The following is a 57,317-nucleotide window of genomic DNA, read 5'->3' as shown; positions in this document are numbered from 1 at the left end:
AGACTCACGCCCATGACCGGTAAGGCCAGCCCCAGCAGTACGCAGATTACCACCGTAACCCCTCTTCCCCACCCTGACAGCGCCAGCCAGTTCTGACTAAGCGTCTGTACCGGACTCACTGCCGACTGTGCCGGACGACGCATCCACCACATCCGGTAACCCCAGACGATGAGCACGCACAGGGCGAGGCCGAACGCCACCAGCAGCAGCTGATTCACCAGCCCGAATAAGATCCCCATATGGAAATCCACGCCCCAGCGGGTCAGTTTTGCCATTAACGGGAAATCCTCGAATCGGGTTCTGTCCAGGACCTGCATCGTAGAAGGATCAACCGCAACGGCGTCCACCTGAGTCGGCCAGCTGCGATCGATTTCCGTCACGGTCCAGGCGCTATCTGCCGTTTTTGCCGGGCGGATCTCCAGCCTGTTGGCATCAATTCCTGCGTTACGGGCCGCGCTTAATACTCCGTCAAACTGCGTCAGATCCATCGCCATTTCCGGCATCATCATTCCGCCATGATGGCCCCGGTGTTCGGCATGCTCATCCACGCTCTCCTGTTGGCCGGAAAGCGTCGTGTTCACCTGCGGGGTTAGCCAGTTCATCTCAGCCCGCAGCCTGTCAACGTTCCCGCCAGCCCATTGCGACCAGGTCAGCCCGGTTGCAGAGAACAGCAGCATTCCGCCCAGAAGACTCCAGCCCAGCGTCACGTGCAGGCGACGTCGATTCTGGAAGCGATTATTGATCCGCCGTTTGGGTCGGGTATAAAACCACAGGGCAGCACCGCCCAGCGCGGCAACCCACATCCAGGAGGCGGCAAGCTCGCTGTAGAGCCGCCCCACGTCGCCCAACATCAGAGAGGTATGTAGATAATCAATGGTCTGACGCAGCGGTAAAATCCCGCTGGTGCCGTATACCGTCATATCTCCCAGCACCGCCAGGCTTACCGGATCAATAAAAATAGCCCGGTTCTCAGAGGGCCCAAGCGCCGGGTCAGCAAACATCACGCGGGTGGTCTCCCCTTCAGCCAGCCCCGGCCGCACGGCGTGCAAATGCAAATCTGAGCCAACGTTTTTTTCCGCCACGGCAATTTGTTCCGCCAGCGGCTGCGGCACGCCCACGGAATCCGTGTGGAGCGCGTGCCGGTAGAGCGCATTCTCCAGCTGCGGGGTCGCCACATACAGCGTACCGGTCAGCGCGGCAAAGAAGATAAACGGGCCGACAAACAGCCCAACGTAGAAATGGAGGCGACGCAGCAGGTTTCCCCATGCCGCGCGCGGAGTGCAGGTAGTCATACTTTTCCTTTTTAAGGCAGTAAGTTATCGATTTATTTTTTAAAGGGAAAAAGCAGACTGCCGCGGCGGCGCGCGGGTATCAGGGTAAAGCCAGGGGAAAAAGTGCCAGTGGCTGACCGCCTGGCGCGGCGGCTTAACGCGAAGCCTCTGCAGTACCACGCTGAGCAGGACGATCAGCGCCAGCATCACGCCCGGAACATGCGCTAACAGCACGCAGTAGCCGCACGCTTCCGCATGGTCGACAGGCATCGTGTGCGGCATATCGCCCTGATGCTCGTCCATCGACATCATGCTCATGTCATGATGCATGCCCGGCATGGCGCTCATGGGATCTTTCTGCAAGGAGACGGAGATAAGCGGCGCTACCACGATCAGCAGGATCGCAAACAGCGCGGTCAATGCCGCTGCGCGTTTCCGGTTAGGCTGATGCAGTACGTTATCCACGTCCCCTCCACTCAAGAGGCAAGCATTGTAAATGATTTATGACAAAAGGGTTAACGTGAGAAATGCGCAGGGATAAAAAAAGGGCCAGCCTTTCGGCCAGCCCTTTCTAACAGGATGTCGCTTAAGCGAATCTTAGTTCAGACGCTCTTTAATACGAGCAGACTTACCAGTACGCTCACGCAGGTAGTACAGTTTAGCTTTACGTACAGCACCACGACGTTTAACAGCAATGCTGTCAACTACCGGAGAGTGAGTCTGGAAGACACGCTCAACGCCTTCGCCGTTGGAAATTTTACGAACAGTGAATGCAGAGTGCAGACCGCGGTTACGAATAGCGATAACCACGCCCTCGAATGCCTGCAGACGTTTTTTGGAACCTTCAACAACCCATACTTTCACTTCCACGGTGTCACCTGGACGGAAGGAAGGTACGTCCTGCTTCATCTGCTCTTGTTCAAGTTGCTTAATAATGTTGCTCATAATTTAATCTCTTATCCTGGGTAAACTGATATTCGGGAGCGTATTACGCATTCCCATCATGTTCATGCTGCTGGTGCGCGTGTTCAGTTTTGAACTCGGCCAGCAACTTTGCTTGCTCTTCAGTCAGAGCCAGGTTTTCCAGAAGTTCAGGTCTTCTAAGCCAGGTTCGGCCCAGCGACTGCTTCAAACGCCAGCGACGTATCTCGGCATGGTTTCCAGACAGTAACACCGCCGGTACTTCCATCCCTTCTAACACTTCAGGACGAGTATAGTGTGGACAGTCCAGCAACCCATCGGCAAAGGAATCTTCCGTTGCCGAAGCTTCATGGCCCAGAACCCCCGGAATGAACCGGGCGACGGAGTCAATCAGCGTCATTGCGGGTAACTCACCACCGCTGAGAACGTAATCGCCGATAGACCATTCTTCGTCAATCTCGGTTTGAATTACGCGCTCATCTATCCCTTCGTAGCGTCCACAGACCAGAATCAGCTTTTGATTCGTCGCCAGTTCGCTCACGCCCGCTTGATCAAGCTTGCGTCCCTGAGGTGACAGATAAATCACCTTTGCGCCTTCACCTGCCGCGGCTTTTGCTGTGTGAATGGCGTCCCGTAAGGGTTGCACCATCATTAGCATCCCCGGTCCGCCGCCGTAAGGACGATCGTCCACGGTACGGTGCCGGTCATGAGTAAAGTCACGAGGACTCCAGCTCTGGATGCTCAGCAGGCCATTCTTTACTGCCCGGCCAGTTACCCCGTAATCGGTAATCGCGCGGAACATTTCAGGAAACAGGCTAATTATGCCAATCCACATAGCGCCGTCTTTTACCGTTTATCCGGAGAATTTAAAAACCAGGATCCCAATCTACTTCAATGGTTTGAGTAGTGAGATCGACTTTCTTGATAACCTGTCCATCGAGGAACGGAACCAACCGCTCCTTGATGCCAAATGCATCTTTCAGGTTTGCCTTAATGACGAGAACGTCATTTGACCCGGTTTCCATCATATCGATGACTTTCCCCAGGCTGTAGCCTTCGGTAGTGACTACCTGGCAACCCATAAGGTCTTTCCAGTAGTAGTCGCCCTCTTCCAGCTGTGGCAACTGCGACGAATCCACGACAATTTCACAATTAGTCAGCGCATTCGCGGCATCACGATCGTCAACGCCTTTCAGCTTGATGATGATGTCCTGATTGTGGTGACGCCAGCTTTCCAGCTCGACCTCTTCCCACTTACCGCCTTTCTGGATAAACCAGGGCTGGTAATCAAAAATGCTATCAGCGTCTTCAGTGGAGGAAAACACTCTGAGCCAACCACGGATACCGTAGCAAGAACCCATTTTTCCCAATACGATCGGTTCAACAGGTGCTTTATTGCTCATCATGACCACCGTGACAGATTAAGCTGCTTTGTTTGCTGCTTTGATCAGCGTAGCAACGCGATCGGAAACAGTAGCGCCCTGGCCAACCCAGTGAGCGATACGATCCAGATCCAGACGAGTTTCTTCTTCTGCGCCAGCGGCCAGTGGGTTGAAGAAACCAACGCGCTCGATGAAGCGACCGTTGCGTGCATTACGGCTGTCAGTCACAACAACCTGGTAGAACGGACGCTTTTTAGCGCCGTGACGAGCTAAACGAATAGTTACCATAACATCCTCTTGTGTGAATAAAACAACCGGGCCCCATCGAGGAACGGAGCCCGGGTGTCATATTAAAAGCCCGAAAATTTTACTGATTTTTGGGGAAAATGCAATCAGCATCTTGATACTGAGCACGAAACACGGTTTATCGGCCAGGGAATCCTGGAGGCATCATCCCTTTCATGCCGCGCATCATCTTCGCCATGCCGCCTTTCTTCATTTTCTTCATCATGCGCTGCATGTCGTCGAACTGTTTCAGAAGGCGGTTAACGTCCTGCACCTGCATGCCGCAACCGGCTGCGATACGGCGTTTACGGGAACCTTTGATGATATCCGGGTTAGCGCGCTCTTTGAGGGTCATCGAGTTGATGATCGCCTCCATACGCACCAGCACCTTGTCATCCATCTGCGCTTTCACGTTGTCAGGGATCTGGCCCATGCCCGGCAGTTTGCCCATCAGGCTGGCCATGCCGCCCATGTTTTTCATCTGACGCAGCTGCTCAAGGAAGTCGGTCAGATCGAAACCGTCGCCTTTTTTCAGCTTGCTGGCCAGCTTCTCGGCCTGCGCGCGGTCAACCTTGCTCTCGATATCTTCGATCAGCGACAGCACGTCGCCCATGCCGAGGATACGGGAGGCAATACGGTCCGGGTGGAACGGCTCGAGCGCTTCAGTTTTCTCGCCCACGCCGAGGAATTTGATCGGCTTACCGGTAATGTGACGAATGGAGAGCGCCGCACCGCCGCGGGCGTCACCGTCCACTTTGGTCAGCACCACGCCGGTTAACGGCAGGGCTTCGTTAAACGCTTTCGCGGTATTCGCCGCATCCTGACCGGTCATGGCGTCGACAACGAACAGGGTCTCTACCGGGTTGATAGAGGCATGCACCTGCTTGATCTCGTCCATCATCGCTTCGTCAACGTGCAGACGACCGGCGGTATCCACCAGCAGCACATCGTAGAATTTCAGCTTCGCTTCTTTCAGCGCCGCGTTAACGATGTCGACAGGCTTCTGCGCCACGTCGGACGGGAAGAAATCTACGCCGACCTGCTCGGCCAGGGTTTCCAGCTGTTTGATCGCCGCCGGGCGATAGACGTCCGCAGAGACCACCAGCACTTTCTTCTTGTGCTTTTCACGCAGGAACTTACCCAGCTTACCGACGCTGGTCGTTTTACCCGCACCCTGCAGGCCCGCCATCAGCACCACGGCCGGCGGCTGAGCCGCCAGGTTAAGCACCTGGTTCTCTTCGCCCATCGCCGAAACCAGTTCATTACGAACGATTTTGACGAACTCCTGACCCGGGGTCAGGCTCTTGTTAACTTCATGACCAACCGCCTTCTCTTTTACGCGGTTGATAAAATCACGAACAACCGGCAACGCGACGTCTGCTTCCAGCAGCGCCATGCGCACTTCGCGCAGCGTTTCCTTGATGTTCTCTTCAGTAAGGCGTCCGCGGCCGCTGATGTTGCGCAGCGTGCGCGACAAACGATCGGTTAAATTATCAAACATTGTCTCTCGCCTGAGTAGAAACGTTGGGCCGCCATGGGCGACACATACACAGAATTTTGCCGGAGTATAACATGAAGGCGCCTTTGTTGTTATGCAACGGTTGGAGCAGGCGTCACGTAACGTTATACTGCTTCTCTTTCTTATTAAGACAACTGTCGATGCCTATATGCCTGTTTTCGCACTGATCGCCCTTGTTGCCTACTCTGTCAGCCTCGCGCTGATCGTTCCCGGACTGCTGCAAAAAAACAGCGGCTGGCGGCGCATGGCTATTCTTTCCGCGGTGATCGCACTGATTAGCCACGCGTTTGCGCTGGAATCACGCATCATTCCCGGCGACGGCAGCGTGCAAAACCTGAGCGTCCTCAACGTCGGCTCGCTGGTTAGCCTGATGATCTGTACGGTAATGACCATCGTCGCGTCTAAAAATCGCGGCTGGCTGCTGCTGCCGATTGTCTATACCTTCGCGCTGATCAATCTGGCCCTCGCCACCTTTATGCCTAATGAATTCATTACGCATCTTGAGGCCACCCCGGGGATGCTGGTGCATATCGGCCTGTCGCTCTTTGCCTACGCGACGCTGATCATCGCCGCGCTTTACGCCATGCAGCTCGCCTGGATTGACTACCAGCTGAAAAACAAAAAGCTGGCGTTTAACCATGAAATGCCGCCGCTGATGGTCATTGAGCGTAAGATGTTCCACATCACCCAGGTGGGCGTGGTGCTGCTGACGCTAACGCTCTGCACGGGCCTGTTTTACATGAAGAACCTGTTCAGCGTGGAGAACATCGATAAAGCGGTGCTCTCCATCATCGCGTGGTTTGTCTATATTGTCCTGTTATGGGGCCATTATCATGAAGGCTGGCGCGGTCGTCGCGTGGTCTGGTTCAACGTCGCGGGTGCGGGCATTCTCACCCTTGCCTATTTTGGCAGCCGCTTCATACAGCAATTTGCTGGCTAAGTAACAAAAGGAGTTCCCCCTGGAACACATCTCCACCACCACGCTGATCGTTACGCTGATCGTCATGGTGGTCATCTCCGCCTATTTCTCCGGCTCGGAAACCGGCATGATGACCTTAAACCGCTACCGGTTACGTCATCGTGCTAAACAGGGTAACCGTGCCGCTCGTCGCGTTGAAAAACTGCTTCGCAAGCCGGATCGCCTGATAAGCCTGGTGCTCATCGGCAACAACCTCGTCAACATTCTGGCCTCCGCCCTCGGCACCATCGTTGGGATGCGCCTGTACGGCAACGCCGGGGTGGCGATTGCCACCGGCGTGCTGACGTTCGTGGTGCTGGTGTTTGCCGAAGTGCTGCCGAAAACCATCGCCGCGCTTTACCCTGAGAAAGTCGCCTACCCGAGCAGCTTCCTGCTGGCACCACTGCTGATCCTGATGATGCCGCTGGTCTGGCTGCTGAACATGGTGACGCGCGTACTGATGCGGATGGTGGGGATCAAAGCCGATGTCACCATCAGCAGCGCGCTCAGCAAAGAAGAGCTTCGCACCATCGTGCATGAATCCCGCTCGCAGATCTCCCGACGCAATCAGGACATGCTCCTGTCGGTGCTGGATCTGGAAAAGGTGAGCGTCAACGACATCATGGTGCCGCGTAACGAAATCGTCGGTATCGACATCAATGACGACTGGAAAGCCATCGTTCGCCAGCTGACGCACTCCCCTCACGGGCGCATTGTGCTATATCGCGACTCGCTGGATGACGCAATCAGCATGCTGCGCGTGCGCGAAGCCTACCGTCTGATGACCGAGAAAAAAGAGTTCACCAAAGAGGTGATGCTGCGCGCCGCCGACGAGATTTACTACGTGCCGGAAGGAACCCCGCTCAGCACGCAGCTGGTGAAATTCCAGCGCAACAAGAAGAAGGTCGGCCTGGTGGTCAATGAGTACGGCGATATTCAGGGGCTGGTGACGGTCGAAGATATTCTGGAAGAGATTGTCGGGGACTTTACCACGTCGATGTCGCCTTCCCTCGCGGAAGAGGTTACCCCGCAAAACGACGGATCGGTGCTGATTGACGGAAGCGCGAACATTCGCGAACTCAATAAAGCCTTTAACTGGCATTTGCCGGAAGATGAGGCTCGCACGATTAACGGGATGATTCTGGAAGCGCTGGAAGAGATCCCGGCGGCGGGCACGCGGGTGCGCATTGAGCAGTACGATATTGATATCCTGGACGTGCAGGACAACATGATTAAGCAGGTAAAAGTCCTGCCCGTAAAACCCCTACGCGAAAGTATCGCTGAGTAAGGCTGTAGGCCGGGTAAGGCTGTAGGCCGGGTAAGGCGAAACCGCCACCCGGCACTACGAATGGCAAATTACGCTTTCGCTTTCGCCACGGTCACCATCGCAGCGCGAATGGTACGGCCGTTCAGGGTGTAACCTTTCTGCATCACGCCCAGCACCTTACCGGCTTCCACCTCTTCGGACTCCACCATAGCAATCGCCTGGTGAACGTTTGGATCCAGCGGTACGTCGGTATCGGCAATCACTTCCACGCCAAACTTACGCACCACGTCGAGCATGGATTTCAGCGTCAGTTCGATACCTTCGATCATCGCCGCGTTGTCCGGATTCGCTTTGTCAGCCACTTCCAGCGCGCGATCGAGGCTATCAATTACCGGCAGCAGTTCGTTGACGAATTTCTCCAGCGCAAATTTATGCGCCTTCTCAACGTCCTGCTCGGTACGACGACGCAGGTTTTCCATTTCCGCCTTGATGCGCAGAACACCATCGCGTTCGCGATTCTGTGCTTCTACCAGCTGGGCTTCCAGATTCGCAATTTTTTCATCGCGCGGGTCCACCTGCTCAGCAGATGCGTCTGGCTCTACAGCCTCAACTTCATCGTGCTGTTCCGTGATAATTTCTTCAGGGGCTTGCCCCTCAGGCGTTTTCTGTTCTTTACTACTCATGAATTTCTCCGCGTTTTTCTGCATTCATCTCGCTAACTTCGCTTATTATGGGGATCAGTTTCCGGGATTCAAGGGAACAAGACAGATTGTCATCATTCATCAGGCACAAGGACCTCCAGAAAATGAATAATCATTTCAGGTGTATTGGGATCGTCGGGCATCCGCGTCACCCTACCGCACTAACGACACATGAAATGTTGTATCGCTGGTTGTGTAGCAAAGGCTATGAAGTGATGGTCGAGCAGCAGATTGCCCAGGAGCTGCAGCTGAAGAGCGTCAAAACCGGCACGCTGGCGGAAATTGGCCAACAGGCCGATCTCGCCGTGGTGGTGGGCGGCGACGGCAACATGCTCGGTGCGGCCCGCACGCTGGCGCGCTATGACATAAAAGTCATCGGCATCAACCGTGGCAATCTCGGCTTTTTAACCGACCTTGACCCGGACAATGCGCAACAGCAGCTGGCCGACGTGCTGGAAGGCCACTATATCAGTGAAAAACGCTTTTTACTGGAAGCGCAGGTGTGCCAGCAGGACTGCCAGAAGCGCATCAGCACCGCGATTAACGAGGTGGTGCTGCACCCCGGTAAAGTGGCGCACATGATCGAGTTCGAAGTTTATATCGACGAAATCTTTGCCTTCTCCCAGCGTTCCGACGGGCTGATTATCTCCACTCCGACCGGCTCAACCGCCTACTCGCTTTCTGCCGGCGGCCCGATCCTGACGCCTTCGCTGGATGCCATCACCCTTGTGCCGATGTTTCCGCACACGCTCTCCGCCCGCCCGCTGGTCATCAACGGCGACAGCACGATACGTCTGCGCTTCTCGCATCGCCGTAACGACCTGGAGATCAGCTGCGACAGCCAGATAGCGCTGCCGATCCAGGAAGGTGAAGATGTTCTGATTCGTCGATGTGATTACCACCTGAATCTGATTCACCCGAAAGATTACAGCTATTTCAATACATTAAGCTCGAAGCTTGGCTGGTCAAAAAAATTGTTCTGATTTTGCATCCAGTACTTTACTGTATAAAAAACCAGTTTATACTGTATGAAAACACAGTTATGGTTTTTCATACAGGAAAACAATTATGCTGGCACAACTGACCATCAGCAACTTTGCCATTGTTCGTGAGCTTGAGATCGATTTCCACAGCGGCATGACGGCGATCACCGGGGAAACCGGTGCAGGTAAATCTATTGCCATTGATGCCCTCGGCTTGTGCCTTGGCGGCCGCGCAGAGGGTGATATGGTGCGCATGGGCGCAAACCGTGCCGACCTGTGCGCCCGCTTCTCCCTGAAAGACACCCCTGCCGCCCAGCGCTGGCTGGAACAGAACCAGCTTGAAGATGGACGTGAGTGTTTACTTCGCCGCGTGATCAGCAGCGACGGTCGTTCACGTGGCTTTATCAACGGCACGGCGGTTCCGCTCTCCCAGCTTCGCGAACTCGGCCAGTTGCTTATCCAGATCCACGGTCAGCACGCGCACCAGCAACTCGTCAAACCTGAACAGCAGAAAGCGCTGCTCGATGGCTATGCGGGTGAGTACGCGCTTACTCAGCTTATGGCGGAGCACTATCGCCAGTGGCATCAGAGCTGCCGTGAACTTGCCCAGCACCAGCAGCAAAGCCAGGAGCGCGCTGCACGTGCGGAGCTGCTGGCGTACCAGCTTAAAGAGCTAAACGAATTCAACCCGCAGCCGGGTGAGTTTGAGCAAATAGACGAAGAGTACAAGCGTCTGGCGAACAGCGGTCACCTGCTCTCTACCAGCCAGAATGCTCTCAACCTGCTGGCGGATGGCGAAGACGTGAACCTGCAGAGCCAGCTGTATAACGTCCGCCAGCTGATTACCGAACTGGTCGGCATGGACAGCAAGCTTTCTGGCGTCCTGGACATGCTGGAAGAAGCGGCGATTCAGATCTCCGAAGCCAGCGACGAACTGCGCCACTATTGTGAACGTCTGGATCTTGACCCGAACCGTCTGTTTGAGCTGGAGCAGCGTATCTCCCGTCAGATTTCACTGGCGCGCAAGCACCACGTCACGCCGGAAGAGCTGCCGGGCTACTATCAGTCTCTGCTGGAAGAACAGCAGCAGCTTGACGATCAGGCTGACTCGCAGGAAACCCTCTCTCTGGCGGTGAACCTGCACCATGAACAGGCGCTGGCGACAGCGCAAAAGCTGCATGAAATCCGTCAGCATTACGCCCAGGAGCTAAGCCAGCACATCACCGACAGCATGCACACGCTGGCGATGCCGCACGGCGTCTTCACCATTGATGTTCGCTTTGAAGAGAACCACCTGACGGCGGAAGGTGCGGACCGCATCGAGTTCCGCGTCACCACCAACCCGGGGCAGCCGCTGCAGGCTATCTCCAAAGTGGCATCCGGCGGTGAACTGTCGCGTATTGCACTGGCGATTCAGGTGATTACCGCGCGTAAAATGGAAACTCCGGCGCTGATTTTCGATGAAGTGGATGTCGGCATCAGCGGCCCAACGGCGGCGGTGGTGGGCAAACTGCTGCGCCAGCTAGGCGAATCAACGCAGGTGATGTGTGTCACCCACCTGCCGCAGGTCGCGGGCTGTGGTCATCATCACTTTATCGTCAGTAAGGAAACCGACGGCGAAATGACGGAAACGCACATGAAGCCGCTGGATAAACGTGCGCGCCTGCAGGAGCTGGCACGCCTGCTCGGCGGCAGCGAAGTCACGCGTAACACGCTCGCGAACGCGAAAGAACTGCTGGCGGCATAAACTTTTTCGGGATCTCAGGGTCATACAGAACAACAAAAACGCCGCCAGACCGGTTTCAAAGTGGGGCAAGGTCTATTATCATCGGCATATTACATATGAGCCGCGTTCTGCTCGGGCCCGAAAAGGAATCAAATCACTATGCGTTGTAAAATGCTGACCGCTGCCGCAGCGGTTCTTCTGATGTTGACCGCAGGCTGTTCCACTCTGGAGAAAGTGGTTTACCGTCCTGACATCAACCAGGGGAACTACCTTACCCCTAACGATGTGTCCAAAATCCGTGTGGGGATGACACAACAGCAGGTCGCTTATACACTGGGAACCCCGATGATGTCCGATCCGTTCGGCACTAACACCTGGTTCTATGTATTCCGTCAGAAGCCGGGCCACGAAGATGCGACCCAGCAGACCCTGACGCTGACCTTCAGCAGCGCCGGTGTGTTGACCAACATCGACAACAAGCCTGCCCTGACCAAATAATCAGAAGTCAGGAATGCAAAAAGGTGCTCATTGAGCACCTTTTTTGTTTTTCTTTTATCCCCTCGCCCCTTTGGGGAGAGGGTCAGGGTGAGGGGAAAGCGCTATTTACCCGATTTCTCCGCACGCTGACGTCGCAGCTCTTTCGGGTCGGCAATCAGCGGGCGATAAATCTCCACCCGGTCGCCCTCTTTCAGCACATCACCCAGCTTCACCGGACGGCTATAAATCCCGACCTTATTTTTCGCCAGGTCGATATCGCTGCGAAGCTCAAGGATGCCGGAAGCGCGGATAGCTGCCTCAACGGTTGCCCCCTCTTCCAGCGTTACGCGCTGCAGATACTGCTTCTCCGGCAGCGCGTACACCACTTCTACAGCAATCTTATGCGACACTGTAAACCTCTTTGGCGCGGGTGGTGAACGCCTGAACCATATTGGATGCCAGCTCTTTAAAGATGCGGCCAAACGCCAGCTCAATCAGCTTATTGGTAAACTCAAAGTCCAGCTGGAACTCGATGCGACAGGCGTCAGCGCTCAGCGGCGTAAACTTCCAGCCCCCCATCAGGGTTTTAAACGGACCATCCACCAGATGCATCAAAATACTCTGATTGCTGGTCAGCGTATTGCGGGTGGTGAACGTCTTGCTGATCCCCGCTTTGGAGACATCCACCGCCGCGGTCATCTGCGTCGGGCCGGACTCCAGAACGCGGCTCCCGGTGCATCCCGGAATAAATTCTGGATAAGACTGAACATCGTTCACTAACTGATACATTTGTTCCGCGCTGTAAGGCACGAGCGCAGTACGGCTAATCTGAGGCATAGCATTTCCCATGGTCACACAACGGACAAATAATAACATTTATCACCTGTTAAAAAAACGCTAAGCCTCATCTCGTGCTAAGATAGCGCGTTAGACCTCACAGGACGCAATGAGGTGACTTTTTGAAATCAGATTACCGACGGCTTTACGACACTTATGACGAAGAAAAAAGCACATAAACCAGGCTCGGCGACCATTGCGCTCAACAAGCGTGCTCGCCACGAGTATTTCATTGAAGAAGAATTCGAAGCTGGCCTTGCGTTGCAGGGCTGGGAAGTAAAATCGCTGCGCGCCGGGAAAGCCAACATCGGCGATAGCTACGTGATCCTGAAAGATGGCGAAGCCTTCCTGTTCGGCGCGAACTTTACGCCGCTGACCGTCGCCTCCTCACACTACGTGTGTGACCCAACGCGCACCCGCAAGCTGCTGCTGAACAAGCGTGAGCTGGAATCCCTCTACGGACGCATCAACCGTGAAGGTTTCACCGTGGTAGCCCTGTCGCTGTACTGGAAAAACGCATGGTGCAAAGTGAAAGTTGGCGTCGCGAAGGGTAAAAAACAGCACGACAAACGTACTGACCTGAAAGAGCGCGAGTGGCAGCTTGATAAAGCGCGCATTATGAAAAACGCAGGACGTTGATTCTGCACACTTATTGTACTATTCAATAAGGTAGCGTTCCGGGCTGGTATCCAGGAAGTGAAATCTGGTATACTTAGTCCAACACTATTGGGGCTGATTCTGGATTCGACGGGATTTGCGAAACCCAAGGTGCATGCCGAGGGGCGGTTTGCCTCGTTAAAAGCCGCAAAAAAATAGTCGCAAACGACGAAAACTACGCTTTAGCAGCTTAATAACCTGCTCTGAGCCCTCTCTCCCTAGCTTCCGCTCTTAAGACGGGGATCAAAGAGAGGTCAAACCCAAAAGAGATCGCGTGGAAGCCCTGCCTGGGGTTGAAGCGTTAAAACTAATCAGGCTAGTTCGTTAGTGGCGTGTCTGTCCGCAGCTGGCGTGCGAATGTAAAGACAAACTAAGCATGTAGTACCGAGGATGTAGAAATTTCGGACGCGGGTTCAACTCCCGCCAGCTCCACCAAAATTCTCCATCGGCGATCACCAGAGTCGACTGATGAAGTCCTGAAAGCCCGCACGGCGCAAGCCCTGCGGGCTTTTTTGTGCCCCATTCCCACAGTTCCGTCCATCCCTTTGACAAACATCAACCCCCTTTCCCGCATCTCCTGTGCAAAATTACCCACACCACCCAGCGCTACGGAATAGCCGCTCAACACGGAAAGAACCCCACCATGTACAGACCCATAACCGTTATTATCTTCATTCTTCTGACCCTCGCCGCCCTTGCTGAAATAGGCTTTTTATCCTTTGGATAATCCTCAGGAGAAATATCCCTCATCATGGCACATTGATCTCATTACAGTTTTTTCCTAAAGCCATCCCGTTTCGCCTGTGCCATGCTGAATCACGCTCATAACCGATAACGTTAAATGAGGATATTATGAAAAAAACAATTATCGCATTATCTGCCGTTCTGATGGCTTCCCCAGTATTTGCTGCGACCACACATGCAACTGACGATACCGTCGCTGCGGCGAACGCAAACGCCAACGAGGCGAAGCAAAAACTGCACGAAGAGCAGAACAAAGGTGAAGAGCTGAAGCTGAAACAGAAGCATGCTGCGGAAGGTAAAAGCGAGAGCCTGGGCAGCAAGGTCAGTGAAGATTCCCAGAAAGCCTGGCATAAAACCAAACAAGGCACCGAGAAAGGGTGGGATGCCACCAAAGAAGGCGCTGAGAAAGGCTGGAACAAAACCAAAGAAGGTGCCAGCGAGCTGGAAAAGAAAGTCACTGAGTAATCCCTTCGAAAGGCCGCAGACGCGGCCTTTTTTATTCCCTCCCGCTCAGCTTTCTGAAGACTAAACTTGTCTCAGGAGGGCACCGTCATGAGCCACAAAGAAACCGAACCAGAAACCCAGGGCGTTACCGTTGAACTACTCTCCATTGTCGATCTGGGCCCGGAGATCGCAGGCATGGACGGCCGACAGCTTCGCATGCGCAGGGTGACGCTCGCCCCCGGTGCGGTCTTTGGTCCGGTGCACGATCATATCGATCGCCCCGGTACCGTTTTTATCCTTGAGGGGACCATCACCGATCATCGTAACGGTATCGCCACCGATTACGGCCCCGGCGTCGGCTGGCCGGAAGACCATAATACGGTCCACTGGCTGGAAAACCGGGGCCCGGTTACCGCCGTCGAAATCTCGGTGGATATCGTTAAAACAGCCTGACGCATAAAAGCCGAATAGATCCCGGGGGTGACGCGTTTACTCCCTGCCCCCCTAAAAGAGATCCTGAGATGCTGCGACGCCTGGTAATAGTGCTTGTTTTGGTTTGTCCGTGGGCGATGGCTGCCCCGAAAAGCTACATTATTGACACCGATAACACCGACATTCGGCTATCGTGGCATGCCTTCGGCGGCATCCTCTCCTGGGCGACGTTCAGCGGCGTAACGGGCGCCGTGACGCTCAACCCGGAAAACGACGTCGACGACCATATTCACGTCACCATTCCCGTAGCGACTCTCGTGGCGTCAAACAAGCTGCTCACCTGGCAGCTGAAAAGCGATATGTTTTTTGAATCTGAGCGCTATCCAACTATCGAGTTCATCAGCTCTCGCGTGGTTGCCCAGGGCGACGGGCGGTTCAGGGTGTTCGGCACGCTGACCGTGCGAAACATCGCCCGCCCGGTGATCCTGGAGGCGATCGTGAAAGACCCGCACGCGCGGGCCCTCACCCTGGACGCCACGACGGCAATCTCGCGCGCGTCCTACGGGATGGATAAGTTTGCGCTGGTCGTGGACGATCGTATTGCCATCGCCATTGCGATTAAGACGAACGACGTGCCGTCATCCTGAGATGAGCCGCTGTAGCTGCTCCGCGTTTCCCCGCAGGTGAGACGGCGGGTTCCGGCCAATCAGGACAAACTGGTAGCCCGCCTCCTGCCACCACGCCAGGTTCATGCCGTGGCGCTGCTCCTGGCGCAGAGAGGCCATAGTCTTCTCATCGACAGGAGAGATACAGAGCGCCATCGGGCCGTAGTCGGCGTTGATCCAGGCAATCTGCGCGATCGAGGTGGTTTCATAGCGCAGCATTCGCACCATTTTCAGCTCTGCCCCCTGCAGGACAAGCTGCGACATGCGCAGCTTCATGCCGATGTCCTGCTCGGCTCGTTCCAGCCCGCGCTGCAGGACCGGCGTTGCGCTGTCCATATCCAGCAGCGTCTCGACGCTGTACAGGGACATATATTGCGCTTCGAGGTCGCGAATATGGGCATTCTCATCCGCTGACGCGGAAGCGGGCCGCAGCAGGTAGCCCAGCCCTGAACCGACCATCAAAAAGCTGACCGATGCGGCAATCAGCGCCCGCCTGCTGACGCCAGACGGCGTGGAGGACTGTGGATCGGGAATCTCTGCCAGACGCGCCTGCATTGTCTCAAGTGGCGCCTCATCCAGCAGGGGGGCAAACGCCCCGGCGAAATCCTGGCTGCTTTTCATCAGTTCGGCGGTTCGCCCGGAGAGGCGTTCGTCGCTTTTCAACTGTTCTTCAAATTGCTGCGCGTCGGCGCGGCACATCTCGCCATCTATCCATGCCACGATAGCGTCATCGTTATAGGGCGGTGCAAAACGGTGCGAGTTCAAGAGCGTTTCTCCTTTACCGGAGGCAGTGCGTCAGCGGACCTGGCAAGCCGAGCCCGCGCCGTCGCCAGCCGGCTCATCACGGTACCGACAGGCACCGCCAGGGTCTCCGCCGCCTCCTGGTAGGTAAAGCCTTCGACATAAACCAAAAATACCGCGTTGCGCTGGGCTTCAGGCAGCGCGTTGACGCGCTGCATCACCTTCATGTAATGCAGTCGCGTCTCATCCTGTTCGCGGGTGTCCGGCGCCAGAAGCTCGTCGCTGGCCACAAATCCCTGCCCCTGACGCACGTGTCGTGCCCGAAGCTCAGAGATCCAGATAGAGTGCAGTATCGCGAACAGCCACCTGTCGATGCGCGTGCCAGGCGTATACTGGCTGCTCCGTTCAAGCGCACGCACGCAGGTGGACTGAACCAGCTCTTCGGCGATATCCCTGTTTCGCGACAGCACCAGCCCATAGCGCCAGAGACGCGGCAGGTGTGCGGCTAACTGTTGACGAACCTCACTGGTAGCGATGTGTTTTCCCTCCACGAGAAAATCAGGATTCCGGATGTCCGTTGATGGCGGCCTGCAGGTCACGGTACTCCTCGCAGGACTGGCCACAAATACCGGCAATCACCTTCAGCTGTTCTTTCGCGAGGTCAGGACGTCCTTTTACCATCCACGCTTCACCGAGATATTCACGGGCTTTGGCATAATCCGGTGCGATAGCCAGCGCGCGCTGGTAGTAACCAATCCCTTCGTCCGTGCGGCCAAGCTTGCGCGTGGCGAACCCGCGATAGTTCCACGCTTCAGCCGTATTGCCATTTTTCAGCGAATCAAGCAGGTTCAGCGCCGCCTGATACTCGCCTTTTTTCGCGAGATGGTACGCATAGTTGGTTTTGTCCTGGTCGCTGAGGCTGCTGCTCTTGTCCGGCACGCATTTCTGGGTGGCGCTGTCATATACCTGTCCGGAAGGACAATCGGGCGTTTTGCTCTCGGTACTATTATTGCCCATTGCCAGCGCCAGGGGGGACAGCAGGGAAAAAATCAGCACCGGAATCAAACGAAACGAGGTCGTGTTCATATAAAGCTCCAGGGTAAGAAGGAAGTGACGTCAGTAAACGTCCGACTGATGCTTTTTATTCATTCTCTCCGTAATTTTTTTATTGTCGTAAAGTCATGCTGATGTCATAGCCCCAATGGAAATGAATCAGGTTATTTTACCCTTTACTTAACGCTATTATTTTCGCGTGATAGCAGAGTTTTAAGCCTGCATAAGAATATATTTTATTGTGCGAGTGATATAATATATCTTATATCAAAAACGTTACCCTAACTTAAATGCATATTAAGCGCGCTTAAACAATATCGTTTTACATTATATTAAAAATGTCCCCTACCAATTATCATACTGCGTAAATCATATTTAGAATGAACATCACAAGGTAAATATAAAATCATATAAAACATAAAGTTGCACAAGAAAAATCATTAACCACCCCATGTATCAATGCCCTCTTCATTGTTTTGGCACTTATTTACGAAAGCTTAATTTGCACAACCATCGTTTTCTGTCTATATCATTTTTATATTCTTAAAAATAATTCCTCTATTAAATACAGGGTTTTATAAGACGCAAAACACCCATTAAAACTGTTCTCTTTATAAGTCATTAGATTCGCTCTGATGTTGCCACTCTGAATTCTGGCGGGCATCGTGCGCGCTAAAAAAAACGGTCAGTGCTGCGTGATAACAGCAACTGCGCCGGGGGCGCCCTTTACCTTCTGCAGAGATGGCTCGTCTTGCTCGCCGTTAATGATACATCTGCTGGAGTAATGCCCAAATGAGCCAAATCTCTGTTATATCGAAACTTACTGGCGTGGAAACGACCACGGAAGGCACACAGGTAACGCTGAGCCATTCCTCTATCGTTGAGCTTCATGTCGAGCGAGCGAGCGTCTCCCACTTCGCGCGAAATGGTAACGATCTGCTGGTTACGCTGCACTCCGGCGAGGTGATCACCCTTAAAAACTTCTACGTCACGGACGCGCAGGGCGTGAGCCAGCTGGTACTGCAGGACAGCCAGGGGGCATTATGGTGGATTGAAGATCCGACCGGAGCCGCCACGTATGAATCTATCGCGTCTACGGACGTGCTGCTTGCAGCCTCCGGGAGCGACGCCGGTGGTGCCGCTATCTGGCCATGGGCTCTGGGCGGCATTGTCGCAGCGGGCGGCATCGCAGCGGCGGCAAGCACCGGTGGTGGTGGTGGAGATGACGGCAATAATAGTAGCCCCAACCCCAACACCCCCGTCGATCCTGCCGATCCGGATACGACAGCGCCGAACGCGCCTTCCGGCCTTAAGTTCTCTTCAGACGGTAAAACCGTCACCGGTTCCGCCGAACCCGGCAGTACCATCACGCTGAAAGACGCGAACGGAAATGTTATTGGCTCAGGAAAAACGGGCAGCGACGGCAGCTTTACCGTCTCTCTCGGCACACCGTTGACCAACGGCGAGCAGGTGACTGCCACCGCGACGGATAACGCCGGGAATACCAGCCCGGGCACAGCGCTCAACGCACCGGACACCACCGCGCCCGATGCGCCAGCAATCACCAGCGTAACGGACGATATTGCCCCGCTGACGGGGGCCATCAGCAACGGCGGCAGCACCAACGATCAGCGCCCGCAGCTTACCGGTACCGGCGAAGCGGGCTCGACCGTGACGATTTATGACGGCGGAGTGGCTATTGGTACGGCGGTCGTCGCCAGCAACGGCACCTGGACCTTTACCCCGTCGGTTGACCTGAGTGAAAGCGCTCATCAGATTACCGTGCGGGCAACCGACGCCGCGGGCAACACCGGGCCTGCCTCGCCGGTGTTTACCCTGACGGTGGATCTTACTCCGCCGGACGCGCCGACCGCGATTGTGCTGACCGACGATACGGGCGTTATCAGGGGAACCATCACGTCGGGCGCGCTTACCGATGCTTCACTGCCGATCCTGGCGGGAACCGGCGAGCCCGGCGGAACCATCACCATTTACGATAACGGCGTGGTGGTTGGCACCACAACGGTTCAGCCCAACGGCACCTGGAGCGTCACGCCGAACGGCCCGCTCCCGGACGGGACACACTCCATAACCGTCACTGAAACCGATGCCGCCGGAAACCTGAGCGCGGCCTCAGAGCCTGTCATTTTCACCGTGGACACCACGCCGCCGTCTGCCCCGGGTAACCTCGTGGTGTCGAATGATGGCGGCACCATCAGCGGCATCGCGGAAGCTGGCAGCACGGTGACCATCCGTGAAGGCGATATCACCCTTGGCACGGTGGTTGCCGACAGCCAGGGTAACTTCAGCCTGACGCTGACCCCACCAAAAGTTAACGGCGAAATCCTGACCGCTGACGCCACAGACACGGCGGGCAACACGGGACCAACAACCACCGCGGCGTCACCGGATATTACCTCACCGCAGATGCCAATTATCGTGTCGGTGATTGATGACGTGCAGGCCACCACCGGCCCCGTGGACCAGAATGGCCTCACTAACGACACGACGCCGACGCTCACCGGCACCGCTGAACCGGGTTCAACCGTTACTATCCGTCTGGACGGTGCTGATATTGGCACAGTGCTAACCGACAGCAACGGCCTGTGGTCTTATACCCCCACCACGCCGCTTGTCGAGGGCACTCACACTTTTACCGCCGTTGCCACCGATGCGGCGGGTAACACCAGCCTTCCGTCGGAGGGCTTCACCTTGACCGTCGATATTACTCCGCCACCGGCAGCGACTATCGCTACCGTGACCGATGATGTCGGCGGCGTTCAGGGTCCGCTCAGCAGCGGTGACACCACGGATGACACCAAACCGCTGCTGCAGGGCACCGCCCCGGCTGATGCGGTAATCACCGTCTATGACGGCGCAACCCTGCTCGGCACCGCCACCCTTGACGGCAGCGGCGGCTGGAACTTTACGCCAACGACTCCACTCACCGACGGCCCGCATTCGCTGACGGTTCACGCCACGGATGCCGCAGGCAATACCAGTATCTCCAGCCCGTTCGCACTGGTAGTGGACACCACGCCACCGCTTGCTCCGGGTAATCTCGTGGTGTCGAATGATGGCGGCACCATCAGCGGCATCGCAGAAGCTGGCAGCACGGTGACCATTCGTGAAGGCGACGTCATCCTTGGCACAGCTGTTGCCGACAGCCAGGGTAACTTCAGCCTGACGCTGACCCCACCAAAAGTTAACAGTGAAATCCTGACCGCTGACGCTACCGATACGGCCGGCAACACCAGTCCAACCACCTCCGCGGCGGCACCGGATATTACCCCACCGCAGACGCCAGTTATCGTGTCGGTGATTGATGACGTGCAGGCCACCACCGGTCCCGTGGGCCAGAACGGCCTCACCAACGACCGGGCCCCGACAGTGAACGGAACGGGCGAAGCGGGCTCGACCATCACGATTTATAACGGCAGCGATGTCCTCGGTACGGTGGTTGTTCCCTCCTCCGGCCTGTGGAGCTTTACGCCCCCCTCACCGCTGACCGATGGCACGTACGTGCTGACGGCAACGGCGACGGATCCCGCCGGTAACCCGAGCGGGTTATCAGGCTCGTGGACAATTAACGTCGACGGCACGGCACCCGGCGCCCCGGTGATTTCACAAGTTGTGGACGATGTTCCCGGCCGCACCGGCTCGCTCGACATTTATGAGACCACTAACGACGCGACCCCAACACTCAGCGGTACCGCCGAAGCAAACGCGACGGTCACCGTGCGCGTGGACGGTGTTGCTATTGGTACGACCGTCGCCAATGGTCTTGGCGTATGGATCTTTACGCCTTCCTCACCGATCGGCGAGGGTCCGCACGCCCTGACCGCCGTCGCGACCGATGCGGCAGGCAACACCAGCGGCGTCTCCAACACCTGGACTCTGACGATTGACAGCGTCGCGCCTGCCGCCCCGGTCATTACCCAGGTGCTGGATGATGTGCCGGAGCGCCTCGGCGCGCTCAACCCCAACGACAGCACCAACGACACCACGCCGACGCTCAACGGTACGGCTGAACCGGGCTCAAGCGTTACCATCCGCCTGGATGGCGCCGATCTGATTACGATCCCGGTCGACGGCAGCGGCACCTGGACCTATACCCTTACCACGCCGCTTGGCGAAGGGCCTCATACCTTTACCGTCGTCGCCACCGATGCGGCGGGTAACACCAGCCAGCCGTCAGGCGGCTTCACCCTAAACGTCGATACCACGCCGCCAGCGGCGGCAACCATCGCCACCGTGACCGATGACGTCGGCGGCGTTCAGGGCACGCTTAGCAGCGGCGATACCACGGATGACACCAAACCGCTGCTGCAGGGCGCCGCCCCGGCTGATACGGTGATCACCGTCTATGACGGCGCCACCCTGCTTGGCACCGCCACCCTTGACGGCAGCGGGGGCTGGAGCTTTACGCCCGTTACCCCGCTCACCGACGGCCCGCATTCGCTGACGGTTCACGCCACGGATGCCGCCGGCAATACCACTATCTCCAGCCCGTTTGTGTTGACGGTAGATACCGTCGCGCCCGCCACGCCGGACATCCCGGCCATCACCGTCAATCCTGACGGAACAGAAACACCGTTGAACCCGGGCGAAACCACCCGCGACACCACGCCGACCCTAAGCGGTACCGGCACGGCGGGCGATACCGTGACGATCTACAACGGCGGCGTCAAACTTGATGATGTCGTCGTGGACGGGACCGGCCACTGGACCTGGACGCCATCAACTCCGCTGCCTAACGGCACCTATGACATTACCCTGACCGTCACCAACATGGACGGTACGGGCAACGAAAGCGCCCCGTCGCAGCCGGTCACCATCACCATTGATACCGACCCGCCTGCTACGCCTGCGGCACCGACCGTCACCGACAGCGTCACCCAGATCACCGGCCCCGTTCCCGATGGTGGAACCACCAACGATCCGCGCCCGGTCCTGAGCGGCACCGGCACGCCGAACGACGTCATCAACATCACTGACACCGTCAACGGCATATCAACCGTCGTGGGCACCGTCACGGTAGACAGCAGCGGTAACTGGAGCTGGCGCCCTGGCAGCGACATTGCCGAGGGCAGCCACGCCTATACCGCCACCGCCACCGATGAAGCGGGCAACGTCTCTGACCCGTCGCCAGCGATTACGATCGTCGTGGATACCCTCGCGCCGGATACGCCGGTCATAAGCGCCGTCGGCGGTGAACCGAACGGTGGCTACATCACGGATACCACACCGACAGTGGGCGGAACCGGCGTTAACGGTGAGACGGTGATCGTCTACAACAACGGCGTCGAAATGGGCCGTGTCTTGGTGGCTAACGGGGAATGGAGCCTGACGCTTCCAACGCAAACTGACGGCCCGCTAAACATCACCGTGGCGGGTGTGGATGCGGCTGGCAACCTTAGCGCGCCGAGTTCGGTCTTTACCGTCACCCTCGATACCGTTGCGCCTGGGATACCGCAGATTAATGCCGTCTCAGACAGCCAGCTCACCAACAACGTGCTCTATACCCGCGACGGCACGCCGACCCTTACCGGGACAAGCGAGCCTAGCACCACCGTTATCGTCTCCGTCGACGGCATCCCTTCAGGTGTGCCGGTCACGATACAGCCGGACGGCAGCTGGAGCTGGACCGCAGGCACAACGCTCTCAGACGGCCCGCATACCTTCACTGTCTCCGCTACCGATGCTGCGGGTAACGCTTCAGGAACTTCAGCCCCGCTGAGCGTGACGGTGGATACCCAGGATCCAACCGCCCCGGGCAATCTTAGCCTTGCTCCAGAAGGTACACCGCTGACCGGAACCGCCGAGGCTGGAGCACTCATTACCGTTAAGGATAGCGGCGGAAACGTCATTGGTACCGGGGTTGCGACCGGGGGCAACTTCTCCATCGCGGTCAGCCCGGCCCCGCAGGATGGCGCGACCCTGACCGTGACCGCAACCGATGCGTCCGGACGTACCAGCCCTGATGCGACTTACAGCGTCACCGGTACGCTTCCGAATCTTCCTGACGTGCCCGTCATCACGGCGATTGTCGATGACGCGGATCCGGTCACCGGCGATGTGAAAGGCAAAACTACCAACGACACCACACCAACGCTTACCGGTACGGCCGAAGCGGGCAGCCTGATAACCATCTATCAGGACGGTAGCGCGACGCCATTGACAACGGTGACCGCTGACGGCAGCGGCAACTGGAGCTATACGCCAGCCGCGCTTGGCGAGGGGCTGCACACCTTTGAGGTGACCGCGACCCTCAACGGCCAGACCAGCGGTCGCTCTCCGGCAGCCAGCGTCACCGTCGACCTTACCGCACCGGGCACGCCAGCTATCGGCGCGGTGATTGACGACGTCGGTCCGGGCACCGGCCCGCTGACCAGCGGCCAGATCACCAACGACAACCAGCCGACCCTCACCGGTACCGGCGCGGTGGGCGATACCATCTCCATCTACAACAACGGCGTGCTGCTGGACAGCGTGGTGATCGGCAATACCGGTACCTGGAGCTACACCACGCCCGTTCTTGCAGAGGGTAATAACGTCCTGACCATCCGCGAGACCGATCCGGCGGGGAACCAGAGCGGTCCTTCGGCGGGATTCACCGTCGTGGTGGACTCCGTTTCCGCCACGCCGATTATCACCAACGTCACGGATAACGTCGGTAACGCTGCCACCACGGTGGTTAGCGGCAGCGAAACGAACGACGCCACGCCAACCCTTTCGGGGACAGCGGATGCAAACAGCGTGGTGACCATTTTCGACGGCGGCACCCAGATTGCCGTGGTGACGGCTGACGGCACCGGCGCATGGACGTTTACCCCTGACACCGCGCTCGTCGAGGGCTCGCACAGCTTCACCGTCCGGGCGACCGATCCGCTGGGCAACGTCAGCGCAATCTCAGCCCCATGGAGCGTGGTGGTTGACGTGACGGCACCAACGGTTCCGACGCTGGATAATGTGAACGACGACGTCCCTGGCGGCGTCCAGGGCAACCTCACCAGCGGCCAGGTGACCAACGATAGCACCCCAACCATCAGCGGCACCGGGCAGGCGGGCAGCACGATTCACATCATGAACAACGGCACGCAGATTGGCACGGCGACCGTTGACGGCAGCGGAAACTGGTCCTTTACGCCGACCGCGCCGCTGGGCGACGGCAGCTACTCGCTGCGCGCGTATGCTACGGATGCGGCAGGCAACGCCTCGGCGAACTCGTCGGTCTTTGCCTTTACCGTTGATACCGCAGCTCCAGGCGTACCGGTGGTGACCAGCGTGATTGACGATGTCGGTCCGGTCACCGGGACGCTCACGTCGGGCAACAGCACCAACGACGCGCGTCCAACCTTCAGCGGCACGGGCGAGGTGGGTTCTACCGTGCACGCGATCGTTGACGGCACCGAGATTGGCACTGCGGTAGTCAATGCCCAGGGCAGCTGGACCTTCACCCCGGGTATCGATCTGCCCGACGGGCCGCACGCCATCACCTTCAACGCTACCGACGCGGCGGGCAACGTGGGCACTGCAACGGCACCGTTTAACCTGACGGTGGATACGGGCGTGCCGTCGGCGCCGGTCATTTCGACCGCGGGTGACAATGTGGGCAGCATTCAAACCCCGCTCTCTTCCGGGCAGAGCACCGACGACACCACGCCGACGCTGAACGGCACCGCGACCGCAAATGCCACTGTCACCGTGTATGAGAACGGGCAGCCGGTCGGCACCGTTCAGGCGGACGGTACCGGCGCATGGAGCTTTACGCCATCAGCGCCGCTGGCCAGCGGCAGCCATACCTGGACCGCCACGGTCACCGATGCAGCGGGCAACGTCAGCCCGACCTCGCCGGGCTTTACCCTGATTGTCGATACCGTGGCACCGAACGCGCCGGTTATCAGCCAGGCGATAGACGACGTGGGCAGCATCACCGGCCCGCTCACGTCCGGGCAAACAACCGACGATACCGTTCCGCGCCTTGTCGGGACCAGCGAACCCTTTGCCACCGTGAACATCTATGAGGGAACAACCCTTGTCGGAACGGGCACCGCGGACGGTAACGGAAGCTGGAGTATCTTGCTCAACACCACGCTGACGACGGGCGCGCACAGCTTCACCGCGCAGGCGACGGATGCGGCAGGCAACACCAGCGTGTCCTCCACCAGCTTCAGCCTCACCGTCGACACCACGCCGCCTGCGCTGCCGGTGCTGACCAGCATTCTGGATGACGTGGGCAATGCGGCGACGCCGGTGGCGAACGGCGGGTTCACCAACGACGCGCAACCAACTCTCAGCGGTACGGCGGAAGCCGGGTCAACGGTGAAAATCTTTGATAACGGCGTACAAATCGGCAGCGTGACGGCGACCGGCGGGGCGTGGAGCTTTACGCCATCTCCGGCGCTGAGCAACGGTCCGCACAGTTTAACCTTTACCGCCACCGATGCGGTGGGCAACGCGAGCGCGCCTACCGCCGGGTATGTGATTAACGTCGATACCCTCGCGCCGGGCGCACCGGTCATCAGTTCGGTCATTGATGATGTCGGCAGCGTTACCGGGCCGGTGACCGGTACGAATCCGACCAACGACACGCGCCCAACGCTGAGCGGAACCGCCGAAGCGAATGCCACGGTACGGATCTACGATGGCATTACGCTGGTGGGCACGGTGACCGCCGACGGCAGCGGAAACTGGACCCTGCCGCAAACCACCGCGCTGACGCAAGGAACGCATAACCTCACCGCCACGGCCACCGATGCGGCGGGCAACACCAGCGTGGCGTCAGCCGTGACGACGATTATCGTCGATACGACCGCCCCAACGGCGCCAACCGGAACCTTCAACGCCGACGGTAGCGTCCTGACCGGAACTGCGGAAGCAGGCAGCACCGTCGCGATCCGCCTTGCGGACGGCTCGACGGTGACCGCCATTGCGGGCAGCAACGGCACCTACACCTACACCTTCATTAACAAACAGACCGAAGGCCAGACGCTGCAGATCACCGCCACCGATGCCGCGGGCAACACCTCGCTGCCGGGCTCCGCCCTTGCGCCGGTGGTGCCGCTCTCCGCCAGCAATAACGTCGAAGAGCTGAACCTCAGCACCACGGCAACCGTGACCAACAGCCAGTACAGCGATTACGGCTTCCTGCTGGTCGGCGCCGTCGGCAACGTCCTGACGCTGCTGGGCAATGATACGGCCCAGGTCAACTTCACGGTGGGCAGCGGCGGCAGCGCGGATATCGTGGTGAACGCCAACGCCACGGGAGCGGTGCTCTCTCTGCTCAACACCCTTGAACTGGTGGTTCAGCATTACGTCAACGGCGCCTGGACCACCGTGGTGGACACCGGCCAGCCGCAGTTTGCCGATCTCCTGACCCTCGGCGCAACCGGCGTCTCGCTGAACCTGACCGGGCTGGCCGACGGCAACTATCGCGTGCTCAGCTACAACACTAACCTGCTGGCAACCGGCTCCTACACCAGCCTCGACGTGGCGGTGAAAGAGACCGGTCCGGGTACGGTCACGGGCGAAACCAGCCTCAACGGCAACGTGATCCTCGATACGGACCCGACCGCCGGCAGCGACAACGCGCCGGCCGGAACCACCATTTCCGCAGTCACTAACGGACAGGGCGTCACCACCAGCGTGAACGCCGACGGCACGGTGATCCAGGGCCAGTACGGTACGCTGACCATCAACCGCGACGGCAGCTACACCTACAACCTGACCGACACCAGCGCCGCGGTCATTGGCCGGACGGAGAGCTTCACCTACACCATTACCCATAACGGCGTCAGCGCGTCGGCGCAGCTGGTGCTGTCTCTGGGTGCCGGTACGGTAATCAACGGCATTGTGGCGGTGGACGACACGGCCTCGCTGACCTTTGACACCACCGTGAGCGAGATTAATAACGGCGCCTCGTCTCAGAACGGTTTTACCCTGGTGGGCATTAATCTCGGCAACACGCTGGGGCTTAACCTGCTCGACGACATGACCAACCCGATTATCTACAACGTGGAGGAAGGCACGACCCGCACCATGACCATCCAGGCCTCCGTGGGCGGCGTGGCGCTGGCGTCGGTATTCGATCTGTACGTCTATAAGTTCAACAACGCCACCCAGACCTTCGAGCAGGTTCGCGTCGAGTCAGGCTGGCTGCGCGCCCCGCTGCTGGGAGGAACGTCATCCCAGCTGACGCTGAATCTGCCTGCCGGGGAGTACCTGTTCTTACTCAATACCGCATCGGGGATCGCCGTCCTGACGGGCTACACGCTGAGCGTTCTGCAGGATCATGTCTACAGCGTGGCAAGCATCAGCGAAACCACCACGGGCGACGTGCTGGCAAATGACCCAGTTCCTCCGGGCACGGTGGTCACCGAAGTGAACGGCGTGGCGGTCAACAGCAGTGGAACAACCGACATTCAGGGGGAATACGGCACGCTGACCATCAATTCGTCCGGCCAGTACACCTATACCCTGAGAAGCGGCGTGGGGGCGGACCATATCAGCACGCCGGACACCTTCGTCTACACCGTTACGGCGCCTGACGGCTCGAAGGATACGGCATCGCTCAACATCACCCCAACCGCGCAGGCGATGAATGCGGTTAACGATGTCAGCACCACGATGGATCTCACCTCGGTGCACCACACGTCGGTCTACTCGGATACTACCGTGGGCACCGCCAGCTGGACGACATCGCTGATTGGCTCAACCCAGGGCAGCGGCAGCGGGACCTTCGTGGTCGACCCGAACACCGCGCTGCACAACGCATCGCTGCACTTTAACGTGGCCTCGCTGCTGTCGCTGGGCGGACTGACGGTGAACTGGACGATTAGCGATGCCAACGGCGCGATCCGCAGCGGTTCCTTCAGCGGCGGCTCGCTGTTGGGCGGCAGTATCGACGTTCCGCTGACCGGGCTGGATCTCAACGCCGGGACCTATACGCTGAACTTTACCGGTAGCGTCCCGGGGCTGAGCGTGGGGAACATCACCATTACCCCAAGCGTGAACGGCACCACCTACTCGCTGAGTGATTTCGACGTCACCGGTACCCACACCGTCAACGGCAATATCTTTGACGGTACCGACTCTGGCGGCGTGCTGGATCAGCTCCACTCGGTGGATACCCGTCTGAGCGTGACCGGTTACAACGGCGTAACCACCACGCTGGATCCGTATACCGGCAGCGCAACGGTGAACATCACCGGCCATTACGGCGTTCTGGCGATCGGCGCTGACGGTCATTACACCTATACCCTCAACAGCGGGGTATCGCTCTCAACTATGACGTCGAAGGAGACCTTCAACTACACCCTGACCGACTCCACCGGGAGAACGGACAGCGCCACGCTGACCATCAATATGGCGCCGCAGTTCATCAGCTCGGAGCATAACGACGCCATCACCGGTACGGCCTACGGCGATACGCTGATTTACCAGGTGCTGAACAGTACGGTGGGGAATGCCACGGCGGGTAACGTCAGCAGCACCGCGGGCGATCACTGGACCGGCTTCTCGCTGGCGCAGGGGGACAAAATCGACATCGGCGATCTGCTGGTGGGCTGGAACGGTAGCGCCTCGACGCTGGGGAATTATCTCCATGTCACTAATAGTAATGGCAATACCGTGATCTCCATCGACCGTGACGGTACAGGGAGCACCTACACTAATACCACGCTCGTTACGCTTGATGGCGTTCAGACCACCTACGACGAGCTTGTTAACCAGCAGCACATCATTACCTGATAGCACCTGCAAGCTACCCTAAATAATTCGAGTTGCAGGAAGGCGGCAAAGGAGTGAATCCCCGGGAGCTTACATAAGTAAGTGACTGGGGTGAGCGAGTGCAGCCAACGCATCTGCAACTTGAAGTATGACGGGTAGAGATGACCCGGGCGCACAGCGCCCGGGCATAACAATAAAGCTTTACTTATTTTATTAGGGACATGACATGGGAATGAAGATGCCTCACTGGTGGCTCTCGTGCTGCCTGATATCTGTGCCCGCTCTCTGCGCGAACCCGGCGGCAATCATCAATACCGGGCAGCTTCGCGAAACGCAGGAACTCCCCTCGCTCAATGGCCGCGTCGCACCTGCGGCCGGCAAAGCCGCACCCGGTTCATTGCAGCTTGGCGATGCCGTTAACCGCGCCGTCACCTGGCATCCGGCCATCAGCGAAGCCGTGGGAAAACTCTATGAACAGAGCGAAGAGGTGGACGTCGCTAAATCAAAATACTATCCGCAGATTAATGCCGGCGTGGACAGCGGCTATTCCCATGACGGCGATCAAAACGGCTTTACCCCGTCGCTGGTGCTCTCTCTCTCACAGATGCTCTACGACTTTGGCAAAGTGGCCAGCCAGGTGCGCGCCGAGAGCGCGGGCGTTGCCCAGCAGCAGGCCAACGTGCTGGTGAGCATCGACACTATTGCCCACGATACCGCCATCGCCATGGTGCAGGTGCAAACCTTGCAGCAGATGGTCGACACCGCTAAAGAACAGCTCGACGCCCTCTCCTCGATTGGCACGCTGACCCGCCAGCGTAACGACGAAGGGGCCACGTCGCTCTCTGACGTGGTGCAGACTGATGCGCGCATTGAAGGCGCGCGCGCCCAGCTGATGCAGTACCAGGCCAGCCTGGACAGCGCCCGCGCCACGCTGATGAGCTTTCTCGGCTGGAACAGCCTGAACGCCATCAGCAATGACTTTCCGCAAAAGCTGGGCCGGAGCTGCGATATCGCCGAGCCGGATGACCGCCTGGTGCCCGCGGTACTTGCCGCCTGGGCGCAGGCTAACGTCGCCCAGGCGAACCTCGATTACGCCGACGCGCAGATGACGCCAACCGTCTCGCTGGAGCCGGAGGTGCGTCACTACATGAACGATAGCTATGCGGGCAGCGACACGCGGGATCGCACCCAGTATTCCGCCTGGGTGAAAGTGCAGATGCCGCTCTACCAGGGCGGCGGCCTCACCGCCCGGCGTAACGCTGCCGGACACGCGGTGGAGGCGGCGCAGTCCACCATTCAGCGTACGCGCCTTGACGTCCGCCAGAAACTGCTGGAAGCCCGCAGTCAGGTGATGAGCCTGCAAAGCACGCTGCAAATTCAGGGCCGCCAGGAAGCCCTCAGCGCACGCACCCGCGAACTGTACCAGCAGCAGTATCTCGATCTCGGTTCGCGCCCGCTGCTCGACGTGCTCAACGCCGAGCAGGAGGTCTATCAGGCGCGCTTCACCCAGCAGCAGACCCTCGGTCAGCTGCACCAGCTGCAGCTCAACTGCCTGTATAACACCGGGCAGCTGCGTCATGCGTTCGATCTTGATAACCGCACCATCCAGACCGTGGAGATCCAGCCATGAAGCAGCGTGATATCCCGCAAGGTGAAAATATGACGGATGAGGCGCTGGCGCAGTGGGCGCAGGCCTTTGGTTTTGTCGCCACGCGCTACCGCGTCGCCTGCTCGCCCGGCGCGCTGATCGCAGGCGCACCGTGGCTAAAAGGCAAACCGATGGTGCCCGCCCTCACCCAGCTGGCCCGCGAAGCGGGGCTGTCGTTTCAGCTCCTTACCGACGATCGGCAGGCGATCAACAGCTGGCGTCTGCCGGTAGTGGTGGCGATGAATGACGGTAGGATCGGCGTGATCGAGCATTTCGACGGGGACGATACGCTGGAGGTCAGCTTTTTCGACAATGAAACCTATACCAACCGGCTGTCGATGACGGCGATGCTGCCCGCTATCCGCCACGTCATTGCCCTGCGTCCACTCGCCGCGCTGAAGGACAGCCGCGTGGACGCCTATATCTCAAAATACCGCCCTGACTGGCTCTACCGGCTGGTGATGCGCGACCTGCGCCCCTACAGCTGGGTCATGCTGGCCGCCCTCTTTATCAACGTGCTGTCGCTCTCCGGAATCGTCTTTTCCATGCAGGTCTATGACCGGGTGATCCCCGCCCAGTCCTACCCGACGCTTTACGTCCTGACCATCGGGGTGCTGATTGCCACCCTGTTTGGCTTTGTGCTGCGCGTGGCGCGTGGGCACATTATGGATCTGCTGGGCAAGCGCTCGGATATGCGCGTTTCGGATCGCGTCTTCGGCCACGCGCTGCGGCTGCGCAACAGCGCGATCCCCCGCTCCACCGGCAGCTTTATCTCTCAGCTGCGCGAGCTGGAGCAGATCCGCGAGATGGTGACCTCGTCCACCATCTCAACGATTGTCGACCTGCCCTTCTTTTTACTGTTCGTGGTGGTGCTGGCGATCATCGCGCCGCAGCTGGCGTGGATCGCGCCGGTCGCGGCGGTGATCATGGTCCTGCCCGGCCTGCTGCTGCAGAAGAAGCTGGCGGAGCTGGCAAAGCAGTCGGCCCATGAATCGACCCTGCGCAACGCGGTGCTGGTAGAGAGCGTGCAGGGGCTGGAGGACATCAAGCTGATGCAGGCGGAAAACCGCTTTTTGCAGCAGTGGAACAGCTATATCCAGATCACCGCCGAATCCGGCCTGCGCACCCGCGAGCTGACGCAGAACCTGATCAGCTGGGGAATGACCATTCAGAGCCTGGTCTACGCCGGGGTGATTGTGGTCGGCGCCCCGATGGTGATCGACGGCACCCTGACCACCGGCTCGGTGGTCGCCGCGTCGATGCTGGCCTCCCGCATGATCGCCCCGATGGCGACGCTGTGCGGCGTGCTGGCGCGCTGGCAGCAGGTCAAAGCGGCAAAAGAGGGGCTGGACAGCATCATGCAGCTTCCCACCGAAAACCAGCGCGAGGAGACGCCGATCCGCCAGGACGTGCTGCGCGGACACTATCTTTTCGAGCAGGCGCAGTTCCGCTATCAGCCGGACGATCCGCGCATGGCGCTGCGCATTAACCGGCTGGAGATCCGGCCGGGAGAAAAAGTGGCGATTCTGGGGCGCAACGGCGCGGGAAAATCGACCCTGCTGCAGGCCATGGCGGGGGGGATGGATCTGGCGGCCGGCGAGCTGCGGCTTGATAACTTTAGCCTGCCGCATCTCGACGTCGCCGACGTCCGGCGCAACGTCGGCTTTATGACCCAGAACGCTCGGCTGTTTTACGGCACCCTGCGCGAAAATATCACCCTCGGTATGCCGCGCGCCACCGACGAAGAGATTTTCGAGGCGCTGGAGCTGACCGGCGCGGCAGGCTTTGTGCAGAAACTCCCCAAAGGGCTGGACTACCCGATCATGGAAAACGGCGTGGGATTATCCGGCGGGCAACGCCAGTCGATTCTGCTGGCGCGAATGCTGCTGCGCGATCCGAATATTGTGCTGATGGATGAACCCACCGCGTCGCTGGACGAGCACACCGAGCGGGAATTCATTCAGCGTCTGGGCGACTGGCTCGGGCATCGCACCCTGATTGTCGCTACGCATCGCGTACCGGTGCTGGAACTGGTGGAGCGCGTCGTGGTGTTGAAAGAGGGGATGCTGGTGATGGATGCGCCAAAAGCCCAGGCGCTGAACAACAGCCGTATGCAGCAGCAACAGCAGCAGGCAGCAACCGGACGGGAGTGGAAAAATGAAAATCAGTCAGCGTGACGTGGCGGCAATGGACGATCTGGATAACGCCCTCGACTCCGAAAGCGGCTACACCGGCGCGCGTCGGATCGTGATCTTCTCGCTGCTGATGTTTGTGGTGCTGGGCGTCTGGGCGTGGTTTGGCGTGCTGGATGAGGTATCAACCGGTTCGGGTAAAGTGATCCCCAGCTCGCGCGAGCAGGTCTTACAGTCTCTCGACGGCGGGATCCTCACCGAGCTGAATGTCCACGAGGGCGATCAGGTGCAGGCCGGGCAGGTGCTGGCGCGGCTCGATCCGACGCGTTCCGAATCGAACGTCGGCGAAAGCGCGGCGCGCTACCGGGCTTCACTGGCCTCCAGCGCCCGCCTGTACGCCGAGGTGAACGATCTCCCGCTGAAGTTCCCCCCTTCACTGGCACAATGGCCGGATCTGATGGCTGACGAAACTCGCCTCTACAACTCCCGCCGCGCGCAGCTGGAGGATACCCAGCGGGAGCTGCGCGCCGCGTTAGATCTCGCCAATAAGGAGCTGGCCATCACCCAGCGGCTGGTCAAAACCGGCGCCGCCAGCCACGTGGAGGTGCTGCGCCTGCAGCGGCAGAAAAGCGACCTGGAGCTGAAGCTCACCGACGTGCGCTCGCAGTATTACGTTCAGGCGCGCGAGGCGTTATCCAAGGCCAACGCCGAGGTGGATATGGTTTCGGCGATCCTCAAAGGCCGCCAGGATTCCGTCACCCGTCTGACGGTAAAATCCCCGGTACGCGGGATCGTGAAAAACATCAAGGTCACCACCATCGGCGGCGTGATCCCGCCCAACGGCGAGCTGATGGAGATTGTGCCGGTGGACGATCACCTGCTGATTGAAACCCGCCTGTCGCCGCGCGATATCGCCTTTATCCACCCGAACCAGGAGGCGCTGGTTAAAATCACCGCCTACGATTACGCCATTTACGGCGGGCTGCACGGCGTGGTGGAAACCATTTCCCCGGATACCATCCAGGACGAGGCCAAGCCGGAAGTGTTCTATTACCGGGTGTTCATCCGCACCAGCCAGGATTACCTGGTGAATAAGGCGGGCAGGCACTTCTCGATTGTGCCGGGGATGATTGCGACGGTGGACATTAAGACCGGCGAGAAAACGGTGCTGGATTATCTGATTAAGCCATTTAACCGGGCGAAAGAAGCGCTGAGGGAGCGGTGATGAAACGCCTTACATCATTTTCTGAAGCCGCCTCGCAGGATTTAACTTCTTCTGGGTAGCCTGCTTTTTATTAGGGTTAATCGGGCGTATGTTCCTTCCACGCCAGCAAAATCTGGCGTCGGGATTGGCATCCCGGTTAAACTTAATGGCGGCGTGAGCTCTTGTTGCGCCGTGCGTCTGGCTATATTTCAATGGTGGGCTGGACGGGGGCGTCGCAAGACGCACCGGTGTCCATTAAGGCCGGTAATGCCAACTCCGTTCAGTCCTGCCACCCGGGAAATTGGCATTTCTCTGGCAGGGTCTTAATCACTTAATGGAAACTGTCATATGACCACCAGTAACGCACTTTTCACGACCCCCTTCGGCCACAATACCGACTTCACTGAACTTGCCGACAACTGCCAACGCTATTGCGAAGCATTGGTGGAAGAGACCGATCCTGCAAGAAAAATAGCGCTCTGCGGTCGTCTTGCATCGACCCTCGCCCTGCTTCGCCCGATGCTGCTGGAGCCGCTCCCTGAGCACTTACAGGAACGTCTTACCGTCAATGTGTTCCCCGAATGTGAACCTGCATTCAACGCTGAATCCGATCAGCTCTGTCGCTACTGCGAGGAAATTACGCAACTGTTGATGGGGGGCGCGCTCGCCCCTGAATCCGCTCGTGTGATGGGAGATTTACTCTTTGAACTAACGGGATATTTTGCTGACCAGCTAAAAGCCCCGCGCTGGCTGAGAACCGAGGCTGGGGTCGCGTTGCTGGGTTGACATGGTTTTCTCCCTCTCCCTGTGGGAGAGGGTCGGGGTGAGGGCATCAAACCGCACTCATTTTATATTTATAAACAGGACGTTAATTATGAATAACCAGGAAAAACTACGCATCTCAACCACACCAGGCGAAGTGTTGCTGCACGATTATCTTAAGCCACTCAGTCTCGGCATCTCAGAACTGGCAGAGAGAATAAACACCGATCACACCACTGCCAGCGCGCTGGTAAACAATAAAATCAAACTCACCGTTGATTTGGCCACAAGACTGGCGAACGCATTCGATACCAGTATTGAATTCTGGCTGAATCTGCAGCAAAACGCAGAAAACCAAGGAGCGAGAATCGAACACCTCTAACATAATCATCCCCCCAATCTGCTAAAGTAGCCCAAACTCATTTTTCAGGAAGAAATCATGCGCCAACGAACCATTGTCTGCCCCATCATCCAGAACGACGGTGCCTACCTCCTGTGTAAAATGGCCGACGATCGCGGCGTGTTCCCCGGCCAGTGGGCTCTCTCCGGCGGTGGAATGGAGCCGGGCGAAACCATGGAACAGGCGTTGCGCCGTGAGATCCGCGAAGAGCTGGGCGAAGCGCTGGAGATTGTCTCGGTTACGCCATGGGCTTTTCGCGATGACATTAGGGTGAAAACCTACGCCGATGGCACCACTGAGGAGATTTACATGATCTATCTGATCTTCGACTGCATCAGCACCAACCGGGCAGTCACGTTTAATGAAGAGTTTCAGGAGATCGCCTGGATTAATCCGGAATCGTTAAAAGAGCTGGATCTCAACGAAGCCACGCGCATTACCCTCGCCCAAAAGGGCCTTCTTTAATTGCCCACTGCCCCGGCGTTTTACCGGTCCATGCTCTGAAAACCTCAATAAAAGCGCTGACGCTGCTGTAGCCGCAGGACAGCGCAATCCACCCTACCGGCTTCCCCGCCGCCAGCCACTCCATTGCCCGCATGACGCGTGCCAGCTGCCGCCAGTTAACAAAGTTCATCCCGGTCTGGGCACTAAACCGACGGTTGAACGTACGCACGCTCATCCCGGCATGAAGAGCATGGCTCTCGACCGTCTGGTTATCATCGACAAACTGCAGCAAATGGCTGACCACGTTCTTCAGACGCGGATCCGTCGGCACGGGCAGAGAAAAGCGAGCCTGGGGCGTCAGGGCAAGCTCGTCCAGCAGCAAAGTCAGCTTTCGCGGATCGAACTCACTCTCTGCACCACATAAACGGCTAAACAGTGCATGAGTCAGATCGTCGGGCTCGAACAGCGCGGGCGAATCGGGAAGCACTGCGCACCATGCGGGGTCCAGATAGATAGCGCAGCCTTCTATCGCACTTTCGGAAAAAGCGGCGTGCTGCCGATCCGGAGGGATCCAGCCGATGTGTTTTGCCGGTACGACCGAGCGCGCCAGCTGCGTCTCAATGACCAGCAGCCCCGTTGCAATGCGCCACAGCTGGCCGGTGCGATGACTGTGCCAGGGCGTTCGGTACCCGCCGGGATGAAGGAGTGTTTCAACGCTGACCATATCATTTTGACCGAAAATCGTTATTCATCGACGTATTACAGAAACTACGTCCTCGGCAGTCAAGGATAATGGTGATTCAACCACATAAGGAGCCCACATGAGCATTATCACGTCCCTGATAGCCGACACCGACAACGCCGCGCAGCGCGAAAAGATGGCCTGCCTGTTAACCCGCTTATTCAACGGCGATATCGATCCGGCAGAGGTATTTACGCCCGATTACCAGCAGTTTACGGACGGTCACGCGCTTGACTACCGGGGTTTTGTCCAGCATCTGAGCCACGTAAGCTCACAGATCCGCGCGATCGCCTTTACCGTGGTGGAGATAGCCTGTCATGACGAACTTCTGGCTGACCGGCATGTCGTGACGGTCACGTATCCCGACGGTCGTCAGGCAGAGATCGAGGTTTACCTGTTTGCCGCGCTACGTGAAGGGAAAATCTGGCGTATCCATGAAGTCACGCGAGCACTCAGCGGCGATGCTGCAGACCGCACGCTGGCACACGCGACAGAATAACGTCACTCCGCCGGGCGCGGCGCGGCGCTGTTATACACGCCAATATAGCGCGCAAATTTCCCGAGAAACACGCCGGCAAACACGCCGCCGGAGACGATCGCCAGCGCGCTCATGGCGGGCTGCTGCATCGTCTGGGGAGAGACCGCGCTCATCACGCCCAGCACATACTTGACCCCGAACGCCAGCATCATAAACGGCAGCGCGGTGTAGTCTGCCAGGCGGTAAAGGCTGCGCGGCGCATCTGCGCGGGTGATAACCGCCTGCTTAATCAGGAAATACCCCAGCGCGGCCCCGGCGAGGATCCCCGCCGTCCACAATGCGACGGTTCCGGGGGTTAACGTGCGGTAGACCACCAGATCGTAGATATCCCAGATAAGAAATATTGCCGGAATGATGGCAAGCCTCTCCAGCGTAACGGTGGCGGGCCTGCGGGCTTTAATGCCGCGAGAGATAAGGAAGATAAACAGTACCCACACCCAGGCGGGCGTGTGGGTAACGACACCGATCAGAAATTCAAACATGGAAATCTCCATGGACGATCGCGGCCCGTGCCGCCCTGAACGCGTATTGCGCATAACGGCAGGAAAGCCATTATGCGCAGGTCTTTTACAGCGATTTTTTCAGGCGTTGAACCGCTTCCTTCAGCTCTTCATCCGTTGGCGTGACAAACGACATGCGCAGCGTTGAATGGTCTGGCTCATTGCAGTAGAAAAATTCGCCCGGCACAAATACTACGCCGTTACTTAACGTTTTTTCCAGCCAGCGAGTGGTATTACTACCATTTTTCATATTCGCCCACAGGAACATGCCGCCCTTCGGCTTGTGGAACGACATCACATCGCCCAGCTCGGCCTCCAGCTCGGTTGCGAACGTCTGGTATTTCTGGCGATAGGCTTCGCGGATCGTTTTAATCTGATCGGGAAGACGACCGGTTTTCAGGTATTCATACGTCATCAGCTGCGACAGCGTGCTGGTGTGCAGATCGGTGGTTTGCTTAAGGTTTACTACTGCGCGCTTCAGCCATTCCGGCACCAGCACCCAGCCTACGCGAGTCCCCGGCGCGAGAATTTTAGAGAAGGTCGAGGTATACACCACGTTCTCTTCGTTGCCGATATCTTTGGCATGGGCAATTAACGGGCGGAAAACTTCATCGGTATAATTAATTTCGCTGTATGGATCGTCTTCAATAATGACGAAGTCATAGCGCTTCGATAATTCCACCAGCTGTTTGCGACGCGCCTCAGAAAGGGTTACCCCGCCAGGGTTGCCAAACGTCGGAACAATATAGACCGCTTTGATAGCTTTCTTTGCCACCAGGGCCTCAAGCTCGTCGACCTTCATACCGTCGCCGTCGGTGCCAACGGATTCAAAATTCGCCTGCGCCAGGCCAAATACCTGCAGCGCAGCAAGATAGGTTGGACGCTCAACCACAACGGTGTCGCCCGGGTTAATTAATGCACGCGCCAGCACGTCGAGGGACTGCTGTGAACCGGAGGTCACGACCACATCATCTGCCTTGCAGCGGATCCCGCGCCCTTCGCAGATGCGCTGAATTTCTTCACGCAGCCCCGGTACGCCTTCGGTCAGACCGTACTGAAAGGCCTCACCAAAATGCTGTGATAATACGGCATCAGCGGCAATTTTCAGCCCTTCGTGATCGAACAAGGCCGGGTTAGGAATACCCCCACCCAGCGAAATGACGCCGGCCATTTTGCTATGTTTTAATAATTCACGGATGGCAGATGATTGCAGGCCCTGCGCGCTGCTGGCGAGTTTATTCACAGACATTCTTTGCATACCTTCTTTTTTTATAGTGTGCCCAATCTTAGCAGAATATGGGCGATAAATTCCGTTAGCTTAGGGAGAGGTCGTAAATCCTGACGCCACAGTAAATGCACGGGTCTCGGCGCCGGAATATACGCCTCCAGCACCCGCACCAGCCTGCCGCTTTCCAGATCTTCCGCCACCAGCACCTCCGGCTGCAGCAGCAGTCCCGCCCCGGCTCTCGCGGCCATCCGCAGCCCGTAGCCGTCGTTGCATCTTAAGACTGTATCCCGCTTCCAGCGCACCTCCCCTTCCACGCCCGGCAGCCGCCACTCGTTGCGCGCGGTCCACACGCTGTGGGACAGGCAGAGATGATCCACCAGATCGGCAGGGGTTTGCGGCGTACCGTAGCGCGCAAGATAGTCCGGCGCGGCGCAGATCACCATGTTGTAGGGGCAGAGGTATTTCGCTACCAGATCGTCGTTTTGAATGTCGCCAATGCGAATGGCCAGATCGACCCCTTCATCCACCAGATCCACCATCCGGTTGGTGAGATCCAGCTCGATGCGCACCTCCGGGTAGCGTTGTAAAAAAGAGGCCGTAAGCGGCGCGATCGCGCTGCCGCCAAACGAGGTGGGCGCCGTCACGCGCAGGGTGCCGGACGGCGCGGCGCGCAGGCGTTCCACGGCGCTTTCGGCGATCGCGACCTGCTCCAGCACCCGCTTCGCCTCGTCGAAATAGACCCGCCCGGCGTCAGTCAGGCTCTGGCGCCGCGTGTTACGCTCCAGCAGGCGGGTGCCAAGCTGTGATTCCAGCAGCGCAACGTACTTGCCCACCATCACCGCCGACATCTCCAGCCGTGCCGCCGCACCGGTAAAACTGCCGCTTTCCACCACCGCAATAAAGGTCTCCATGCTGCGAAGCTTATCCATATTCCAAACTCCTGGTTAGCAATCTTCTAACTTTAGCCCAGTTTATCTGCATTTTTATTTATTAAAGAATGGAGGCTCACAACATAAGGAGTCGGCTATGAAAATCGTCATTATTGGTGCCAGCGGTACGGTCGGTCGTGCGGTAACGGAAGAGCTGAGTCGTCGCCACGAGGTCATCCGCGTTGGCCGCACGCAGGGCGACGAGCAGGTGGATATCACCTCGCAGGCGAGCGTCGAGGCGCTGTTTGAGAAAATCGGCCCGGTGGATGCGATTGTCTCCGCCAGCGGTGGTCTTTACTTTGGCCCGCTCGCGACCATGAAGGACAGCGACTTCAATCAGGGCCTGCAGGACAAGCTGCTCGGGCAGGTGCGCCTGGCGCTGACCGGCCAGCATTATTTGAACGAAGGCGGCTCGATTACGCTGATAAGCGGCATCGTGGCGCACGAGCCAATTGCCCAGGGCGTAAATGCCACCACGGTAAATGCGGCGCTGGAAGGGTTTGTTCGCGCCGCAGCCTGCGAGCTGCCGCGCGGGATCCGCATCAACCTGATTAGCCCGACGGTACTCACCGAATCCGTCGAAACCTACGACGGCTTCTTCCCCGGTTTTGAAAGCGTTCCCGCCGCGACCGTGGCGCAGGCCTATCGCCGCAGCGTGGAAGGCGTGCAGAGCGGGCGGGTGTATAAGGTGGGTTACTGAGCCTTACGGGCGGCGATCAGCACCAGCATCGGGCGCTCCGCCTCTTCGGCCAGCGCGGGCCAGGCGTCAATCTGCGCCTGCACTGGCCCCCACTCGTTGACCTCGCTTATCGTTAATCCGGCCCCGATCAGCGCGTTAAGCGTGGTGCCGAGCGTGCGGTGGTATTTCACCACCCCGTCCGCCAGCCAGTTGCTGACGCGTTTGCCTTCGTCCTGATAACGATTAACGCCCCAGAACCGCTCGCCGCTATCGTCGGTCAGCCAGCCCTGACGGGTGGCGCAGGTGTAAATCGGGTGCTCCATCGAAAAGACCAGGCTGCCGCCGGGCTTGAGCGCGCACTTAACCTTAGCAAACAGGGAGTCCAGCTCCGGCAGGTAGTGCAGCGCCAGGGAGCTATAGACCAGATCGAGGCTGTTCTCGTTGAGCTTAAGAGATTCCAGATCGCTACGCTGATAGTGAATCTCAGTGTCGTCTGTCAGTTCAGCCGCGCGGGCGAGCATCTTTTCTGAGATATCGACTCCAGTGACGTCAGCAGCGCCCAGCTCGCGCGCTGCGCGGCAGAACCAGCCGTAGCCGCAGCCGAGATCGACAACCGATTTGCCGGTTAAATCCGGCAGCATGGCCTTAAGCGCAGGCCACTCCGGCGCGCCGTCCAGACCCTGGACCGAGCGCGGAAGCTGGGCGTAGCCCTCGAAAAACGCCGGGTTGTCGTAGATGTTTTGTGCCATGGCAGATCCCTCTTTAAGAATGTGACTCCCAGTATAAAACATTGCAGGGTGGCGCTGCGCTTACCCGGCCTACGATTTGAGGGTTTCAGTAGGCCGGGTAAGGCGAAGCCGCCACCCGGCTCGCTTTTAGCCCACAGTACCCCAGACCAGATTTCCCTTATGGAACGTCGCGGTGCGCGGAGAAATGCGCGCCACGGCCTCGGCGGAGCAGGAGGCATCCACCAGCACAAAGCTGGCTTCATCCTGCGCTTTTGGCCACACGCGTTCGCCTTTGTCATTCAGCGGCAGCACGTCGCCGGTGGCAATACCGAGCGCGCGGGAGAGCGTCTGCTCGTTCGGGCGGATGTAGAGCTGAGCGTAAAGATTCGCTTTCTCCAGCATGTCCCCCAGACCGTACGGCGACCAGTGATCGATGACGCTGTCGGTCCCCGTCATCACGAACACGCCCTTCTCGCGCAGCTGCTTCAGCGGCATATGCAGGGTGCCAATCGGCACGGTGGAGGCGATGGTCACCTGCTGCGCCGCCATGCGGGTGGCGATCTCATCCACCTGCTGCTCGTTGAGCGTCGCCAGCGCAAAGGCGTGGCTGATGGTCAGCCTGCCCTTCAGCTCCGGCGTTTTCTCCACGGTCTCGACCATGTAATTCACCGCCGCCACGCCCGCCGGGCTGGTTTCGTGCAGGTGGATGTCCACCCCTTTGTCGTAGTCCAGCGCAATCTGGAACATGGTGTCGAGGGATTTCTCCATCGCGCCGTCGACGTTGGTCGGGTCCAGCCCGCCCACGTAGTGCGCTCCGGCCTGCATCGCCTCGCGCATCAGCTTTTCGGAGTTCGACAGCAGCAGGCCGTGCTGCGGGAAAGCGACGATTTCGCAGTCAAAGCCGGGCTTACGGCGCGATAAAACCGCCTGCAGGTTTTCCAGATTCTTCAGGCCGGAGGTCGGCTCGATATTGCAGTGGCTGCGGGCGATGGTAGAGCCTTTCGACTGGATCAGGTCGATCAGCTTTTCCGCGCGCTCCTGGGTGTAGGGCTGCAGCTCCGGCAGCAGCTTCTGCTCAAGGCGGATCATGTCCTGAATCGTGGTGCCCGCCGGACGGTTCAGGGAGCGCCACGGACCGCCGTAAAAGGTTTTATCCAGGTGAATGTGCATGTCGCGCATCGCCGGAAGCATCAGCTTGCCGCCTGCGTCATAGTGCGGCAGCGTGGCGTCGGCGTGGCTCTTGTTATCGCGCAGGGCGACGATCTTCCCGTCGTTAATCTCCAGCGTTTTCAGCTCGGTGCGGGTGCTCGTCGCCACGCCGCCGTCGACGTTGAACCCGGCCTCCAGCAGCACGTTATCCAGATAGTAATGTTTCGCGGTGATGCTCATCGGTTTGCCCGTCTCGCAGGTTGACTTCGCGGAGTCAGCAGCATACGCGACGGATCCGGTGGCGCCAAACAGCGCGCAGGCGGTGACCATTTTGCCGCTCTGGCTAATAAACTCGCGGCGGCTTTTGTTTTCACTCATCTTATCTTCCTTCATTAACAATATGGGTGCCGGTTTCCCCGCGCAGCGCCGCGGGCAGGCAGTCCGGCGAGGTGATAATCACGCGCCTGCCGCCGTGGCTTAAAAATTCCAGCGAGGCGACGATTTTGGGCAGCATGCTGCCCGCCGGGAAGTGGCCTTTGTCCATATAACGCGTCATCTGCGCCACGTTAACGGTGTCCAGCGCCTGCTGGGTTGGCTTGCCGAAGTTGATGCACACCTTCTCCACGCCGGTGGTAATCACCAGCACGTCGGCCCCGATTTCCCGCGCCAGCAGCGCCGTGGAGAGATCTTTATCAATCACCGCATCGACGCTCTGGTAGTCGCCCTGCTCGCTGCGAATCACGGGTATTCCGCCGCCGCCCGCGCCGATCACTACAAAGCCTTTTTGCGTCAGCGTTTTGATGGCGTCGGCCTCAACGATGCGCAGCGGCTGGGGTGAAGCCACCACGCGACGGTAGCCACGGCCTGAATCCTCGACAAAATGCCAGTCCGGGTGCGCGCGCTGCAGCTCGTCGCGCTGCGCCTCGGTGAAGAACGCGCCGATAGGTTTCGTCGGGTGCGTAAAGCCCGGATCGTTTTTATCGACTTCGACCTGAGTAACGACCGTGACCGCTTTTTGCTCCCCGCGTGCGGCCAGGCGATTGTTGAGCGCCTGCTGGATCAGGTAGCCAATCCCGCCCTGCGTGTCCGCCACGCAGTTTGCCAGCGGCGTCAGCGGCAGCCCTTCCCGCTCGTGGGCGATTTCGGCGCGGCGCAGATCCAGCCCCACCTGGGGGCCGTTGCCGTGCGTGAGCACGATGTCATAGTCGGAGGCCAGCATTTCCAGCACCGACTCGGCCACCGCTTTCACCGCCTGCGCCTGATGTTCAATCGACTGGCTGGCGTTGTCTTTGATAATGCTGTTGCCGCCGATGGCGACGACCATAAGCTCTTTCATTTTGTTTCCTTTAGAAGGTGCGTTCTGGTGCCCTCACCCCGGCCCTCTCCCACAGGGAGAGGGGGATTAACGTTCCCTCTCCCTGTGGGAGAGGGTTAGGGTGAGGGCATCAGGCATTATCAGGACTCAGAAACCGGTGCCGCCGCGCTCGCCGCTTCGCGGCTATCCAGCACATGCTTCACCACAAACATGCCGCCCATCATCAGGTAGGCCGTAACGAACATCAGCGAACGGCCTTCGGCAAAGCCCACCACCGGGGCGTGGATCACCCCAAACAGCGCCAGCAGCGCCCCGACGGCGGCCGCAACGGCTCCGCGCAGCGGCTTGTTGATGATGGCAAAGATGGCGATACAGCCCCACAGCATGCTGGCGAGCGGCGCGCCGTTGCCGAGATGCACCAGGCCCTCGTAGTAAATTCCTTTGCTGTGAAGCACGTCGGTGCCGATCTTCGCCGCGCTGGTGCCCGCCGCCCCCATCACGCTGTTCATCATGGTCAACGCCCAGTTGGCGATCCACGGGAACAGGCAGATGAAGATAACGGGCACCTCAACTTTGGGCGTTTCCCTCACCACCTGGTTGGCGGTGACGATGCCGATAAACACCAGAATCGGCACGATGGCGGTCATCGGAATGATGGCGAGCATAAACGCCCCCAGCCCGAACAGCGGCACGATGAACATGGTCACGCCGGAGGCCAGCGTGTAGCCGATGCTGGCCCCCATCGCTTTCCAGCCGGGATGGCCGACGTAAACCGTCACCGGGAACGGGTTCCCCATCAGGCAGCCGAGCATCGACGCCAGACCGTTCGCCAGCATCACCTTACGCGTCGGATACGCATCCCCCGCCGCGTGGGCGCTTTCGATGTTCTCCAGGTCAAAGATGTAGTTCGCCAGCCCCAGCGGCACGGCAGAGGCAAGATACGGCAGCGCGTGCGGCAGGCCCTGCAGGAAGCCTTCTACGTGCACCTGCGGCGGGTTAAAGCCGAAGGATGACATAGACGCTTTAATCGCTTCCGGGCTTTGCAGACCGGAGATCCACGCCAGTGCCGTACCGGCAATCAGCAGCAGCAGACCGGTCGGGATACGGGCGAAAATCGGCTTTTTACCAAACCAGTTAATGAAGATCAGCAGCAGCACGATGAACGACACGGTCGGCGCTTCGAACGCCTGCAGCATCGGGTTCATCGCCAGCAGCAGCAGGCCCAAACCGGAGAGGCACGACAGCAGCACGGTACGCGGGATCATCTTGCGGATGGTTTCCCCTAAAAACGAACCGCCCGCGAGGATCATCGCCTCCACGAAGCACCACACCAGGCCAATCTGGATCGCGAAGTCCGCATCGCCGGTCTGCTGATAAACCGGCATCAGCACCAGGAAGGTCACGGTAAAAATCGACGGCGCGCTCGGACCGGACGGCAGCGCGGTGACGTCCGTACGCCCGGTGGCGCGCGCCATCTGCATGCCGAACCAGGCGTAGCAAATACTCGCCACCAGCACCGCCAGCCCGAAGGCCGGCGCGATGCGTCCATAAACAATCTCCTTCGGGATGCCGACGACAAAAATGAGCAGCCCCATCATGGTCAGCAAATTAGTCAGGTTGTTGGTCATCAACCCGAAATAGGCCGCCCAGTCACCTCTTTTCCACTCCAGTTTCATGTTTTTCATGAATGCTTGCCTTATAAAAAGTAGCGATCGCGGAAGGTCAACAGCGCCTTTTCAAAACAGCTAAACGGCGGGTGAACGATGCCCGCCCCAATCATGCCGATGCCCGCGTCTTTGTGGGCAATGGCGGTGTTAATCACCGGCAGAATGCCGCTGCCCGCGACTTTGGTGATGTCGATGGCGGTTGGGATGCCCATAAATGAGAGCAGCGGAATGGTGACGTTCGGGTTTTCGCCGAGGGTGATTTCGCGCATCTGACGGGAGAAGTCGATGGCTTCATCCACCGTGCCGCCCACCAGCGCAACAATCGCCGGTGCCGTCGCCATCGCAAAGCCGCCGATGCCGTAGGTTTCGGTAATGGCGCTGTCGCCGATATCCAGCCCGGAGTCTTCCGGCTTATAGCCTGCGAACATCGGGCCGATCACCTGCTGCGCCGGGCCGGTGAACCACTGCCCCGGCAGGCCGGAAACGCGCAGGCCGAACTCGTAGCCGTTGCGCGCCATGGTGGTGACGACGGTGCTGTACTCAATGCCGTGCGCGGCGTCCAGCGCGGCCTTACACATCGCCATCCACGTCGGGCCGGAGAAGTAGTCGCTGCTGGCGACGAACTCGAACACCTCGCGCTGCTGCTCCACCGGATAGCCCGCCTGAATCAGCCCCGGCGTCAGCGCCTGGATCAGCAGCGTGGTGCCCGCGTTGTTGCGGTTGTGGCACTCGTCGCCCATGTGCAGCGCCTGGGCCAGCATCAGGCGCAGGTCGATTTCGCCGATAATCTTCATCGCGTCGCGCAGCATCGGACCGAGCACGTCGCGCATCCAGTTCAGGCGGTCGATCACGCTCTGGTCGTTGGCCCCCATGCGCAGGATCTTCGCCATCTGCTCGCTGAGGTTGGTGAACGCGCGGTTGCCGTAGGTTTTGTTCTCCACGATGTGCATAAACATCGACGCGGAGGTGACGCCCGCCATCGAGCCCACGCAGTCGTGCTCGTGGCACGGCGAGAAGGTAATTTCTCCGGAGGCAGCGAGCCTTGCCGCGTCGTCCAGATCTTTCGCCAGCCCTTCAAACACCAGCGCCCCGGTGACCGCCCCCTTCATCGCCCCGCACATGTTTTCCCAGGAGACAGGCGGACCGGCGTGCAGAATGGTGGTGCGGGTCATGCCCGGCACAACGTTAATGGCCTGGTCATAGCCCACCAGCACCGGATGGGACTGAATAATTCGCTCAAGGGCGATGTGGTTAGCGGCGGCGATTTTCTCTGCCAGCGGTTTTTCCGCCAGCTGGTCGAGCGCCTCAACGACCTGCATATTGCCCTGCCCCGGCGGCGTCCAGTCGAGCTGGGTCACGGGAACGTGCTGTTTTTTGAGGTCATCGCTGAACATCGCAATGCCGACGTTAATGACGTTCAGCGGCTGGTTGAATAAGGTCGTCATTATGCTTTCTCCCCTTTGCAAACAAATTCGCGTGCCAGTAATCCGGTATTGGTACTGCTGCTGGCCCAGATGACGCCTGCGTCGGTCAGCAGCTGGCACTGCTGCGCCAGCGGCTGCGGATCCTGGTCGGTGCCGAGCACGTAGCCGAGGATCTCAAGCGGACGGTTATCGGCCTTCGCGATCGCCTGCGCCTCTTTGATAGCGTCGATCATCACGCCGACCGGATCCTCATGCGCGCCGAAGCCCAGCACGAAGTCCATCACGATGACGCCGACTTCCGGATCGCGCGCCTCCTGCAGCAGGCGGCTGATGCGGTTGGTCGGGTCGATCATCGGGTGCGGCTTGCCGTTGGTGAAGTCGTCGTCGCCAAAGTCGAGGAAGGTGTGGGCTTTACTGACGCTGATGTCGCTCAGGCGCTTAGACGGATCCGGCTGGATGTTGCTGTAGACGTCGTCGAATTTCGCAAGCGACGCGAACATCGCCTCGTCACACAGGGTGCCGCCGCAGAACAGGCCGCGAATGTACTTCTGCTGCGGCGTCAGGCGGGCGCGCACCTCTTCAATCAGCGGCCAGTTGAGCGGATGCAGATCCAGGGACTCTTTTTTGATGCCGGTGAGCAGGACCGCCTTCAGGGCAGCCTCTTTGGTGCCGCGCGCAAACTGCAGGCCGTCTTCATCGGCGGGCGGTTCGCTGCGGCCGAGGAAGCAGACAACCACCGGCTTGCGGCAGGCGCGCGCGCGGGCCAGCACTTTCTCCGCCACCGCAGGGGCCGGCGGCTTGGAGATCAGCGCAATCACCCGGGTCGCGTCGTCCGCTTCCAGCATGTCGATGGCGTCGAGCATCATCAGGCCGCCAATTTTCTCGCTGAGATCGCGCCCGCCGGTGCCTATCAGCTGCGACACGCCGCCGCCGAATTCGTGAATGCGCACGCTCAGCTCCTGGCTGCCGGTGCCGGATGCGCCGACGATGCCAATCGAGCCGCGGCGCACCGCATTGGCAAAGCACAATCCCGCGCCGTTGATAATGGCGGTGCCGCAGTCCGGCCCCATCATCAGCAGACCTTTCTTATGCGCCAGCTGCTTCAGCGCCAGCTCGTCGTCGAGCGACACGTTATCGGAAAACAGCATCACGTTGAGATCGTTTTCCAGCGCCTGGCGCGCTTCGCGGGCAGCGAAGGTGCCGTTGACGGAAATGACCGCGAGGTTGCTCTCCGGGCGATGAGTTTTGGCGCTGGCAATCGTGGCGTAGCGCGCTTCATGGGTGCCACCGGTCTCTTTACGCGTGAACAGCGCTTCGATGGCCGCCAGCGTTTCATCATTCGCCGCGTCGCCTTTAATTACGATCATCAGGTCGCCGTTTTTGGCTTCGGCTAATTCCGGCGTTAATAGCCCGAGATTTTTTAATACGCCTTTGTTCATTTCCGTTGCCATGGCCACAAACGCCTGCTCGACGCCCGGCAATTTATTGGCTTTGGTGGAAACGGACATTAATGAGACGGAGTCAAAATAAGTGTTCTTTTTTATGACGATTTTCGTGGGCATTATTTTCTCCTGAACGCGGATAAAAGGGGGCCGCCGTCGTGCAAAATGCACGTCGGTAAAAATGCGTTTTAATTAGCGGCCAGCCGGAAAAGGCTGGCCGAATGCGCTATGCGCCCGCCGCCAGCAGCAGGTCGGCTATCGCATCGAAGCCTTTTTCCCGCGCCAGTTCGAGCGGGGTTTTACCGTATTTATCGGTCATGTGCGGGTTCGCGCCGTGATCCAACAGCAGCTTAACGATCGTCTGCTGCTTCGCGCCGCCGTCGTTAAGCACGATCGCTTCCAGCAGCGGCGTCCAGCCAACAAAGTTGGTATGGTTGACATTGATATCCGTTTTTTCCAGCAGCTCGCGCACGATCTCCACGTGCCCTTTTTCACTGGCTGGCGTAATGCCCACGCCGCCAAAGCGCGTCAGGCGATCGAGATCGGGATTTGCCGGAAGGACAAGGCGCAACAGGGTGATATCGTTGGTCAGGCAGCTAATCAGGAAGGGGTTAAAGCAGGTCTGATCCTGTTTATCAATATCCGCTCCGGCGGCAATTAATAACGCCACGCAGTCATAATGCTTTTTCAGGCTGGCAATAATAACGGCGGTTCTTTTCTGGCGGTTGGTGACGTTAATATCCACACCTTTCTCCAGACAGGCTTTTAGCGCATCGCTATTGCCCTCTTCTGCAGCCAGCAGAAATTCAGTAACGAGTTCGTTCGCAGACATATTCAGACTCCCGATGTTTTTATTTCTGTTGACCTGAGAATAGCAACAGCCTGGTCATAAAAGAATCCGCTTAAAAATGATTCATCGACAGTCAATTCATTGTTGAGGTAAATTCAACAAACCGGTCAAAACGTGCGTCTGTGCAACCTTTTTCTTATGTTCCCCCGCTTTTTATCGCTTCTGGCTGCATTATGCTTATGCCTGACGAAGCCTTACTGAATGCGGCTTTCAACAAAGAGTCAGAACTGTGATCGGCTTCAAATGCGTTGTAACGACGCTGTTAAAATATGTTCAAAACTGATGGCTGAAGGGAGTGAGATATGAATTCCATCTTTACCGAGGAAAACCTGCTGGCCTTTACTACCGCCGCACGCTTCGGCAGCTTCAGCAAAGCCGCCGCCGAACTGGGCGTGACGACCTCTGCCATCAGCTACACCATTAAGCGCATGGAGACCGGGCTGGACGTGGTGCTGTTCGTCCGCAGCACGCGCAGCATCGAGCTGACCGAGTCCGGTTTTTACTTTTACCGTAAAGCCACCGACCTGCTGAACGACTTTCACGCCATCAAGCGCGGGATTGATACCATTTCTCAGGGCATTGAGGCGCGGGTGCGCATCTGTATCAACCAGCTTTTGTATACCCCACGCCACACGGCGCGGCTGCTGCAGGTGCTGAAAAAGCAGTTTCCCACCTGTCAGATCACCGTGACCACCGAGGTCTACAACGGCGTCTGGGACTCCATCATCAACAACCAGGCCAACATCGCGATTGGCGCGCCGGACACGCTGCTCGACGGCGGCGGGATTGATTACACCGAGATCGGCGCCATCCGCTGGGTCTTTGCCATCGCGCCGGAACACCCGCTGGCATTCACCCCGGAGCCGATAGCGGAAAGCCAGCTGCGCCTGTATCCCAACATCATGGTGGAAGATACCGCGCACACCATTAACAAAAAGGTCGGCTGGCTGCTGCACGGGCAGGAGGCGATTCTGGTGCCGGACTTTAACACCAAATGTCAGTGTCAGATCCTGGGCGAAGGGATTGGCTTTTTGCCGGAATATATGGCCCGCGAGGCGGTAGACGCGGGGCTGCTGGTGACGCGGCGGATTAATAACCCGCGTCAGGATTCGCGCATGCTGCTCGCCACGCAGCATGCCGCAACCGGCCAGGTCACGCGGTGGATCAAGCAGCAGTTTGGTCCAGCGGGGGTACTGACCGACATCTATAGCGATTTACTGTGGCGCGCCTAGCTTTTGCTCTGTACCCAAAACGCGTGAATGAGGCCGGGGAAGTAGCCCAGCAGCGTCAGAAGAATGTTGATAATAAACGCCCAGCCAAATCCTTTACCCAACAGCACGCCCAGCGGCGGTATGAGGATCGTAAAAACAATACGCCAAAATCCCATATAAACACTCCGTTCAATCTAATCCATTGAAAATAATAAAGAGAACGTAGTAAGCATAGCCAGTTTATTCGTCTCTACCAGTTCCGGGTCTCGCGTTTACCCTCTTTTACGCTTTTGACGCTGGTTTAAAGCATCGGAATAGTTTAGCATTTACTTAATTAAGAAAATGCTAAACTATTATGACCGAACTCGAACAGCTTCAGGCCAGCGCCGGGCAGGCCGCCACACTCTTAAAAGCGATGAGCAACCCCCGTCGGCTGCTGATCCTCTGCACCCTGTGCGGAGCGCCCGGCACCAGCGCGGGGGAGCTTGCGCGAGCCACGGGGCTAAGTCCTTCCGCTACGTCGCAGCATCTGGCGCGCATGCGTGAAGAAGGGCTTATCGACAGCACTCGCGACGCGCAGCGCATTCTTTATTCCATTAAAAACGATGCGGTACATCAGCTTATCAGCACCCTGAAAACCCTTTATTGCCCGTAAGGAGTCGCCATGTCACTTCCTCTTCTTTCACCACGCCAGGCCAGTGCCCGCGTCGCTGAAGGCGCAAAACTGATTGATATTCGTGATGCCGATGAGTACGCCCGCGAGCATATTCCCGCCGCGCGGTCCGTGCCGCTGGATACCTTACCCGGCGCACTTAACGCGCAGGCGGGCGATACGGTGATTTTTCACTGCCAGTCCGGCGCACGGACGTCGGGGAATGCCGACCGCCTTGCTCAGGCCGCCGCGCCCGCAGAGGCATTTGTGGTCGAGGGGGGCATTCAGGGCTGGAAGCAGGCCGGACTGCCGATCGTCGAAGACAAGTCCCAGCCGCTGCCGCTGATGCGTCAGGTGCAAATTGCCGCCGGGCTGTTGATACTCTGCGGCGTGGTGCTGGGCTATAGCGTCTCCAGCGGCTTTTTCCTGCTCAGCGGTTTTGTCGGAGCCGGGCTGCTGTTCGCCGGTGTGACGGGCTTTTGCGGCATGGCGCGACTGCTCAAGGTGATGCCCTGGAACCGGCGTACCTCATAAGCAGTAATCGGTGAAATACGCTGTACCCGGCGTCATACGTGGGCTAAGGTGAAGATCGCTAAAACGATGAGGAGGTAATATGTTTTCTGTCGGTGATTATGTGCAACCGCGTAAAGGCGGCCCGAAACTGAAAGTGCTCGAAGTGAACGGTGACAGCATTGTGGCGGTCCAGGCCAGCAATGAGCAAGGCGAGAAATATACGCTGAAAGCCGCCGATGTAGCGCCTTATACCGAAGAAGGCGATTTCGGCGTCTGCTGAACAGTCAGCCGGGCGGCGTGTTCCGCCCGGCTCATTCGTTAGATCAGAAAATCATCCAGTGATTTACCGTCTGCCAGCGCGCTGGCGATAGGCTTCGGCGTGCGGCCCTGGCCGGTCCACGTTTTCTCTTCGCCGTTCTGGTCAATAAAGCGATATTTTGCTTCACGCGGCTTACGCTTTTTCGCTGGCTTACCCGTCTGCGCCAGTTCAGAACCCAGCAGGTCAGTCGGGGAAATACCATCAGCTTTCATCAGCTCCAGCAGGGCATTAATTTTTTCCTGCTGCTCAGCACGCTGCTGCTCTAATTCCGTCAGCTCGCTGCGTTTCTCTTCAGTAACGACCCTGACCTTTTCCAGCATTTCCTCAAGAACGTCCAGGGATAATTCACGCGCCATAGCGCGCAGGGTTCGGATATTATTAAGATTCTGTAACGTCAAAGACATATTATTTGAAAACCTTTTCTTTGGGGGTAAATAGATAAATCGCCGACAGAATAATTCATTTGAGTTGAAATATCTACCCAGGGGTCCGTACGGGCGTCATTGTAAATATATTTAGAAATCGCTGTTAATAATAGCGCAAGGTGCTGACAGGACACTGGTGAATCCAATCACTCCATTAATATAAATGGTCAACTTTAATCCAAATTACAGCATACTGCGCCGCTTCAGGTTGGACATTCCTGATTTTCGCCACCAACAAAATCAAGCCATTGATTTTAATAAGAAAACTATCAAACAAGACAGATTATAACGATCAGAACAAAAAACGAACAACTTTAGAGAATTTTGTGGACAAAAGGCGATTAAATAAAAATTAATCACTAGTTGTTAGTTCAAACACAGAGATATACGCTATACGCGTCAAACAAACCAACCTAAAGCACTAACCGCTGAAGGAAAATCTTTTCTTTTGTGTTCTTCTCAAGGAGTTCAGACATGTTCTCGCCGCAATCTCGCCTGCGCCACGCGGTGGCGGATACTTTCGCGATGGTTGTTTACTGTTCCGTCGTGAACATGCTGATCGAAATATTCCTCTCCGGAATGTCCTTCGAGCAGTCGCTTTCTTCTCGTCTGGTGGCGATACCGGTCAATATTATTATTGCATGGCCTTACGGTTTATACCGCGATGCGGTAATGCGCTTCGCGCGTCGCATCAGCCCCGCAGGCTGGGTGAAAAACCTGGCGGACGTTCTGGCGTATGTGACGTTCCAGTCGCCGGTTTACGTGGCCATTCTCCTGACAGTCGGTGCAGACTGGCACCAGATCGCTGCGGCGGTCAGTTCGAATATTGTGATTTCGATGTTGATGGGAGCCGTTTACGGCTATTTCCTCGACTACTGCCGCCGCCTGTTTAAGGTCAGCCAGTACAGCCAGGCAAAAGCGTGATGTGAAGCGACTGGCGCACGCCAGTCGCGGATTTACTGTACGTCGCCAAACAGTCCCTTCAAAAATCGCTCCAGCGCCATACGTGAACTGAAACCGTGCGGAATACCATAATGCTCATGCCGTTCACCGCCCAAATAGAGCGGAAATTGCTGATAATGATCGCAGGTTTTAATATCCGAGGCAGGCTCAGCAAATGACAGACTTCTGTCTTTCAGCGTCGGGTGAATAATGAGAGCGGTACGCCCCATTCTTGCTTCGCGATTAACATAAACATAATTCTCGCCGCGGCGATATCCATACGCTTTTGGCGTCACCTCATCCATGGTGAATCCCTCTTTTTCAAGAACGCGTGCCACCTCGTCAGGTCGTAAATACATATCTTTTCCTCGTTATCTTTTCCTGCCCGGCAACCTTACAGTATTCAGCAATAGCAGGGCTTTCAGAATAGTCCATAAACTGCCGGATATCGCGTAATGCGCTTCAGATATTAAATTTCTGAACTAAACTGAACGGGAACACCAAATTACGGAGGATCGTATGTTTAACAGACCGAACCGAAACGATATTAATGACGACGCTCAGGATATTCGTAATGATGTCAGCCAATTAGCGGACACGCTGGAAGAGGTGCTGAAGTCCTGGGGAAGTGACGCGAAGGACGAAGCGGATGCCGCAAAACGTAAGGCTCAGTCTCTGCTCCGTGAAACTCGCGCCCGTATGAACGGACGTTCACGCGCCACGCAGGCTGCCTGCGATATGGCAAGCTGTGCTACGACCTTCGTGCGTGAAAAACCGCTATGTACTCTGGGAACCGTCGCAGCGGTCGGCATCTTCGTCGGTGCCTTGCTCAGCCTGCGTAAATAAGCCCGCGTTTTCTGCCCCGGTAGCCTCAGGCGCCGGGGCTTTTTTATGCCCGTTAGCCTGAAAAACCCGTACAGCCTGCCCTGCCCCGCTGTGCTCATCACAGGGCCGATATCAATCTAAATTTCCCATATCTTGTATGGTTGAAACTTAAGACAACTACATCTAGTATTCCTTTTAGCAAGATACACACAACCCGACGCGATGATTCGCGCCGCACCTTCATTTTAAATGGAAATACGAATCATGAGCATTATTATTTACACTCGTAACGATTGTGTTCAGTGCCACGCGACCAAACGGGCAATGGAAAGCCGTGGCGTGGCGTTTGAAATGGTGAATGTTGACCAGGTCCCCGAGGCCGCAGATACCCTGCGCAAGCAGGGTTTTCGTCAGCTTCCGGTGGTAGTCGCCGGGGAGACAAGCTGGTCTGGCTTCCGCCCGGACATGATTAACCGCCTGAGCGCGCAGGCCACACGTGCATGAGCGGGCTGGTCTACTTCTCCAGCAGCTCGGAAAACACGCTCCGCTTTATTGAGCGCGTCGGGCTGCCTGCGGTGCGCATTCCGCTGAACGAGCGGGAGCGGATCCGGGTAGAGGAACCGTACATTCTGGTGGTGCCCAGCTATGGCGGCGGCGGTACGGCAGGAGCCGTGCCTCGCCAGGTGATCCGCTTTCTGAACGATCCTCATAACCGCGGGCTGATTCGCGGCGTGATCGCGGCGGGGAACCGCAATTTCGGCGATGCCTTTGGCCGCGCCGGGGATGTCATTTCTCAAAAATGCGGCGTGCCGTATCTCTATCGTTTTGAGCTGATGGGGACACAGCAGGACGTCGAAAACGTGCGTAAAGGAGTGAACGAATTTTGGCAACGACAACCGCAGAACGGGTGATTCAGGCGACGCCGGATCACCATGCATTAAACGCCATGCTTAACCTCTACGATCGGGAGGGGCGCATCCAGTTCGATAAAGATCGTGAGGCGGTGGACGCCTTTTTTGCCGCCCACGTGCGGCCCAACAGCGTGACGTTTGCAAGCCAGAATGAACGTCTCGACTATCTGGTTAACGAGGGCTACTACGACGCGCGCACGCTCACCCGCTACGACCGCGCCTTTGTGGTGAAGCTGTTTGAACGCGCCCACGCCAGCGGCTTTCGTTTCCAGACCTTCCTCGGCGCGTGGAAGTATTACACCAGCTATACCCTCAAGACCTTTGATGGTAAACGCTACTTAGAGAGCTTTGAAGATCGCGTGGTGATGGTGGCGCTGACGCTGGCGCAGGGTGATGAAGCGCTGGCGGAGCAGCTCACCGACGAGATCCTCTCCGGGCGCTTCCAGCCCGCCACGCCGACCTTCCTCAACTGCGGTAAAGCCCAGCGCGGCGAGCTGGTCTCCTGCTTCCTGCTGCGTATCGAAGACAATATGGAGTCGATTGGCCGTGCGGTGAACTCGGCGCTTCAGCTTTCCAAACGCGGCGGCGGCGTGGCGTTTCTGCTCTCGAACCTGCGTGAAGCGGGCGCGCCGATCAAGCGCATCGAAAACCAGTCCTCCGGCGTGATCCCGGTGATGAAGATGCTGGAAGATGCCTTCTCCTATGCCAACCAGCTTGGCGCACGCCAAGGCGCGGGCGCGGTTTACCTGCACGCGCACCACCCGGACATTCTGCGCTTTCTGGATACCAAGCGCGAAAACGCCGACGAAAAAATTCGCATCAAAACCCTGTCGCTCGGCGTGGTGATCCCGGACATCACCTTTAAACTGGCCAAAGAGAATGCCGAGATGGCGCTCTTCTCGCCGTACGACATCGAGCGTATTTACGGCAAAGCGTTTGGCGACGTGGCCATCAGCGAACTTTATGACGAACTGGTGGCCGACGATCGCATTCGCAAAAAAACCATCAACGCCCGCGATTTCTTCCAGACGCTTGCCGAAATTCAGTTTGAGTCTGGCTATCCGTACATCATGTATGAAGATACGGTGAACCGCGCGAACCCGATTGCCGGGCGCATCAACATGAGCAACCTGTGCTCGGAGATTTTGCAGGTCAACAGCGCGTCTACCTACGACGAGAACCTGGACTACGCGCAGATCGGCAAGGATATCTCCTGCAACCTCGGGTCGCTGAATATTGCCCACACCATGGATTCCCCCGACTTTGGCCGCACGGTGGAGACCGCCATTCGCGGGCTAACGGCGGTGTCGGACATGAGCCACATCCGCAGCGTGCCGTCTATTGAAGCGGGTAATGCCGCGTCGCACGCCATCGGGCTGGGGCAGATGAACCTGCACGGCTATCTGGCGCGGGAAGGCATCGCCTACGGCAGTCCGGAAGGGCTGGATTTCACCAACCTCTATTTTTACACCATTACCTGGCACGCGCTGCACACCTCGATGATGCTGGCGCGCGAGCGCAACCAGCGGTTCGCGGGCTTTGAGCAGTCCCGCTACGCCAGCGGAGAGTATTTCAGCCAGTACCTCGAGGGCGACTGGCAGCCGAAAACCGAAAAAGTGCGCGAACTGTTTGCCCGGGCGGGGATTAACCTGCCGACGCGCGAAATGTGGCAGCAGCTGCGTGACGACGTGATGCGCTACGGCATTTATAACCAGAACCTGCAGGCCATCCCGCCGACCGGATCGATTTCCTACATCAACCACGCCACGTCGAGCATTCACCCGATCGTGTCGAAAATTGAAATTCGTAAGGAAGGCAAAACCGGGCGCGTTTACTACCCTGCCCCGTTTATGACCAATGAGAACCTGGCGCTCTATCAGGATGCGTATGAGATAGGCCCGGAAAAAATCATCGATACCTACGCGGAGGCGACGAAACATGTGGATCAGGGGCTGTCGCTGACGCTGTTCTTCCCGGACACCGCCACCACGCGGGATATCAACAGAGCGCAGATCTACGCCTGGAAGAAAGGCATCAAAACGCTGTACTACATTCGCCTGCGCCAGCTTGCGCTGGAAGGCACCGAAATCGAAGGCTGCGTGTCCTGCGCGCTGTAAGGAGAAAGGATGAAACTGTCACGCGTGAGTGCCGTTAACTGGAACAAAATCCAGGACGACAAAGACCTGGAGGTGTGGAACCGCCTGACCAGCAACTTCTGGCTGCCGGAAAAGGTCCCGCTCTCTAACGATATTCCGGCCTGGCAAACGCTCGGCCACGCCGAACAGCAGCTGACGATCCGCGTCTTTACCGGCCTGACGCTGCTGGACACCATACAGAATACCGTTGGCGCACCGGCTTTGATGAGCGACGCGCTGACGCCGCACGAAGAGGCGGTGATGTCGAACATCAGCTTTATGGAGGCGGTACATGCCCGCTCCTACAGCTCGATTTTCTCGACCCTGTGCCAGACCAAAGACGTGGACGCGGCCTATGCCTGGAGTGAAGAGAGCGAGTCACTACAGAGAAAGGCAGAGCTGGTTCTGGAATATTACCGCGCCGACGAGCCGCTGAAGAAGAAGATCGCCAGCGTGTTCCTGGAATCCTTCCTCTTCTATTCCGGCTTCTGGCTGCCCATGTACTGGTCGAGCCGGGGCAAGCTCACCAACACCGCCGATTTGATTCGGCTCATCATTCGTGATGAAGCGGTGCACGGGTATTACATTGGCTATAAGTATCAGAAAGGGCTGGAGAAAGTCAGCGAGGCGAAGCGCGAGGAGCTTAAAGGCTTTGCGCTCGATTTGCTGATGGATCTGTACGACAACGAGCTGAGCTATACCGAGGAACTCTACGCCGGCACCGGCTGGGAGGACGACGTGAAGGCCTTCCTCTGCTACAACGCCAACAAGGCGCTGATGAACCTGGGTTACGACGCGCTTTTCCCGCCG

Annotated in this window: 55 protein-coding genes and 1 other RNA gene (2 of these 56 running past the window's edge); 29 read left to right on the top strand and 27 right to left on the bottom strand. The window is 58.0% G+C overall.

Going from position 1 to position 57,317, the window contains the following annotated elements; translation table 11 throughout:
- The 7 genes from P346_RS08695 to ffh all read right to left on the bottom strand — a co-directional run.
- A protein-coding gene (locus P346_RS08695; RefSeq protein WP_032660467.1) for a PepSY-associated TM helix domain-containing protein crosses the window boundary here: on the bottom strand, positions 1 to 1,292 show its 5' portion. Its footprint begins 79 nt before the window's first position; 1,292 of the gene's 1,371 nt are visible here — the first part of the coding sequence; its start codon is at positions 1,290 to 1,292; its stop codon lies off the left edge, out of view.
- A gap of 39 nt (positions 1,293 to 1,331) precedes the next feature.
- On the bottom strand, positions 1,332 to 1,736 hold the full coding sequence (locus P346_RS08700) for a DUF2946 domain-containing protein (RefSeq protein WP_032660464.1): 405 nt from the start codon (positions 1,734 to 1,736) through the stop codon (positions 1,332 to 1,334).
- A 132-nt stretch (positions 1,737 to 1,868) separates the two neighbouring features.
- On the bottom strand, positions 1,869 to 2,216 hold the full coding sequence (rplS, locus tag P346_RS08705) for a 50S ribosomal protein L19 (protein ID WP_002914145.1): 348 nt from the start codon (positions 2,214 to 2,216) through the stop codon (positions 1,869 to 1,871).
- Between the two features lie 43 nt (positions 2,217 to 2,259).
- Positions 2,260 to 3,027: a tRNA (guanosine(37)-N1)-methyltransferase TrmD gene (trmD, locus tag P346_RS08710; protein ID WP_014832949.1), complete on the bottom strand. Its 768-nt coding sequence runs from the start codon at positions 3,025 to 3,027 to the stop codon at positions 2,260 to 2,262.
- 31 nt (positions 3,028 to 3,058) lie between these two features.
- Complete coding sequence (gene rimM, locus P346_RS08715; RefSeq protein ID WP_029741020.1) at positions 3,059 to 3,598, bottom strand: ribosome maturation factor RimM; 540 nt, start codon at positions 3,596 to 3,598, stop codon at positions 3,059 to 3,061.
- A gap of 15 nt (positions 3,599 to 3,613) precedes the next feature.
- A complete protein-coding gene (rpsP, locus tag P346_RS08720; protein WP_003863133.1) occupies positions 3,614 to 3,862 on the bottom strand; it encodes a 30S ribosomal protein S16 in 249 nt (82 codons plus the stop codon).
- 136 nt (positions 3,863 to 3,998) lie between these two features.
- Entirely contained in the window at positions 3,999 to 5,360 is a 1,362-nt protein-coding gene (gene ffh / locus P346_RS08725; RefSeq protein WP_014884878.1) for a signal recognition particle protein, read from the bottom strand.
- 166 nt (positions 5,361 to 5,526) lie between these two features.
- Between ffh and P346_RS08730 the strand changes: the two genes are divergently transcribed.
- Entirely contained in the window at positions 5,527 to 6,318 is a 792-nt protein-coding gene (locus P346_RS08730) for a cytochrome C assembly family protein (RefSeq protein WP_014884879.1), read from the top strand.
- Positions 6,319 to 6,337: 19 nt separating this feature from the next.
- Positions 6,338 to 7,624 (top strand): HlyC/CorC family transporter, encoded by a 1,287-nt coding sequence (locus P346_RS08735; protein WP_032640969.1) that lies wholly within the window; start codon positions 6,338 to 6,340, stop codon positions 7,622 to 7,624.
- 68 nt (positions 7,625 to 7,692) lie between these two features.
- Here P346_RS08735 and grpE read toward each other — a convergent pair whose 3' ends face one another.
- Positions 7,693 to 8,286 carry a nucleotide exchange factor GrpE gene (grpE, locus tag P346_RS08740; protein ID WP_023308880.1) on the bottom strand — a complete coding sequence of 198 codons (594 nt, stop codon included), beginning with the start codon at positions 8,284 to 8,286 and terminating at the stop codon, positions 7,693 to 7,695.
- Positions 8,287 to 8,408: 122 nt separating this feature from the next.
- Between grpE and nadK the strand changes: the two genes are divergently transcribed.
- The 3 genes from nadK to bamE all read left to right on the top strand — a co-directional run bounded on the left by nadK (position 8,409) and on the right by bamE (position 11,511).
- Entirely contained in the window at positions 8,409 to 9,287 is an 879-nt protein-coding gene (gene nadK / locus P346_RS08745; RefSeq protein WP_008502500.1) for an NAD(+) kinase, read from the top strand.
- An 85-nt stretch (positions 9,288 to 9,372) separates the two neighbouring features.
- The gene (gene recN, locus P346_RS08750) at positions 9,373 to 11,034 is read left to right on the top strand and encodes a DNA repair protein RecN (RefSeq protein WP_032660461.1); all 1,662 of its coding nucleotides are present in this window, start codon (positions 9,373 to 9,375) and stop codon (positions 11,032 to 11,034) included.
- Positions 11,035 to 11,172: 138 nt separating this feature from the next.
- The gene (gene bamE, locus P346_RS08755) at positions 11,173 to 11,511 is read left to right on the top strand and encodes an outer membrane protein assembly factor BamE (RefSeq protein WP_023308883.1); all 339 of its coding nucleotides are present in this window, start codon (positions 11,173 to 11,175) and stop codon (positions 11,509 to 11,511) included.
- Between the two features lie 101 nt (positions 11,512 to 11,612).
- On the opposite strand, the gene P346_RS08760 is transcribed toward bamE, so the two are convergent.
- Both P346_RS08760 and P346_RS08765 read right to left on the bottom strand, forming a co-directional pair.
- Positions 11,613 to 11,900 (bottom strand): RnfH family protein, encoded by a 288-nt coding sequence (locus P346_RS08760; RefSeq protein ID WP_025759268.1) that lies wholly within the window; start codon positions 11,898 to 11,900, stop codon positions 11,613 to 11,615.
- Positions 11,890 to 12,327 carry a type II toxin-antitoxin system RatA family toxin gene (locus tag P346_RS08765; RefSeq protein ID WP_024908332.1) on the bottom strand — a complete coding sequence of 146 codons (438 nt, stop codon included), beginning with the start codon at positions 12,325 to 12,327 and terminating at the stop codon, positions 11,890 to 11,892. Before P346_RS08765 ends, P346_RS08760 begins: the two co-directional genes overlap by 11 nt.
- A 156-nt stretch (positions 12,328 to 12,483) precedes the next feature.
- Here P346_RS08765 and smpB point away from each other — a divergent pair, with 156 nt between their 5' ends.
- The 5 genes from smpB to P346_RS08785 all read left to right on the top strand — a co-directional run bounded on the left by smpB (position 12,484) and on the right by P346_RS08785 (position 15,251).
- On the top strand, positions 12,484 to 12,966 hold the full coding sequence (smpB, locus tag P346_RS08770; protein ID WP_008502505.1) for an SsrA-binding protein SmpB: 483 nt from the start codon (positions 12,484 to 12,486) through the stop codon (positions 12,964 to 12,966).
- Positions 12,967 to 13,055: 89 nt separating this feature from the next.
- Positions 13,056 to 13,419, top strand: a transfer-messenger RNA (tmRNA) gene (ssrA, locus tag P346_RS22590).
- 417 nt (positions 13,420 to 13,836) lie between these two features.
- Positions 13,837 to 14,193 (top strand): hypothetical protein, encoded by a 357-nt coding sequence (locus P346_RS08775; protein WP_032660459.1) that lies wholly within the window; start codon positions 13,837 to 13,839, stop codon positions 14,191 to 14,193.
- An 87-nt stretch (positions 14,194 to 14,280) separates the two neighbouring features.
- On the top strand, positions 14,281 to 14,625 hold the full coding sequence (locus P346_RS08780) for a cupin domain-containing protein (protein WP_032660457.1): 345 nt from the start codon (positions 14,281 to 14,283) through the stop codon (positions 14,623 to 14,625).
- 68 nt (positions 14,626 to 14,693) lie between these two features.
- Positions 14,694 to 15,251, top strand: coding sequence for a YceI family protein (locus P346_RS08785; RefSeq protein WP_032660456.1), 558 nt, complete (start codon positions 14,694 to 14,696; stop codon positions 15,249 to 15,251).
- On the opposite strand, the gene P346_RS08790 is transcribed toward P346_RS08785, so the two are convergent.
- The 3 genes from P346_RS08790 to P346_RS08800 are packed head-to-tail and all read right to left on the bottom strand — an operon-like array spanning position 15,243 to position 17,096.
- A complete protein-coding gene (locus P346_RS08790; protein ID WP_032660454.1) occupies positions 15,243 to 16,034 on the bottom strand; it encodes an anti-sigma factor family protein in 792 nt (263 codons plus the stop codon). The genes P346_RS08785 and P346_RS08790 overlap by 9 nt on opposite strands.
- Positions 16,031 to 16,561 (bottom strand): RNA polymerase sigma factor, encoded by a 531-nt coding sequence (locus P346_RS08795; RefSeq protein WP_084492155.1) that lies wholly within the window; start codon positions 16,559 to 16,561, stop codon positions 16,031 to 16,033. The genes P346_RS08790 and P346_RS08795 overlap by 4 nt, the downstream gene beginning before the upstream one ends.
- A 7-nt stretch (positions 16,562 to 16,568) precedes the next feature.
- A complete protein-coding gene (locus tag P346_RS08800; RefSeq protein WP_023294382.1) occupies positions 16,569 to 17,096 on the bottom strand; it encodes a tetratricopeptide repeat protein in 528 nt (175 codons plus the stop codon).
- A 759-nt stretch (positions 17,097 to 17,855) separates the two neighbouring features.
- Between P346_RS08800 and P346_RS08805 the strand changes: the two genes are divergently transcribed.
- The 7 genes from P346_RS08805 (at position 17,856) to nudI (ending at position 35,404) form a co-directional block, all read left to right on the top strand.
- Positions 17,856 to 28,814 carry a BapA/Bap/LapF family large adhesin gene (locus tag P346_RS08805; RefSeq protein WP_032660449.1) on the top strand — a complete coding sequence of 3,653 codons (10,959 nt, stop codon included), beginning with the start codon at positions 17,856 to 17,858 and terminating at the stop codon, positions 28,812 to 28,814.
- A 205-nt stretch (positions 28,815 to 29,019) separates the two neighbouring features.
- Positions 29,020 to 30,423 carry a TolC family outer membrane protein gene (locus tag P346_RS08810; protein WP_032660447.1) on the top strand — a complete coding sequence of 468 codons (1,404 nt, stop codon included), beginning with the start codon at positions 29,020 to 29,022 and terminating at the stop codon, positions 30,421 to 30,423.
- Positions 30,420 to 32,618: a type I secretion system permease/ATPase gene (locus tag P346_RS08815; RefSeq protein ID WP_032660445.1), complete on the top strand. Its 2,199-nt coding sequence runs from the start codon at positions 30,420 to 30,422 to the stop codon at positions 32,616 to 32,618. The genes P346_RS08810 and P346_RS08815 overlap by 4 nt, the downstream gene beginning before the upstream one ends.
- Before the next feature lie 10 nt (positions 32,619 to 32,628).
- A complete protein-coding gene (locus P346_RS08820; protein WP_152537865.1) occupies positions 32,629 to 33,798 on the top strand; it encodes an HlyD family efflux transporter periplasmic adaptor subunit in 1,170 nt (389 codons plus the stop codon).
- 327 nt (positions 33,799 to 34,125) lie between these two features.
- Positions 34,126 to 34,563 carry a hypothetical protein gene (locus P346_RS08825; RefSeq protein ID WP_023333145.1) on the top strand — a complete coding sequence of 146 codons (438 nt, stop codon included), beginning with the start codon at positions 34,126 to 34,128 and terminating at the stop codon, positions 34,561 to 34,563.
- 88 nt (positions 34,564 to 34,651) lie between these two features.
- A complete protein-coding gene (locus P346_RS22180) occupies positions 34,652 to 34,921 on the top strand; it encodes a HigA family addiction module antitoxin (protein WP_084492157.1) in 270 nt (89 codons plus the stop codon).
- A gap of 57 nt (positions 34,922 to 34,978) precedes the next feature.
- Positions 34,979 to 35,404, top strand: a complete 426-nt coding sequence (nudI, locus tag P346_RS08835; RefSeq protein ID WP_032660441.1) for a nucleoside triphosphatase NudI — start codon at positions 34,979 to 34,981, stop codon at positions 35,402 to 35,404.
- Here the strand turns inward: nudI and P346_RS08840 are convergent.
- Positions 35,376 to 36,107 (bottom strand): helix-turn-helix domain-containing protein, encoded by a 732-nt coding sequence (locus P346_RS08840; protein WP_032660440.1) that lies wholly within the window; start codon positions 36,105 to 36,107, stop codon positions 35,376 to 35,378. The two genes, nudI and P346_RS08840, sit on opposite strands and share 29 nt — an antisense overlap.
- 97 nt (positions 36,108 to 36,204) lie before the next feature.
- Between P346_RS08840 and P346_RS08845 the strand changes: the two genes are divergently transcribed.
- Positions 36,205 to 36,624 (top strand): nuclear transport factor 2 family protein, encoded by a 420-nt coding sequence (locus tag P346_RS08845; RefSeq protein WP_032660437.1) that lies wholly within the window; start codon positions 36,205 to 36,207, stop codon positions 36,622 to 36,624.
- A 2-nt stretch (positions 36,625 to 36,626) separates the two neighbouring features.
- On the opposite strand, the gene P346_RS08850 is transcribed toward P346_RS08845, so the two are convergent.
- The 3 genes from P346_RS08850 to P346_RS08860 form a co-directional block, all read right to left on the bottom strand.
- On the bottom strand, positions 36,627 to 37,145 hold the full coding sequence (locus P346_RS08850; protein WP_032660435.1) for a DUF6622 family protein: 519 nt from the start codon (positions 37,143 to 37,145) through the stop codon (positions 36,627 to 36,629).
- 85 nt (positions 37,146 to 37,230) lie between these two features.
- Entirely contained in the window at positions 37,231 to 38,412 is a 1,182-nt protein-coding gene (locus P346_RS08855) for an aminotransferase-like domain-containing protein (RefSeq protein ID WP_032660432.1), read from the bottom strand.
- A 20-nt stretch (positions 38,413 to 38,432) separates the two neighbouring features.
- The gene (locus tag P346_RS08860; RefSeq protein WP_032660429.1) at positions 38,433 to 39,320 is read right to left on the bottom strand and encodes a LysR family transcriptional regulator; all 888 of its coding nucleotides are present in this window, start codon (positions 39,318 to 39,320) and stop codon (positions 38,433 to 38,435) included.
- A gap of 97 nt (positions 39,321 to 39,417) precedes the next feature.
- Here P346_RS08860 and P346_RS08865 point away from each other — a divergent pair, with 97 nt between their 5' ends.
- Entirely contained in the window at positions 39,418 to 40,020 is a 603-nt protein-coding gene (locus tag P346_RS08865; protein ID WP_032660427.1) for a short chain dehydrogenase, read from the top strand.
- Here the strand turns inward: P346_RS08865 and P346_RS08870 are convergent.
- The 7 genes from P346_RS08870 to P346_RS08900 all read right to left on the bottom strand — a co-directional run bounded on the left by P346_RS08870 (position 40,014) and on the right by P346_RS08900 (position 48,556).
- Positions 40,014 to 40,748, bottom strand: a complete 735-nt coding sequence (locus tag P346_RS08870; protein WP_032660425.1) for a class I SAM-dependent methyltransferase — start codon at positions 40,746 to 40,748, stop codon at positions 40,014 to 40,016. The genes P346_RS08865 and P346_RS08870 overlap by 7 nt on opposite strands.
- 126 nt (positions 40,749 to 40,874) lie before the next feature.
- A complete protein-coding gene (locus P346_RS08875) occupies positions 40,875 to 42,254 on the bottom strand; it encodes an amidohydrolase family protein (protein WP_032660423.1) in 1,380 nt (459 codons plus the stop codon).
- A gap of 1 nt (position 42,255) precedes the next feature.
- Positions 42,256 to 43,212 (bottom strand): carbamate kinase family protein, encoded by a 957-nt coding sequence (locus tag P346_RS08880; protein ID WP_032660420.1) that lies wholly within the window; start codon positions 43,210 to 43,212, stop codon positions 42,256 to 42,258.
- A 119-nt stretch (positions 43,213 to 43,331) separates the two neighbouring features.
- On the bottom strand, positions 43,332 to 44,876 hold the full coding sequence (locus P346_RS08885; protein WP_032660419.1) for a hypothetical protein: 1,545 nt from the start codon (positions 44,874 to 44,876) through the stop codon (positions 43,332 to 43,334).
- 11 nt (positions 44,877 to 44,887) lie between these two features.
- On the bottom strand, positions 44,888 to 46,303 hold the full coding sequence (locus P346_RS08890; RefSeq protein WP_032660416.1) for a DUF1116 domain-containing protein: 1,416 nt from the start codon (positions 46,301 to 46,303) through the stop codon (positions 44,888 to 44,890).
- Positions 46,303 to 47,844 (bottom strand): acyl-CoA synthetase FdrA, encoded by a 1,542-nt coding sequence (fdrA, locus tag P346_RS08895; RefSeq protein WP_032660412.1) that lies wholly within the window; start codon positions 47,842 to 47,844, stop codon positions 46,303 to 46,305. The genes P346_RS08890 and fdrA overlap by 1 nt, the downstream gene beginning before the upstream one ends.
- 106 nt (positions 47,845 to 47,950) lie before the next feature.
- Positions 47,951 to 48,556, bottom strand: a complete 606-nt coding sequence (locus tag P346_RS08900) for an ankyrin repeat domain-containing protein (RefSeq protein ID WP_032660409.1) — start codon at positions 48,554 to 48,556, stop codon at positions 47,951 to 47,953.
- A gap of 320 nt (positions 48,557 to 48,876) precedes the next feature.
- Here P346_RS08900 and P346_RS08905 point away from each other — a divergent pair, with 320 nt between their 5' ends.
- On the top strand, positions 48,877 to 49,806 hold the full coding sequence (locus tag P346_RS08905; RefSeq protein ID WP_023308916.1) for a LysR substrate-binding domain-containing protein: 930 nt from the start codon (positions 48,877 to 48,879) through the stop codon (positions 49,804 to 49,806).
- Here the strand turns inward: P346_RS08905 and P346_RS08910 are convergent.
- Entirely contained in the window at positions 49,803 to 49,961 is a 159-nt protein-coding gene (locus P346_RS08910; protein WP_023308917.1) for a YqaE/Pmp3 family membrane protein, read from the bottom strand. The two genes, P346_RS08905 and P346_RS08910, sit on opposite strands and share 4 nt — an antisense overlap.
- Before the next feature lie 179 nt (positions 49,962 to 50,140).
- Between P346_RS08910 and P346_RS08915 the strand changes: the two genes are divergently transcribed.
- The 3 genes from P346_RS08915 to P346_RS08925 all read left to right on the top strand — a co-directional run bounded on the left by P346_RS08915 (position 50,141) and on the right by P346_RS08925 (position 51,230).
- Entirely contained in the window at positions 50,141 to 50,440 is a 300-nt protein-coding gene (locus tag P346_RS08915) for an ArsR/SmtB family transcription factor (RefSeq protein ID WP_029742056.1), read from the top strand.
- 9 nt (positions 50,441 to 50,449) lie between these two features.
- Entirely contained in the window at positions 50,450 to 50,971 is a 522-nt protein-coding gene (locus P346_RS08920) for a rhodanese family protein (protein WP_032660406.1), read from the top strand.
- 79 nt (positions 50,972 to 51,050) lie between these two features.
- Entirely contained in the window at positions 51,051 to 51,230 is a 180-nt protein-coding gene (locus tag P346_RS08925; protein ID WP_023308920.1) for a hypothetical protein, read from the top strand.
- Between the two features lie 38 nt (positions 51,231 to 51,268).
- On the opposite strand, the gene stpA is transcribed toward P346_RS08925, so the two are convergent.
- Positions 51,269 to 51,673: a DNA-binding protein StpA gene (stpA, locus tag P346_RS08930; protein WP_032660403.1), complete on the bottom strand. Its 405-nt coding sequence runs from the start codon at positions 51,671 to 51,673 to the stop codon at positions 51,269 to 51,271.
- 495 nt (positions 51,674 to 52,168) lie between these two features.
- Here stpA and alaE point away from each other — a divergent pair, with 495 nt between their 5' ends.
- On the top strand, positions 52,169 to 52,618 hold the full coding sequence (gene alaE, locus P346_RS08935) for an L-alanine exporter AlaE (protein WP_008502567.1): 450 nt from the start codon (positions 52,169 to 52,171) through the stop codon (positions 52,616 to 52,618).
- Between the two features lie 32 nt (positions 52,619 to 52,650).
- On the opposite strand, the gene P346_RS08940 is transcribed toward alaE, so the two are convergent.
- Positions 52,651 to 52,995, bottom strand: coding sequence for a DUF2002 family protein (locus tag P346_RS08940; RefSeq protein WP_023308923.1), 345 nt, complete (start codon positions 52,993 to 52,995; stop codon positions 52,651 to 52,653).
- Between the two features lie 160 nt (positions 52,996 to 53,155).
- Here P346_RS08940 and P346_RS08945 point away from each other — a divergent pair, with 160 nt between their 5' ends.
- The 5 genes from P346_RS08945 to nrdF all read left to right on the top strand — a co-directional run.
- Positions 53,156 to 53,482: a DUF883 domain-containing protein gene (locus P346_RS08945; RefSeq protein ID WP_023308924.1), complete on the top strand. Its 327-nt coding sequence runs from the start codon at positions 53,156 to 53,158 to the stop codon at positions 53,480 to 53,482.
- Positions 53,483 to 53,725: 243 nt separating this feature from the next.
- Positions 53,726 to 53,965 carry a glutaredoxin-like protein NrdH gene (nrdH, locus tag P346_RS08950; RefSeq protein WP_023308925.1) on the top strand — a complete coding sequence of 80 codons (240 nt, stop codon included), beginning with the start codon at positions 53,726 to 53,728 and terminating at the stop codon, positions 53,963 to 53,965.
- Positions 53,962 to 54,372 (top strand): class Ib ribonucleoside-diphosphate reductase assembly flavoprotein NrdI, encoded by a 411-nt coding sequence (gene nrdI, locus P346_RS08955; RefSeq protein WP_029742052.1) that lies wholly within the window; start codon positions 53,962 to 53,964, stop codon positions 54,370 to 54,372. The genes nrdH and nrdI overlap by 4 nt, the downstream gene beginning before the upstream one ends.
- Positions 54,345 to 56,489 carry a class 1b ribonucleoside-diphosphate reductase subunit alpha gene (gene nrdE / locus P346_RS08960; protein ID WP_032660400.1) on the top strand — a complete coding sequence of 715 codons (2,145 nt, stop codon included), beginning with the start codon at positions 54,345 to 54,347 and terminating at the stop codon, positions 56,487 to 56,489. Before nrdI ends, nrdE begins: the two co-directional genes overlap by 28 nt.
- Before the next feature lie 9 nt (positions 56,490 to 56,498).
- Positions 56,499 to 57,317, top strand: partial view of a class 1b ribonucleoside-diphosphate reductase subunit beta gene (gene nrdF / locus P346_RS08965; protein ID WP_023333169.1) — the 5' portion only. Its footprint extends 141 nt past the window's final position; only the first 819 of its 960 coding nucleotides appear in the window; it begins with the start codon at positions 56,499 to 56,501; its stop codon lies beyond the right edge, outside the window.

The organism is Enterobacter sp. DC1 (assembly GCF_000568075.1).
Taxonomy (GTDB): Bacteria; Pseudomonadota; Gammaproteobacteria; order Enterobacterales; family Enterobacteriaceae; genus Enterobacter; species Enterobacter asburiae.
Note: the sequence above shows the minus strand (reverse complement) of the source record. Positions and strands in the feature narration are given on the sequence as shown.

Excerpts from the sequence above, each read along its gene's own strand:
- rplS (WP_002914145.1), bottom strand. The coding sequence starts at position 2,216 with ATGAGCAACATTATTAAGCAACTTGAACAAGAGCAGATGAAGCAGGAC.
- trmD (WP_014832949.1), bottom strand. The coding sequence starts at position 3,027 with ATGTGGATTGGCATAATTAGCCTGTTTCCTGAAATGTTCCGCGCGATT.
- rimM (WP_029741020.1), bottom strand. The coding sequence starts at position 3,598 with ATGATGAGCAATAAAGCACCTGTTGAACCGATCGTATTGGGAAAAATG.
- rpsP (WP_003863133.1), bottom strand. The coding sequence starts at position 3,862 with ATGGTAACTATTCGTTTAGCTCGTCACGGCGCTAAAAAGCGTCCGTTC.
- ffh (WP_014884878.1), bottom strand. The coding sequence starts at position 5,360 with ATGTTTGATAATTTAACCGATCGTTTGTCGCGCACGCTGCGCAACATC.
- P346_RS08730 (WP_014884879.1), top strand. The coding sequence starts at position 5,527 with ATGCCTGTTTTCGCACTGATCGCCCTTGTTGCCTACTCTGTCAGCCTC.
- grpE (WP_023308880.1), bottom strand. The coding sequence starts at position 8,286 with ATGAGTAGTAAAGAACAGAAAACGCCTGAGGGGCAAGCCCCTGAAGAA.
- nadK (WP_008502500.1), top strand. The coding sequence starts at position 8,409 with ATGAATAATCATTTCAGGTGTATTGGGATCGTCGGGCATCCGCGTCAC.
- recN (WP_032660461.1), top strand. The coding sequence starts at position 9,373 with ATGCTGGCACAACTGACCATCAGCAACTTTGCCATTGTTCGTGAGCTT.
- bamE (WP_023308883.1), top strand. The coding sequence starts at position 11,173 with ATGCGTTGTAAAATGCTGACCGCTGCCGCAGCGGTTCTTCTGATGTTG.
- P346_RS08765 (WP_024908332.1), bottom strand. The coding sequence starts at position 12,327 with ATGCCTCAGATTAGCCGTACTGCGCTCGTGCCTTACAGCGCGGAACAA.
- smpB (WP_008502505.1), top strand. The coding sequence starts at position 12,484 with ATGACGAAGAAAAAAGCACATAAACCAGGCTCGGCGACCATTGCGCTC.
- P346_RS08775 (WP_032660459.1), top strand. The coding sequence starts at position 13,837 with ATGAAAAAAACAATTATCGCATTATCTGCCGTTCTGATGGCTTCCCCA.
- P346_RS08780 (WP_032660457.1), top strand. The coding sequence starts at position 14,281 with ATGAGCCACAAAGAAACCGAACCAGAAACCCAGGGCGTTACCGTTGAA.
- P346_RS08785 (WP_032660456.1), top strand. The coding sequence starts at position 14,694 with ATGCTGCGACGCCTGGTAATAGTGCTTGTTTTGGTTTGTCCGTGGGCG.
- P346_RS08800 (WP_023294382.1), bottom strand. The coding sequence starts at position 17,096 with ATGAACACGACCTCGTTTCGTTTGATTCCGGTGCTGATTTTTTCCCTG.
- P346_RS08805 (WP_032660449.1), top strand. The coding sequence starts at position 17,856 with ATGAGCCAAATCTCTGTTATATCGAAACTTACTGGCGTGGAAACGACC.
- P346_RS08810 (WP_032660447.1), top strand. The coding sequence starts at position 29,020 with ATGGGAATGAAGATGCCTCACTGGTGGCTCTCGTGCTGCCTGATATCT.
- P346_RS08815 (WP_032660445.1), top strand. The coding sequence starts at position 30,420 with ATGAAGCAGCGTGATATCCCGCAAGGTGAAAATATGACGGATGAGGCG.
- P346_RS08820 (WP_152537865.1), top strand. The coding sequence starts at position 32,629 with ATGGACGATCTGGATAACGCCCTCGACTCCGAAAGCGGCTACACCGGC.
- P346_RS08825 (WP_023333145.1), top strand. The coding sequence starts at position 34,126 with ATGACCACCAGTAACGCACTTTTCACGACCCCCTTCGGCCACAATACC.
- P346_RS22180 (WP_084492157.1), top strand. The coding sequence starts at position 34,652 with ATGAATAACCAGGAAAAACTACGCATCTCAACCACACCAGGCGAAGTG.
- nudI (WP_032660441.1), top strand. The coding sequence starts at position 34,979 with ATGCGCCAACGAACCATTGTCTGCCCCATCATCCAGAACGACGGTGCC.
- P346_RS08840 (WP_032660440.1), bottom strand. The coding sequence starts at position 36,107 with ATGGTCAGCGTTGAAACACTCCTTCATCCCGGCGGGTACCGAACGCCC.
- P346_RS08845 (WP_032660437.1), top strand. The coding sequence starts at position 36,205 with ATGAGCATTATCACGTCCCTGATAGCCGACACCGACAACGCCGCGCAG.
- P346_RS08850 (WP_032660435.1), bottom strand. The coding sequence starts at position 37,145 with ATGTTTGAATTTCTGATCGGTGTCGTTACCCACACGCCCGCCTGGGTG.
- P346_RS08855 (WP_032660432.1), bottom strand. The coding sequence starts at position 38,412 with ATGTCTGTGAATAAACTCGCCAGCAGCGCGCAGGGCCTGCAATCATCT.
- P346_RS08860 (WP_032660429.1), bottom strand. The coding sequence starts at position 39,320 with ATGGATAAGCTTCGCAGCATGGAGACCTTTATTGCGGTGGTGGAAAGC.
- P346_RS08865 (WP_032660427.1), top strand. The coding sequence starts at position 39,418 with ATGAAAATCGTCATTATTGGTGCCAGCGGTACGGTCGGTCGTGCGGTA.
- P346_RS08870 (WP_032660425.1), bottom strand. The coding sequence starts at position 40,748 with ATGGCACAAAACATCTACGACAACCCGGCGTTTTTCGAGGGCTACGCC.
- P346_RS08875 (WP_032660423.1), bottom strand. The coding sequence starts at position 42,254 with ATGAGTGAAAACAAAAGCCGCCGCGAGTTTATTAGCCAGAGCGGCAAA.
- P346_RS08880 (WP_032660420.1), bottom strand. The coding sequence starts at position 43,212 with ATGAAAGAGCTTATGGTCGTCGCCATCGGCGGCAACAGCATTATCAAA.
- P346_RS08885 (WP_032660419.1), bottom strand. The coding sequence starts at position 44,876 with ATGAAAAACATGAAACTGGAGTGGAAAAGAGGTGACTGGGCGGCCTAT.
- P346_RS08890 (WP_032660416.1), bottom strand. The coding sequence starts at position 46,303 with ATGACGACCTTATTCAACCAGCCGCTGAACGTCATTAACGTCGGCATT.
- fdrA (WP_032660412.1), bottom strand. The coding sequence starts at position 47,844 with ATGCCCACGAAAATCGTCATAAAAAAGAACACTTATTTTGACTCCGTC.
- P346_RS08900 (WP_032660409.1), bottom strand. The coding sequence starts at position 48,556 with ATGTCTGCGAACGAACTCGTTACTGAATTTCTGCTGGCTGCAGAAGAG.
- P346_RS08905 (WP_023308916.1), top strand. The coding sequence starts at position 48,877 with ATGAATTCCATCTTTACCGAGGAAAACCTGCTGGCCTTTACTACCGCC.
- P346_RS08910 (WP_023308917.1), bottom strand. The coding sequence starts at position 49,961 with ATGGGATTTTGGCGTATTGTTTTTACGATCCTCATACCGCCGCTGGGC.
- P346_RS08915 (WP_029742056.1), top strand. The coding sequence starts at position 50,141 with ATGACCGAACTCGAACAGCTTCAGGCCAGCGCCGGGCAGGCCGCCACA.
- P346_RS08920 (WP_032660406.1), top strand. The coding sequence starts at position 50,450 with ATGTCACTTCCTCTTCTTTCACCACGCCAGGCCAGTGCCCGCGTCGCT.
- P346_RS08925 (WP_023308920.1), top strand. The coding sequence starts at position 51,051 with ATGTTTTCTGTCGGTGATTATGTGCAACCGCGTAAAGGCGGCCCGAAA.
- stpA (WP_032660403.1), bottom strand. The coding sequence starts at position 51,673 with ATGTCTTTGACGTTACAGAATCTTAATAATATCCGAACCCTGCGCGCT.
- alaE (WP_008502567.1), top strand. The coding sequence starts at position 52,169 with ATGTTCTCGCCGCAATCTCGCCTGCGCCACGCGGTGGCGGATACTTTC.
- P346_RS08940 (WP_023308923.1), bottom strand. The coding sequence starts at position 52,995 with ATGTATTTACGACCTGACGAGGTGGCACGCGTTCTTGAAAAAGAGGGA.
- P346_RS08945 (WP_023308924.1), top strand. The coding sequence starts at position 53,156 with ATGTTTAACAGACCGAACCGAAACGATATTAATGACGACGCTCAGGAT.
- nrdH (WP_023308925.1), top strand. The coding sequence starts at position 53,726 with ATGAGCATTATTATTTACACTCGTAACGATTGTGTTCAGTGCCACGCG.
- nrdI (WP_029742052.1), top strand. The coding sequence starts at position 53,962 with ATGAGCGGGCTGGTCTACTTCTCCAGCAGCTCGGAAAACACGCTCCGC.